The following is a 54,938-nucleotide window of genomic DNA, read 5'->3' on the forward strand; positions in this document are numbered from 1 at the left end:
GCCATGTTCTTCGGATCGGCGAACAACCCGCCGTCGCAGTACTGGCTGCTGAACCCGAAGAACCCGGGCGGACTGTTCAAGTCGGTGATCACGGGGAGCGCCACCTCGGGCTCCCCGTGGAGCTCCGAGGTGGGCATCTCGCCGACCAACGCGGCCAACGGCATAGCCGGACCGACGACATCCAGCGCCTGGGGCCTGTACACCACGGTCATCGAGCCCACGCGCATCACGGGCTACTTCGACGGCAAGAAGATCGGCTCGGTGCCGACCAGCCGAACGGTCAGCCAGTTCGGCTCGAACCTCGTGTCGTACATCGGCAAGTCGTCATATGCCGACGAGTTCTACAAGGGCGGCGTGCGCGACGTGAAGGTGTGGACGTCGGCCCTCAGCGACGCGCAGATCGCCGGCGAGTACTACTCCTGGGCCGACGAGGCCACGGTGCAGGCGGCGCTCGCGGCCGACGCCGATGCGCTCGCGCCCGGCTCGGGAGCCGTCACCACCGACCGCGACCTCGTCGCGACGGGAGCCAACGGGTCGACCGTCGCGTGGGCATCCGATCGACCGGATGTGATCGCGAACGACGGCACCGTCACCCGGCCCACCACGGGCGGTGACGTGCCTGTCACCCTCACGGCCACCCTCGAGTTGGCCGGCCGCACCACCACGCGCACCTTCGATTTCACCGTGCTCGCCGACACCTCGCAGAACAACCTGCAGGTGGCCGTCGACGGCTACGACCTCGCGATCAGCCACGTCACCGACGACCTCGTGCTGCGCACGGCGGTCGGCGACGTGACCGTAGCCTGGGCCTCATCGGATGCGGGCACCATCGCGAACGACGGCTCGGTCGCCCGGCCGGACGCCGAGAAGCAGGTCACCCTCACGGCGACGTTCAGCCTCGACGGCCAGACCGCGACCCGCGACTTCACCGTCACCGTGCTGGCCGCGGATGCCGGCCGGATCGGCTCGTACATCGTCGACGGTGACACCACGCGCACCGACGTGCTGCACCTCGCCGCATCGTCGTCGCCCTCCGCCGGTGGTGACTTCGAGGCCCTGAACAACGGGCGCGGAGTGCTCTACCCGGGCCAGGGAGTCGCCAAGTTCGGGCCTCCCGTGGCGCTGCGTGCACCCGATGGAACCTTCCGTCTCATCTCGATAGAGAACGGTTCGGGCTCGAGGCTGTACGTCTACGACTCGGCAGACCTCACCTCATTCACGAACGAGCGACTGGTGTCGTTCGTTCCCAGCGGAGTGACCGCGACCGCGGTCTCCGCCCGGTACGACAACGGCATCGGCGCCTATCGCGTGGCCTACGCCGGCCAGGGCGGAGCGCGCTTCGAGGTGACCACGGTCGACTTCGCGGCCTTCAGCGCACCGGTGGCCGTTTCCGGTGTCGCACCCGCCGAGACCGGCGACTTTCCCGCCGGCGCCTCCGGAGCATCCAGCATCGGAGTGACCGAGGCGGAGTACGAGCGCGTCGTGGAGAAGTTCAGTCGTGTGGTGAACACCGGCGTGGAGTCGTTCGCCGACGTGACGGTCGACGAGGGCGAGACCCCGGTGCTGCCCGAGACCGCGACGGTCGAGTACTCGAGCGGCGATACCTCGTCGATGCCCGTCGAATGGGATGCCGACGACGTCACGGCCCTCAACTCCGCAGCGCCGGGCACATACACGGTCGACGGAACGGTGACGCGCCCGACGTTCCCCGACCCGCTCGTCGAGCGCCGTGCAGACCCCGACGTCACCCTCGGCGACGACGGCTGGTACTACTTCACGGCGTCGTACCCCATGACTCGCGAGAACGACCCGAACGGCTACGACCGCGTCGTGCTGCGCCGGGCGGAGACGATCCAGGGTCTGAAGACCGCGCCCGAGACCACGATCTGGCACGAGAACACCGATCCCACTCTCAACCGCTTCATCTGGGCTCCTGAGCTCGAGAAGATCGGCGACGACTGGTACATCCTGTTCACGGCCGCGCGGAACGGGGTCTGGGACATCCGGCCTGCCATGCTCAAGTTCACGGGTGAGGAATTCGGCGGAGAGGCCGCCCTCGATCCGGCGAACTGGACGAGCCTGGGCCAGGTCAAGGCGGCCCCGGGCGACACCGAGTCGTTCACGCACTTCTCGCTCGACATGACGCACTTCGAGTCCGATGGACGGCACTACGTGGTGTGGGCGGAGACCGGGGCGGGCGGATCGACGCTGCGTATGGCGGAGACCGACCCGGCGAACCCGAACCAGCTGATCTCGGCATCCTTCCTTCTTTCGACGCCGACCCTGGCGTGGGAGAAGAACGGCGACCAGGCGATCGATGAGGGTCCGGCTGTGATCAAGCGAGACGGCAAGATCATGATCGCCTTCTCGGCGTCGTCGGTCGACGACAAGTACTGCGTCGGCCTGCTCACAGCGAGCTCGGCTTCCGACCTGCTCGACCCGACGTCGTGGACGAAGAACCCGTACCCGCTGCTCACCAGCGCCGACGTTCCGGGTCAGGTCGGCCCCGGCCACAACTCGTTCACCGTCGACGAGTACGGCAACCCCGTGATCGTCTACCACTCGCGCACCGTGAACGACTCGTCGAACCCGGGCGAGGCGACGGATGCCGGTCTGTTCGACCCGCGCAGGCACGCTCGCGCCGCGCTGGTGCACTTCACGAGCGCCGGGCTGCCGGTGTTCGCGATGACGGCCGACGAGGAGCTCGCCCCCGAGAACGCGGCGGTGCAGGTGCGCGTCGTCGTGGAGGGCGACGGAGAAACGGAAACGCCGACGGTCGTCGCCACCACCACGCCCGGATCGCCCGACGGCTCTGCGGGCTGGTTCCGCACGGCGCCCACGGTCGCCCTGGCATTGGGCTCGGATGCGCCGGCAGATCTGCAGTACCGCATCGACGGCGGCGCGTGGGCGGCCTACACGGCGCCGATCGCGATGACGGGCGACGGCACTCGCACGGTCGAGTATCGGGCGAGCGTCGAGGGAGTTCCGGTGGAGTCGTCGCTCGGATCGCTCACGCTGCCGGTCGACCGCACCGCGCCGAGCGCCAGCGCATCCGCTTCGCCGGCGTCTGCCGTCGGCACGGTCGAGGAACCCGTTGTCGTGACGCTGTCGGCAGCCGATGCGACCAGTGGTGTCGCCGCGATCGAGTACCGACTCGACTCGGGGGAGTGGGCCGCCTACGGCTCGCCGCTCGCCTTCGACGAGGTCGGCTCGACACTGCTCGAGTATCGGGCGGTCGACGTGGCGGGCAACACCTCGACCGCGGCAACGCTGTCGGTCGTGGTCTCTGGCCCCGACACTCCGGATGTCTCGATCACGTTGAGCGCGAAGACTATTGTCGCGGGCGACACGATCACGGTGACGGGCCGCGGGTTCGGGGAGGGCGACAGGGTCGATCTGACTCTGTTCTCCGAGCCGGTTCTGCTGGCAACCGTCGATGCCGATGAGAACGGGCGCTTCACGGCGACCGTGCGCATCCCGCTGTCGACGCCAGCCGGCGAGCACACCGTGCGCGCTGCCGGCAGCGAATCGGGAGCGCTCGCGGAGGCGAAGCTGACGGTCGAGGCCGCGCCGGTCGCACCTGCCGGATCCGGCGGCGGCGGCCCGCTCGCCCTCACGGGCTCGGGCGCCCTGTTCACAGGGCTCGGAGCGCTCGCGCTGCTGCTCGCCGGGGGAGCGGTCTTCCTGGTACGTCGCCGCCGCGTCGCTCCCTGAGCCTGTCGAAGGGCCGCCTGCTCGGCCAGCGCAGTCAGCGCTGGTCGAGCAGGCCGCTTGCGGCCGTATCGCGACCACTAAGGTGCAGATATGACGAATGAGCCAGCAGTGACGACGCACGCCGATCCGATGACCGGACCGTCAGAAGAGGCGCTCGCCACGGGCCCTGTCGCGAAGCGAGACCCTCACTTCGTGCTCGGGGTCGTCGGTTTCGCGCTCTCGCTCATCGCCGTGCTGAACATCGTCGGCCTGACGCTGAGCATCATCGCCTTCGTCAAGTCGAAGCGCGCGGGATTCACGAACGGGTTCGCTCTGGCGGGCATCATCATTGCGGGGCTCGGTGTGCTTTTCATCGTGATCATCGCCGCTGTGGCTGTTCCCGCGCTGATCGACGCCGCTCAGACGTGCGCGCGGCTCGGCAACGGTGTGCACGAGTTGAACGGGGCTACCTACACCTGCACGCCGTCGTCGTTCAATGTGCACCGCGGCTTCTAGGTTCCATCCATGGAGGACAGCGCGCCGCGCGTTGGCGTGACGCACTGAGGTGCGGAAAATGGCCGCTTCGGAAGCTCCTGAGGCGGCCATTTCCCGTACTTCAGTGTTGAACTCGCGGGTCAGTTGATGATCTCGCCGCGTTCGTCGGCGCGGAGGGCGGCCAGGCGGTCGTGCCAGTGCTGCAGAGCCTCGGGCGTCAGGCGCTCCCAATCGGTGACCTCGCCGACGATTTTGAGCGGTGCGGTGCTGCGATACGAGCGGGTGGGGTTGCCTGGAAACTTCTTGTCTGTGACGTTGGGGTCGTTCTCGAACTCGCCCGTTGGCTCGACTTCATAGACACGAGGAGCGCCGTCGCCCGCCGCCAGCTCGGCCGCGAGCCCCGCGCCGTTCTTCAGAGCCGTGAAGTAGATGTGGTTCATCACGATCTCGGGGCGATAGTTCGAGTTGAACCCCGCCGTGAGGAGGTCGCCGACGCGGAGGTCGGCCTTCGTGCCGTGAAAGAAGGGGCCGTTGTCGAATGCGTCGCTCACGGCATCATCCTAAGCAGGCGCGAGCAGCACCCGGAGCACCTGCCGGAGGGGCTCGGTCAGTTCGTCGCCGCTCGCGGAGGCCACGGGCTGCACGGCGGCCGAGGTGCGCAGCATCACGACGCCGAGCGAGGTCGCGATCGCGAGTTGAGCGCGCAGGAGGATCGCCTCGCTGTCGGGATCGTCGGGACTCCAGCCCGCTGCGGCAGCGAGTCGACGGGTGAAGTGCTCGAGGGTTCTGCGGCGGATGAGGTCGGCGTTCTCGTCTCCCGAGGAGCGCAGAAGCAGAAGCAGTTGCAGGGGATCGTCGCGGTCGGGCGCGTTGACGATGTGTTCGATGAGGCGCTCGATGACCTCCTTGATGCTCTTCGACGGGGCCTGCGTCTCGAGCTCGTCGGACGTGCGTAGCATGCAGGCCTCGAACAGCCCCTCTTTCGAGACGAAGTAGCGGTTGATCAGGGCCACGTTCACGCCCACGTCGGAGGCGATCTGCCTCACGGTCGTCGCGCGGTAGCCGTCTGTCGCGAAGCGTCGTCGGGCCGCGCGCACCAGAGCTCGCCGCGTGGCCGTGGCATCGCGGCCGGAGCGGATCAACTCGTCGTCCGCACCTACTGCGGCCTCGCCGAGGCCTGCCGTCGACGTCTGTGTCTCGTTGCTCATGTATCAACTCCTTCATCCACTGTACCTGCGGTGGGCGATGTAAGTAAACGATTGTTGACAGATGTCATCCAGTGGTGAATACTCATCAAGTCAGCACGTGCTTACATCGAGGAGAGTCATGTCCGTCACCACCCAGGGCCCGTCGACCGGGTCCGTCCGCGCTCAGTCCGACGCGGTCGCTAAGACGCCCGGTTCCCGGTCCGTCGCGATCGTTCTCTTCCTCTCGCTGGGCGGACTGTCGTTCGCGACGCTGCAGTCGCTCGTCGCGCCGGCGCTCGGCACGATCGGCTCCGACCTCGGTGTGGCCACGACCGACGCGAGCTGGGTCCTCACCGCCTACCTGCTCTCAGCATCGGTGCTCACGCCCATCCTGGGCCGACTCGGCGACATGGTCGGCAAGCGCAAGGTGATCATCGTTGTGCTCGCGCTGCTGCTGGTCGGCACCGTGCTCGCCGCCCTGGCCCCGAACCTGGGTGTGCTGATCGTGGCCCGCGTGCTGCAGGGCGCGGCCGGCGCGGTGATGCCCCTCTCCATCGGCATCGTGCGCGACGAGCTGCCGAGGGAGCGGGTCAGCGTGACGATCGGTCTGCTCTCGGCCATCTTCGGCATCGGCGCGGGCGTCGGCATCGTCGCGGCCGGTCCGATCGTCGAGGCGCTCTCGTGGCACTGGCTGTTCTGGCTGCCGGCCATCCTCGTGGCGATCGCCCTTCTCGGTGCGATCTTCGGCATCCCGGAATCGACCCGGCGCACCCCGGGCCGTCTCGACCTGGTGGGCACCGGCATCCTGTCTGTGGGTCTCGTCTCCCTGCTGCTCGCCATCGGCGAGGGGCAGAAGTGGGGCTGGGGCGACGGCAAGACCGTCGGCCTGCTGATTCTCGGCGCCGTCGCGCTCGTGGTCTTCGTGTTCGTCGAACTGCGCGTGAAGGAACCGCTGATCGACATGCGCCTGTTCAAGCACCGCGGTGTGTGGACGGCCCACGTCGTGGCGCTCGCGTTCGGCTTCGCGATGTTCGGCACGTTCATCCTCATTCCGACCCTTCTGCAGCTGCCCAGTGCGCTCGGCTACGGCTTCGGAAAGTCGGTGAGCGAGTCGGGGCTCTACCTGCTGCCGACCGTCGTCGCGATGGTGCTGTCCGGCGTGGCCGCCGGCATCCTGATTCGCAAGATCGGGCCGAAGATCCCCATGATCATCGGCGGCGTCGCCGTGGCGATCGCGTTCCTCATCCCCGCGCTCGGTCATGCCGAGGAGTGGCAGATCCTGGTCTCGGGAATCCTCACCGGAATCGGAATCGGCATGGCGCTCGCGGCCCTCTCCAACGCGATCGTCGAGAGCGTTCCGGCGTCGCAGACCAGCGAGGCGATCAGCGCGAACACCGTGATCCGCACGATCGGCAGCAGCATCGGCACCGCGGTCATCGCGGCCCTGCTGTCGTCGAACGTCACGGCGCAAGGCGCGCCCACCGACGACGCATTCACCATCGGCTTCTGGGCGTCTGCCGGAGTCGGTGTGGTCGCAATCGTTGCTGCTCTCGCTGCCCCATCGCTGCGCGCTCGCCGTCGCGAGGCAGCGGATGCGGGAGTCGACGACTTCGACGAACTCGAGACGTCCGTGAAGTAGACCGCCTTCGCGACTGAGGCTCGGTGCCGTGTGACGGTGACTAGGACACCGACGCCACGCGGTTGTCGACCAGCGCCCCGTCGACCAGGCGCAGCACACCGTGCATGCGGGGAAGGTGCACGAGGTCGTGTGTGACGAGCAGGGTGCAGGTGTCGAGTTCGTCGGTGAGCCTCAGGATCAGCTCGATGATGCTCGCGCCCCGCTCTTGATCGAGCGCACTCGTCGGCTCGTCGACCAGCAGCGCGCTGGGCTCGTTCATCAGTGCGCGGGCGATGTTCACCCGCTGCCGCTGTCCGCCCGAGAGCTGGTGCGGCCGCTTGTGCCGCTGGTCGGCGAGGCCGACGGCGTCGAGAAGCATCGCTGCGCGATCGGATGCGACGGCGCGGCTCCGTCGCCCGGCTCGCGTGCCCCGCCCGCCCAGTTCGTTCATGACCATGAGCTGCTCTTGTGCGGTGAGCGACGGAATCAGGTTGGACTGCTGGAAGACGATGCCGATCTTCTCGCGGCGCAGCTCCGTCGCCTCGGCCGCACTCAGCCGGCCGGCGTCGACACCGTCGATGAGCACCTCGCCCGAGTCGGGCCGGATCAGCGTGGCGGACACGGCGAGCAGGCTCGACTTGCCCGAGCCGCTGGGCCCCGTGATGCCGGTCACGGTTCCCGGATGCGCCGTGAGCGACACGTGGTCGATGGCCGTGATGCGGGTATCGCCGTCGGCGAAGGTCAGAGTGATGTCGTTCAGGCGGATCATCGGGTGCTCCCTAGGGCGGTGAGGGGGTCGGCAGAGGTGACGGAGCGCAGTGCGAACGCGGCTCCAGCGAGTCCGAGCGCGATCATGATCACGCCGGGCAACACGGTGGTGACGGGGCTGAGCAAGAACGGGAGCGCGGACCCGGCGAGCAGCCCGAGCGCGGTCACGACCGCGAGGCCGACCCCGATGCCCGCGACCAGAACGACGAGCGCCTGGCCCAAGGCATCCTTTCGCAGAGACCGAGTGCTCGCGCCGAGGGCCTTGAGCAAGGCGATGTCGCCCTTGCGCTGCATCGTCCAGACCGTGAAGAACGCACCGATGACCAGGCCGGAGATGCCGAAGAGCATGGCCACCATCAGCAGCAGAGACCCGATCTCTGAGCGGAAGGCGCTGAGCGCGGTCAGTGACCCGAGAACGCTTGTCGAGACAGTCGCCGTGGCGGTGTCGGCCGCGTTCCAATCGGGGGTTCCGGATACGGCCAGCACGGTCGCGTAGCTGTCGGGGCTGCCGGTGGCCGCCGCGGAGGTCTGCCAGTCGCCGAGAGTCATCCAGACGACGGGAGTGTGGCTGTACCAGGCATCTCCACCGACGCTGTCGACGACGTAGTCGGCGCCTCCGATCGTCACGGAGCCGCCTGCCTTCACCCCGAGGGCCTTCGCGGTCGGGGCGGCAAGGCTCACGTGGCCGCTCTCCGTGGGAGCGGTCGACGTGAAGCCCGGCTGCACGCCGAACACGGCGATCGCCGCTCGAGCGCCGCTCGCCTCTGCGCGGGTCTGGGTGATGCCGATCGGCTGGGCGGAGGTGACTCCGTCGGTCGCTGCCCAGGCCCCCGCCTGCTTCTCGGTCACGGTCGAGTCGGAGTAGCTCGCGGCCTCGCCGCCCGGGCTCGAGAAGACGATCCGGTCGCCCGGCAACTGCAGAACGGCCGAGATGTTCTGGGTGGCGAGACCGCCGGTCAGCCCGCTGAGAAAGCCGACGAGAATCGTGATGAGGGCGACCACGGAGCCGATCAGAACGAACCGGCCTCGGGCGAAGCGCAGGTCGCGGAGGGCGACGAACATAAAGCATCCTTTCGTGACACCGGTGCGGTGACCTTCTTCACTTTTCCGCGGAACCCGGCCCGAGGCATCCGTCGCCGGCACGGCGCAGGGCGGCCGATCTATCGGCTGCACAGTCGTACTTTCGAACGATGACGCGGGCAGGTCGGCGCGTAGAGTTCGATTTATGGCTCACACCGCGCTCACCCCTGTCTTCGTGGGGTTGCGCACCGGGTTGCACGTTCTCTTCGCGGCGCTCGCGGTGTTGGTGATCGTTCGCGCCGTCGTCGCTCCGACCGATGTGAGCGGCGTCATCGTCGCCCTCGTTCTCGTGCTCCTCACCACCTATTCGCTCGGGGGAGTGGCCGCTCGGGCGGCTCGTGGTCATGGTCGTCGCCGCGTCGTCGGTTTGGCATGGCTGGCCGCGATCACCCTCGAGTGGATCGCCCTGCTGTGGCTCACACCCGAGGCCGCCTACCTCGTCTTTCCCCTGTTCTTTCTGTATCTGCATCTGCTTGGCCGATGGTGGGGGTCGGCGGCGATCGTGGTCGCGACCGTCGTCGCGATCTGTGCCCTCGGCATCCATGGCGAGTGGACCCTCGGCGGCGTCGTGGGGCCGCTCGTGGGCGCCGGTGTCGCGCTCCTCATCGGTCTCGGCTATCAGGCGCTCGCCCGCGAGGCGCAGCAGCGCGAGGCTCTGATGCAGGAGCTGCTGGCGACGCAGGGCCAGCTCGCCGCGACGGAGCACGAGTCGGGAGTGCTGGCGGAGCGCGCCCGGCTGGCCCGCGAGATTCATGACACGCTCGCCCAGGGTTTGTCGAGCATCCAGATGCTCTTGCACGCGGCCGAGCGGGCAGACCCCGAGCGGCCGGGCGTGGAGCACATCCGACTCGCGCGCGAAACCGCGGCAGACAACCTGGCCGAGGCCAGGCGCTTCATTCGCGAACTCACTCCGCCCGACCTCGACGACAACGGACTCGGCGGTGCGCTTCGCCGGCTGGCCGCGGGGCAGTGGCAGGCACAGGGGTTGCGCGTCACGGTACGCGTCGCCGACTCCGTCGAGCTGCCGATGCACCTGCAGACGGCGCTGCTGCGCATCGCCCAGGGCGCGGTGGCCAATGTCATCCAGCACGCCGAGGCCTCGGCCGCCGTGATCTCCCTCGAGTCCGACGGTGCCGGCCTGCGCTTTACGATCGTCGACGACGGCGCGGGCTTCGATCCCGGTGCGGCGGATGCTCGCGGCGGCCGCTCGGATTCGTTCGGCTTGAAGGCGGCCCGGGAGCGCGTCGACCAGCTCGGTGGCGTGCTGTCGGTGAAGTCCGAGCCAGGCCGCGGAACGACTCTCTGCGTCGAGCTCGCGCTCGAGAGCCTCGCATGATCAGGCTCGTCGTCGCCGACGACCACCCCATCGTTCGCGCCGGGCTTGCCGCGCTGTTCGGCCTCGAAGAAGACATCGAGGTCGTCGCCGAGGCGGCGTCGCCCGACGAGGCCGTCGCCGCGACGGTGCACGAGAATCCGGATGTCGTGCTTATGGATCTGCAGTTCGGCACCCGATCGCAGACCACGGGCGCCGACGCGACCAGGCGCATCCGGGCTCTCGACGCGGCGCCCTACGTTCTGGTGCTCACGAACTACGACTCGGATGCCGACATCTTGGGCGCGGTCGAGGCCGGGGCGAGCGGGTATCTATTGAAAGACGCCCCGCCGCACGAGCTCATCGCGGCGGTGCGCGCGGCGGCGGCGGGCGAGAGCGCCCTCGCACCGGTGATCGCGTCGCGACTGTTGAGCCGCATGCGGGCGCCCCAGGCGAGTCTGAGCTCTCGGGAGATCGAGGTTCTCGAGCTCGTGGCGGCCGGCCGCTCCAACACGGAGGTGGCCGGCGATCTGTTCGTGAGCGAGACGACCGTGAAGTCGCATCTCGCGCACATCTTCACGAAGCTGGGCGTGAGCTCGCGCACCGCGGCCGTGTCTGCGGCCCGCACCCGCGGCATCCTGCGTTAGGCGCCGTCTGGGGCCGGCGTGCGGCCGAACGATCCGAACGGGCGGAGATTCGGCGATCCGACGCGCTATATGCGACGGATGCGCGATTCTCCGCCCGTTCTCGGTCAGCTCGGCGGCCCCCGTCCGTCGTTTGCCCCACGCGAGCAGCGTGGGACGGCGGGTCTCATCGACCGTTTGCCCCACGCGAGTAACCGGGCAGACTTGAGGCAGGCAACCCGAGGAGAGAACGCAATGCGAGTCACGCGAATGTTGGTTGGCCTGTCGCTGCTGTGCTGTGCTGTGGCGCTGGCCGGGTGCGCGAGCGAGAATCGTGTTGCCGAGAACGAGCCCACCCCGACCGCGACCGCGTCTGCTGCCGACAGTCTGGGCCAGGCATGCGAGCTGGCTTCGGCGGTACTGAGTGATGCGAACAACGCCGACTCGGGATACCGACGCGGTGAGCTCGACGCCGCCGGCTGGGCTCAGCTCGTTGCCGATGCAAAGGCGAAGATGATCACTCTGGCGGCGGGAGCGAGCCCGGGCGCCGAAGCGCAGATCGCAGACTTGGCCAGTGACGTGGCCTCGATTCCGGATGCGGCGGGCGCGCCCGATGCGTATGTCGCCGTGGGGGCAACAGCAGATGCCGCCGCCGAGCTGAACAAGGTATGCGGCGCCAACGGAACCGAGATCGTGGTCAGCGCGAAGTACGGCGGCTGACGATGCGCTGGCTGCGGAAGCACCCCACGATGGCGCTCGCTGCTGCCTGCGTGATTCTGCTCGTGGGGATCGTCGCCACGGGCCTTGCTCTCTCGTCGTCAGTGAACTCGCTGACCGTCGATGACGTCACGACCGAGGTGACGAGTGGCATGGATGAGCTGCAGGCGCAGCTGTCGGCTCCCTCGATCGTGTCTGCCGCAGACACGATTCGAACCGAGCCGTGCCCCGACGGTGGAAAGGGAACGCTCGTCGCCGTTGAGCGGTCGATCGTCGTCGTCGATGGGTTCGATCTGAACGGATGGGTGCGCGAGCTCTCGGCGACCTACAGCGCCAAGGAGGGGTGGAGCGCGACCTTGGATTCGGCGCTGGGGCCATCGACCCTCACTCTCGCAAATCGCTCGCTGATGCTCTTCACGCTGGACGCCTTCACCGCCGAGCAGCCGCAGAGGCTGGTGATGAAGGCGACCTCTCGGTGTTCGACCGTCGACTGATCGCTCCGGCTACACCGCACGCCGGTCCGTCTCCGGGAGTGTTGTCGCGGCGAACCGCGTCTTCTATGGTGGCTGCATGACCAGCGATCGTGTTCTCGCGCCCGAGCAACCCACTGACGGGTCGAAGCTGAAGGGGCCAGCTTCGTACTTTCCGAGCATCGAACGCACCTACGGCAAGCCGATTCAGGAGTGGCTCGATCTTGCCGCTGCAGAACTCTCCGCTCACCCTCACATGCAGGTCGTGTCGGTGCTCAAGTCGGAGCACGGGCTGGGCCACGGTCACGCCAATGCGATCGTCGCCTATGTGAAGGCGGCCCTGGCCAAGCCGTGACGGTCGTACGTTTCAACGACCCAGCGATCAGCCGGTGCGCCTCCCCGCACGCCCTTCTCGAACAAGGAACCACACGAGATAGCAGCCGCCGACGACCACGGTGACGACGCCGACAGGGAGCATCACGGGCAGCGCGTGCTGGGCGATCAGGTCGGAGGCGCTGAGCATAGCGGCGCCGAAAAGTGCTGTCGTCAGGAACGGGATGTGCGGGGTGCCGACGAGGCGCCGTGCGATCTGCGGAGCCCCGAGGGCGACGAACGCCACAGGCCCCGCGACGGTTGTTGCAACGCAGACGAGGAGTACTCCCGCCGCGAGCATCGTGATGCGCGTGACCGAGATGCGCACTCCCGTGACGATGGCGACATCGTCGCCGAGACCGAGCTGGTGCAGTGCGCGCACGTGCAAAGGAATCGCGGCGAGTAGAACGCCGACGAGAACCGCGGCCGTCGCGACACCTCCGGCGGTTACGCCGGCGAGTGTGCCCGCGCCCCAGGCCGAGGCGAACAGCGCGGTGTCGAGGTCGACCTGCAGCAGCAACCAGGTGCCGAATGCGGCGGCCATCGACGAGATCGCGACTCCCACGATGATGAAGCGGAAGCCTCCGAATCCGTCGCCGCGCGAGAAAGCGAAGATGAGGAGTGCCGTGGCGAGACCGCCGACCAGAGCACCGATCGTGCGTGACTCTACAGACGAACCGGCCACGATGAGCGATACGAGCATCCCTACGAACGCGCCGTTCGATAGCCCCAGCACGTCGGGGCTCGCGAGCGGGTTGTGAGTGACGGTCTGAAAGAGCCCGCCGGCGACACCGAGCGCCAATCCGACCACGATGGCTGCCGCGATGCGGGGCAGCCTCCACTCGAGAACCACCGTCGTTGTCAGGTCGTTCGCGGTGCCCGAGACCACTTTCATGAGTTCGGCGAAGGGAATGGAAAAATCTCCCGACATCGCTCCGATCGCGGCGAGAACGGCGAGCAGAACGAGCAGCGCCAGATTCACTGTGGTGGGGCGGATGCGGCTTCGGCCGAGCGGGCGGCGGATCACAGGCCCGTAACCCGCCGGCTACGTCGCACGAGCAGCACGAGAACGGGAGCGCCCACGAAGGCTGTGACGATACCCACCGGCATCTCTGCCGGCAGGGCGATGAGTCGCCCCCCGATGTCGGAGGCGAGCACAAGAACAGGCGCGGCGACGATCGATCCGGCGATGATGTGGCGTTGATCGACCCCGACGATCCACCGCACGACGTGTGGCATCATCAGGCCGACGAACGAGATGGGGCCGGCGACGGCTGTGGCCGTTCCGGCGAGAAGTGTGATCGCGATCACGGCCAGCAGCCGAGTGCGCGGAACACTCACGCCGTGGGCCGTCGCCACGTCGTCGCCGAGCGCCGTGGCGTTGAGTGCGGGTCCGCTCGCCAATGCGAGGGCGATGCCCACCACCAGCGGAAGAAGCACGGGGGTGGTCACGTCGAATCCTCGACCGAGCAGGCTGCCGGCCGACCAGCCGAGCATCCGTTCGAACGCGTCGGGATTCGTGAGGGTGAGCCCTGTGGTGAGTCCGGAGAGGACGGCTCCGACAGCGAGACCCGCGAAGGTGAGAGTCAGCGGGTCGGCCCGGCGTGGGCCGGCCGACCCCAGAAGAAACACCGCCACCGTCAGTATGAAGGCACCGGCGTAGGCGAACCACACATACTGGCCGGGGCTGTTGACGCCCAGGAACACGATGGCGACGGCCACCGCGGCGGCAGCTCCAGCATTGACGCCGAGGATTCCGGGATCAGCGAGCGGATTGCGCGTGACGGCTTGGATGAGCGCACCCGCGCCGCCGAGTCCGGCTCCGACCACGAGGGTGGCTGCCGTGCGCGGCACCCTCTGGTCGAAGAGGATGAAGCGCGACTCCTCGGTTCCGCCGCCCGTCAGGGTGTCGAGGAGCTGAGGCAGAGAGACCGTGTTCGCGCCGATCGCGAGTGAGAGAACGACGAGCAGCGCGATGAGCGCGCAGGCCCCCGCGACGAAGAGAACGAACCGACGGGTCACCGAGCGTCGCGGAGCATGCTCTCGATGTCGTCGAGCACCTTGAGGCCGCCCATCGGCCCCACTCCTGTGATCCAGTACGACTGGTCGACGAGGTGCACGTTGGGAAACGACGAGGCGTTGGCGGTGATCGCCTCGGGCATGGTCGACGGGTCGTCGACGTTGGTCGTGGTCACAACCACGAGATTTGCGCTCGCTTCGAGAACCTTTTCGGGTGACAGGTCGACCGAGATCGAGTTCTGCCAGTCTCTCACTGGCGTAGTGAAGCCGACACACTCGAGGGTGCTGCCCGCGAACGACTCCGGTCCGTAGACCGTGAGCAGACCGTCGCGGGGTCGGATGAGCTGCGCGGTCTCGCCTTCTACGGCGAACTCAGCCTTGACCTCGTTGCAACGGGCGTCGTAGTCGGCGAGCAGGGTGTCGGCGGCGTCGGCAAGGCTGAGAGCCTTGCCCACCAGCTTCACGTTGTCTTTCCACGGGTCTGCCTGAGAGGCGAGAAACACCGTGGGCGCGACCGACGACAGCTGGTCGTACAGCGCAGAGTGGCGCGACTCGGTTCCGATGATGAGGTCGGGCGCGAGGGCGGCGATCTTCTCCACGTTGGGCTCGGTCACGGTGCCGACCGTCTCGATGCCGCTCGCCGCTTTGCCGAGATACGAGGGGATGCCGGCGGCCTCGTTGAGAACAGCGGCGCCGACCGGAACGACTCCGAGTGCGACCGAGGCGTCGAGTGCAACCGGCTCGAGCACCACGACGCGCTTCGCTTGGGCCGGCACCTCTGCTTCGCCTCGAGCGTGCGTGACCGTGATCGTGTCGGCATTCATCGAGTCGGTCGCGGCCGGGGTTGTCGATCCGGCCGAACAGCCAGAGAGAGCCAACGCGGCGAGCACGAGCCCGACGAGCAATGCGGGGCGTCGGAGGCGGCGGGAAGCGGGGCTGAGCGGGGGCATTGAGAGTTCTCTCGGTCGGCGTCGGGCTGAAGCGTCGGCGGCGGTTGTGACTAAGGTTAGGCTACCCTACTTAACTCGCCGCCCTGTGCCCTCCGAAATTCCAGTACCCCTGGGAATGAACGAACTCGCGCGGGATTCCAGCGTCGGCGACCACAGAGCGAAGGTGCGGTATCGCCGAGCTCTCCGCCGCCATCCAGGCGGAGAAAGCCGCACCGGCGGCTCGCGCATGGTGCGCATCCGATGCCGCCCATGTCGTCGCCGCGGCGGCGAGAGCGTCGCCGGGACGGCGGCCGGCGCGGGCGACGCATCGCACGCTCACTCCGCTCGGAACGCGCTCGATAGGCGGGCATGCATCGACGTCGTCTGCCTCGAGCACGATGCTGCCTCGGGTGTCGGCGCCGAGTGATGCGACGATCCCGTTGAGGGCGGGAATCGCCGTCTCGTCACCGAGCAGGAGAACGACTGCGGGCGGCTCGGCGGGCCGCCATTGGATGCCGTGCAGCCGATCGTTCGCTCGCGCATCCGGGCCGGAGACCAGAACGCGATCGCCGGCAGAGGCGGTGGTCGCCCAGGTCGAAGCGGGCCCTGTCGGGTGGTGGATGAAGAAGTCGATGTCGAGTTCGCACTCGTGCGGGCGCGCACTGCCCGTCGTGTAGGTGCGCGCGACGTGACGTTCGGCGGCGGTCATGCCGGCCAGGGCGGCCCGCCACTCGGCGACGGGGAGTCCGTCGACGTTGGCGGAGAAGGGGCCGTGCCACGGTTGCGTCGTTGTTCGCCCTCCCGCGCGCGGAAAGATCAGCTTGAGGCGTTGATCGAGTCCCCACGGAGCGAAATGCTGAAGCGAGGGCGATCCGAGCGTGACCCGCACGAAGGTTGGCGTGAGTCTGCGGGTGCGGATGACGCGGGTATCGAACAGGCGATATGCGGGGGTTCCTGGCGCTATCGTCACCGGAGGGAGCCTAGCGGGAGTCATCGGGCGGGCGCGTTCCGGGCTGCTGTGTTCGCTAGGCTCGCTCGCATGCTTTCCTCCTCCTTCCTGGTGAAGATCTGCGGCCTCCGCACCGAGGCCGCAATCGATGTGGCCGTTGCGGCAGGGGCGGATGCCGTCGGTTTCGTCATCGCCGAAGGCAGCCCTCGGTTCGTCGATGCAGAGACGGTGCGTCGACTCGTCGAGCACACCGCGGGGCGCGCAACCACCGTGCTGGTGACGAAAGGGCTCAGCCCCGAGGCGGCCGCATCGGCGGCGCATGGATGCGGCGTCGACGTGCTGCAAGTGCACGGATTCGACCGGCCGCAGGTCGAGCGCACGGTCACCCTCTTTCCGCGTGTGTGGCGGGCCACCTCGCTGGGCGACACACAGCTAGAGGCGAATCTCGAGTCCTGGGGTGAAGAGATCCTGCTGATCGATTCGCCCCGTGCCGGATCGGGCGAACGCTGGGATTTGGGCGCCCTGCACGAGCAGCGGCCGACCGGCCCGTGGCTGCTGGCGGGCGGTCTGGATGCAGAGAATGTGGCACGGGCTGTTGCAGAGGCACGGCCGACTGGAGTCGACGTGTCGAGCGGCGTCGAGTCCGCCCCTGGAGTCAAGGATCACGCGCTGATCGAGCGCTTCGTGGATAACGCACGGTCGACTTCGCGCGGGTGTGCGGATAGCTTGGCTTGATGGTGATAGCACGCGACACAGGCCGCTCGTAGAGGGATGGCACCGAACGCCAATGCCATAGGCCGACCGAGCAAGCCTCTGCTTTCTCGGGCTCTGATCGCCGACGCCGCCTTGCGGCTCATCGACCGCGAGGGGTCGGAAGCCCTCGCAATGCGGCGTATCGCCCGCGAGCTCGGCGTCGACCCTTCTTCTCTCTACAATCACATCGACAGCAAGAGCGACCTGATCGAAGAGCTGAGGGGCATCGTCTCTGCGAGTATCGACGCGAGCGCGTTCGCCGAGGAGCCGTGGAGCGAGGCCGTGATCACCTGGGCTCATTCCTACCGCTCGGCATTCTCGTCGCACCCGAAGCTGATTCCGCTTCTGATGTCGAAGGCATCGACGTCGCCCGTCATCATGGGCGTGTATGAGGAGTTCGCCCTCGCAGCCGGGCGTGACGGCTGGGCCGATTCCGACATCCTGCCCATTCTCACTGCGCTCGAGTCGTTTGTGCTCGGGTCGGTACTCGACATGTCCGGCCCGATGGTTCTGTTCGACCCCCGAGGGCAGGAGGACGAATTTCCCGCCTTCTCGCGTGCCTTCCACGCCCTCCAGGAGGCGGATCCCGACGATCCGGTTGCCGGGCCTGCATTCGAGTTGGGCCTCCGCGGCCTGGTGCGCGGGCTCACCGAACTCAGGCGCCGTTAGCGTTGTTATTGTCGGACCGTGGATAGCGGAGAACAGGCAGAGTCGAACGGCATCACCTTCGCGAGTGGTTCCGAGATGTCTCGCGCGATGGCCTCGGAGGTCGCGCGCGCATGGCAGTTGCTTCCGCGCATCAACGCGGTGGCGCCGGGAGATTTCGCCGCGATGCGCGAGGTCCTCGCCGAACTCATCGGTGAGGAGCTCGACCCCACGGTGCGGGTGCTGCCACCCTTCTATCCAGACGGTGGACGCAATCTGCGGTTCGGTCGAAACGTCTTTGTGAACCACGGATGCACGGCGGTGGTCGTCGGGGGAATCGACATCGGTGACGACGTGATGATCGGCCCTAATGTGCAGCTGATCAGTGGAGGGCACTCTCTCGACCCCGCCACTCGCCGCTCGGTGTGCACCTGCGCTCCGATCCGGATCGGGCGGGGCGTCTGGATCGGGGCGGGTGCGACGATCCTGCAAGGAGTGACCGTGGGAGATGACGCCGTTGTTGCGGCGGGCGCGGTGGTCACAAAGGATGTCGCGCCGCGCACTCTGGTCGGCGGCGTGCCGGCGCGGCAGATGCGCGCTCTATAGGGGGCGAACGCCGTGCTGCGCTCGTTGAGTAGGCCGTCCACGGTGGTACGAATACTCGCTAAATTGGCACGATGACACTGGCCCAAGCTGTTCTCTCGTTCGCATTCGTGGTGGGCTTGCTCACGATTCTTCCGGGACTGGACACGGCGCTGGTGATTCGCGGCACTGTGACGAAGTCACGCCGATATGGAGGCGCTGCAATTCTGGGCATTCAGGTCGGAACGCTGCTCTGGGGAGCAGCTGCTGCCACCGGTGCCGCCGCCCTGCTCGCAGCCAGTCAGGTGGCCTATGCAGTGCTCAGCTATGCCGGCGCTGGGTACCTCATCGTTATGGGCGTATCCATCATCGCGAAGACACTCCGACGTGACCGGGACACGACGTCGGAACCGGCTTCGCCCAGCCGACCGGCAGGCGTGGCTGAGGCTCGCAGCGGGTTCCTGCTCGGGCTGCTCACCAACCTGACGAACCCCAAGGTCGGTGTCTTCTACATGGCGACGATCCCCCAGTTCGTGCCAGCGGGCTACTCTCCCCTCTGGGTCGGACTTCTGCTTGCCGGCGTGCACTGCCTCATCGGCACGACCTGGCTGGGGCTGATCGTTGTCGGAGCGAATCGCCTTGCGCCGAAACTCCGTTCCGTCAGTGTCATCAAGTGGATCGACCGGGTTACCGGAGGCTCACTGATCTTTCTCGGTGGAAAACTGGCATTCGGCCAGCACTCATGAGCGACGCGCAGGAGGCCTTTAACGATCTAGCAGCGGTCGCCCGTCGATCCCCGGGCGCCAAACTCGTCACTATCTCGACCATCGATGTCGATGAAGACCAGATGATCCGGGTGTACTCGACTGATCCAGAGAACTATCCGGTCGGAGGTCGGGATGAGCCGCTTCGAGAGGGAGACGACGACCCGTGGTACGACCGAGTCGTGGTGCAGCAACGGCCATGGGTGAGTTTTGATGTGGATCATCTTCGTGAGAATTTCGCAGACCACGAGCTCATCGAGTCGCTCGGGTGCGGCGCAATCATCAACGTGCCGGTCGTTCACGAGGGTGCCGTAATCGGCTCGATCAACCTGCTCGATGCGGATGGACGTTACGATCACTCGTCCGTAGACGCCGCAGTCCTGCTCGCTGCGCGAATCGTTCCGGTTCTGGCTTCGCTCGATCAGGATCACTAGAAGAGAAGCTCCGACCGGCGCCGAACTGCTTCAAGTTCGTAGCAATGGTTAGACTGGCGCTATGGCCTCCTCCCCTCGTGCTCTCGACCCCACCCAGTTGGGTGCGTACTTCGCGCTCATCGAGGTGAGCAGCCTTCTGCGGCACTCGGTCGAGCAGCAGCTTCGTGAGGCCGGCGATCTCAGCTATGTGCAGTTCCAGCTCCTGGCCCGCTTGGGCGATTCGCCGACGGGCAGCCACCGAATGACTGAGCTCGCCGACGGTGTCGTGTACAGCAGAAGCGGCCTCACCTACCAGGCGCAATTGCTCGAGCAGCGCGGACTGGTCACTCGTTCTCCAACGCCCGACGATGAACGCGGCACGACAGTCACGATCACGGAGCAGGGCCGTGACGTTCTCGCCCAGGTCTTCCCTGGCCACATCGCTGTGCTCGACGACCTGCTGCTCGAACCGCTGACGCCGGGCGATGTCGCCTCTCTCGCCGACGTTCTGGGGCGGGTCCGCGACCACATGCGTGCCGCTCCGCCGCGGTCTGCTGCGCCGCGGCGACGCAAATCGAGCTGATCTCGGGACCGGGCCCGATGCATCCGGATGCTCGGGTCGCCTGACTATTCGGCCGGCGGGCCGACAATTCCCCGCAGGGGGCGGTTCGTTCTTCCGCGGCGCTTTCCGCGCGGCCGCGCGCGGCGGTCAGGGGCTGCCGCCGATTGCGCCTTCTGACCTCGGGTTGGAAGCACTCTCGAGCCTTGAATGTATTGCGAATTCGTAGCACTTGCTTTGAATTCGAAGCGGTGATACCGTCTGATCAAGTGCTTCACATTCGAAGCAATGAGAGAAAGAAGAAGATCATGAAGGCAGTACGTTTTCACGAAGTCGGTGGCCCTGAAGTTCTGCGTTACGAAGATGCCGAGCAACCCGTGGCTGGTGAGGGGCAGGTTCTGATCCGAGTTGCGGGCTCGGCGTTCAACCCGGCCGACGCGGGCATTCGCGGAGGAACTCTTCCGTTCCTGGTGGTGTTGCCGCACGTGCCCGGGTACGACGTGTCGGGCACCATCGAGGCACTCGGCGACGGCGTGACGGATTTTCAGGTGGGTGACCCGGTCGTGGCTTTTCTCCCCATGGGTGACAACGGCTCGGCGGCCGAATACGTGGTTGCGCCTGCCGACGTTCTGGCGAAGGCGCCGTCGAGCATCGACCTTGCAGATGCCGCAGCCCTGCCGTCGGTGGCGCTCACCGCCTGGCAGGCGCTTTTCGACCTAGCGGGGCTCGAGGCCGGTCAGCGTGTGCTCATCGCCGGTGCCGGGGGAGCGGTTGGTGGCTACGCCGTGCAGCTCGCCAAGCACGCGGGTGCGTATGTGATCGCCACGGCGAGCCCGCGCAGTCGTAACGACGTCAGTTCAGCCGGCGCAGATGAGGTCATCGACCACGCCAGCACCGCGGTGCTCGACGCCGTCGCCGAACAGGTCGACGTTCTTCTGAACCTGGCGCCCATCAGTCCCGAGGAGTTCGAGGCTCTTGTGCCTCTCGTTCGTGACGGCGGCATCGTGGTGGCCACGACAGCATGGATGGCCACGCCCGGCGATGAGAAGCGCGGCGTGCGCACGGCGAGCGTCTTCGTGGAGGCCAAGGTCGACGAGCTGAACCAGCTGGTGGCGCTGGTCGACAGTGGTGAGCTCGTGGTCAACGTGGCCCAGCGTGTGCCGCTGAGCGAACTGCCCGCGATCCATGCCAAGGCTGCCGCTGGTGAGTTGCGCGGCAAGATCGTCGCCGTTCCTGCCGGCTAGTCGATGTGCCGACGGGGTCGCGCGAGGGGCATCGGTCGGGGCAGAGTGGGGCCATGACTACTTCTGCGAGTGTCGTCATCGTCGGAGGAGGCCCGGCGGGCCTCTTCCTCGGCCTGCTGCTCGCGCGCGCCGGCATCACCACCACCGTCCTCGAGAAGCACGCCGATTTTCTCCGCGACTTCCGTGGAGACACCGTGCATCCCAGCACTCTCACGATGCTCGACGACCTCGGCCTCTTCGGCCGGTTCGACGCCCTGCCGCATTCGAAGATCAGATCGGTGTCGCTGAACGACGGCGACGGCGATGTGGTCATGGCCGATTTCGGGCGGCTCAGGGTGCCGCATCCATACATAGCCATGGTTCCGCAGTGGGATCTGCTCGACCTGCTCGCCGACGCCGGTGCTGCCGAATCCGCGTACACGCTCCGGATGCGCCATGAGGTGACCGGTGTCATTCGTGAGGGTGGGCGCGCTGTGGGTGTGTCGTACCTGTCGCCCGACGGGCCGGGCGAGATCCGAGCCGATCTCGTGGTCGCCTGCGACGGCCGCTCGTCTGTCGTGCGTGCTGCGGCGAAGCTCCCGGTCAAGGCCTTCGCCGTCGGGTTCGACGCGTGGTGGTTCCGGGTCACGACAGCGGCGTATGTCGGTGAGCAGCTGATCCCTCGGCTCGATGCCGGCCATGTCATGATCTCGATTCCCCGAAAGGGCTATGTGCAGGTCGCTTCGCTGGGTCCGAAGGGAAGTGACGCGACGCTGCGTGCGAGAGGAATCGAGGCCCTCCGCGCCGATGTCGCCTCGCTCGTCCCCGAGATCGCCGCCGACGTGCACCGCCTCTCGTCGATGGACGACGTGAAGCATCTCGACGTCAAGGTCGATCGCCTCACGAGGTGGCATCGCCCGGGCTTGCTCTGCATCGGGGACGCCGCGCATGCCATGTCACCGGTGGGCGGCGTCGGCATCAATCTGGCGGTTCAGGATGCCGTGGCCACGGCTCGCATTGTCGCCGAGCCGCTGCTGCGGGGCGAGTTCCGCGACGGTGGATCTGGGGTGCTGGCCAAGGTGCGCAGACGCCGGACGCTGCCGACCGTCCTCATCCAGAGCCTGCAACGCGTTCTGCACAGGCGACTCATAGGCCCGGCGCTTGAGGGCAGAATCGCCCAACCGCCTCGCCTTCTCGTCGCGATCGCGCGGCGTGCGCCGGCCATCACCGGGCTGACTGCGCGCTTCATCGGGATTGGCCCGCGTCCCGAGCGCATCCCCGCATTTGCGCGCAGATAAGCCCGACGCATCGAGGGTAGGCATACTCGATGTATGGAACTCGATCCAGTGTCCCCTTTCGACATCGGCCCGATTCGAGATTTTCTGGAGCAGGCCGACCTGACTTTGGCTGGGCTCGATGCGCCCGGAGTGCGGCTGTGGGTTGAGCGAGACGGCAGCGGCCACATCGTCGGCAGCACGGGCTTCGAGCTGAGCGCGGATGCCCGGCACGCGCTGATTCGCAGCGTCGCCGTGGCGCCGGAGCGTCGCACAGCTGGATCGGGCTCTCGGCTCGCCCGATTCGCGATGGATGCGGCGCGGGACGCGGGAGCCGAACGTGCATGGCTCTTCTCGCGGCGCTCGGGCCCGTTCTGGCAGAAGCTCGGTTTCGCCGCTGCCGACCGCGACGAGCTGGCCACCGCTCTCGCCGACACCCATCAGGTGCGCCTGTTCGTCGAGACAGGTCAGCTCGGGCGCGAGGTCGCATGGTCGTGCGCGCTTCCGGATGCTGCGTGAGCTGTGCAACGCGCTACTGCTGGATGAAGTCCAGAAGGTCGGGGTTGATGACGTCGGCGTGCGTCGTCAGCATGCCGTGCGGGTAGCCCTCGTAGATCTTCAGCGTCGAGTTGCTGAGCAGCTCGTGCTGCTTGAGCGCCGCATCCTTGTACGGCACGACCTGGTCGTCGTCACCCTGCATCACAAGAACAGGAACGGAGATCGCCTTCAGATCTTCTGTCTGGTCGGTCTCGGAGAACGCCTTGATGCCCTCGTAGTGCGCGAGCGCGCTGCCGGTCATGCCCTGCCGCCACCAGTTGTCGACCACGGGCTGTGAGAGAGTCGCTCCGTCGCGGTTGAAACCGTAGAACGGGCCGGATGCGACGGCTTCGAAGAACTCGGCCCGGTTGGCGGCCAGGGCTTCACGGAACCCATCGAATACCGCGATCGGCGTTCCCTCAGGGTTGGCATCGGTCTGCGCCATCAGTGGTGGTACTGCTGCGACCAGCACGGCTTTCGCCACGCGACCCTGCGGCTCGCCGTGCTTGGCGACGTAGCGCGCGACCTGGCCGCCACCCGTGGAGTGACCGATGTGGATGGCGTTCTTCAGGTCGAGGTGCTCGACCACGGCGGAGACGTCGCTCGCGTAGTGGTCCATGTCGTGACCGGTGCCGATGTCGGTCGACCGGCCGTGGCCGCGGCGGTCGCTCGCGATGACGCGGAAACCCTTCGAGTGGAAGTAGAGCATCTGGGCATCCCAGTCATCACTGGACAGGGGCCAGCCATGGTGGAACACGATGGGCTGGGCGTCCTCGATCCCCAGTCTTTGTAATAGATCTCTGTGCCGTCTTCGGCTGTCACAAACGCCATGATTGACCTCCATCTTCGTGTCGAACCAAGTCGTGCTCGGAACGACTTCCTGTGGGAATTCCGCTCGTCGATGAGCGCGCTCTCACAATAACGCGGCTCGACCGCTCAATCTATGGAGAATCCGAGGGTTTGACATCTGTTCAGTGAGGCCCGATCATCCGTCGCAATCAAGGGTCGGGTCTGGCTCCAGCTGCATGCACACCAGCCTCGGCCTTTCCTCCCACGATTCCACCACGGCGAAACCGCGCGCGCGGTAGAGCTGCATGGCGTCATCGCGCCACTCCCACACTGTGAGCCGCACGGGTAGGTCCCTGAGGCTGATCGCCGCATCGAGGAGCGCGGAGCCGACCCGCCGGCCGCGGGCGCGCGGATCGACCCAGAGCCGCTTGATTTCCCTCGTCGCGCCGCTCCTCTGAACGACGACGATCCCGACGAGTTCGCCGTCTGCCTCGGCGACGTGAACGACCCCATTGTCGTACGCTGTCGCCGGGTCGTGGATTTCTGCTCTGTAGCGCGCGGGAAGGGCGGCGTCGGCGGGCGCCTCGCCCTGCTGTTCGGCCTTCTCGAGCTCGGTCTGCCTCAGGTAGGCCTCGACGAGAAGACGTACCTGTTCACGATCGGGTCCCGCGAGGTCGGCTCGTCGCACGGTGATGAGATCCATGGGGCTCCTAGCTCCCACCGAGCAGCCATCGCTTGACGGAGATCTGGAGGAGCACTCGCGGGCCGTCCACCGTCTCATCGAGAACGTTCCAGCCGTTGTACTTCTGCGCGAAGAGAGAGACGACGTCGGCGAACTCGGCGATCTCGCGGTGGACGAGAGCCCGGCCTTGGGCAACGTGCGGGTCAGGTGCCGAACCGTCAATGGCGAGGGAGACCCGATCGTCTGCGGTGACGTTTCGCACTTTCACGTTTGTCGCCGCGGATGCGATCCAGAAGGCGTTTTGGACCAAGACGAACCAGACCGAGGTCGTATGCGGCGATCCATCTGCGCGCAACGTGGTGAACCACGCACAGGGTGTATCGGCGGATGATGTCATCTGACCAGTATTGCGAGCAACTCCTCGCCTCGCACTTGCACCTATCTTGCATGGCACGTAACGTGTTATGCATGGTAGTGGATGTTGGCACACAGCTGCGCAAGGGCGTTGTGGAGTTCTGCGTGCTCGGGCTGCTCTCGCGCGAGGCGATGTATGGCTGGCAGCTGTCGGAGCGCCTCGTCTCGAGTGGCCTGATCGCGAGCATCGGCACTCTGTATCCGATGCTGGCCCGCCTGCGCAGTCAAGGGCTCGTCACCGCGTACGACGAGGCATCGGCCTCCGGGCCGGTGCGCAAGTACTACAGGCTCACAGCTCAGGGCGAGGTGCAGCTCGAATCGTTCCGGCTGCAATGGACACCCTTCGCCGCCACCGTGCATCAGCTCGTCGGAAAGGACAGCAGCTCATGACCGAACAGACGTCGAACACCGTGAAGACCTACCTTGCGCGTCTCGACGCGGCGCTCGCCGGAGTCGACCCCGACGTGCGCTTCGAGATCGTGTCGGGCATCCGCGAAGAACTTGCAGGCCTAGACGACCAGGCGGCGGCTGCGCGTATCGCCGACATGGACGACCCGGCGTTGATTGCTGCTGAGGCTCGCGCCGAGCTGCCTCCTGCTCCCACGCCCCCAGCGCCCGTGGCAGCCGAACCCGTTCCGGGCCGCACGTTCTCGATTGTCGCCGTGGTCGTGCTCATCGTCGGTGCCTTTATCCTGCCGCTTCTCGGCCCACTCGTCGGCCTCGTGTGGGTCAGCATGGCGAAGGCGTGGACACGTTTCGAGAAGCTCGTAGCCTGGCTCGTTCCGCTTGCGACGATCTTTGTCGTCGCTGCAGTGTTGGCGATCACCTCGATGACGGGCCAGGAGACCGCGTCCGAGACGACGAACCCGCTCATTCCTTGGGGATTCCCGTTCGGATGGCATCTGACCGTGCTTATTCCGTATGTTGTGCTGCCCATCGAGGGCGTCGTGCTGGCGGTGCGAGCCAACAAGCGCGGATGGCGGGCGCAGCCGCTGCCCTAACCCGAGTGGCCCGCGGAAGGCGTCGCTCTAATGCAGGAGAAACCGCATCACGGCGTGCGAACGTGGCCGATTTTGCCGACTTTTCCTGAAAACGAGCGCGCCGGTCAGTGGCCGCGCGCGATCCACTCCTCGAGGTGCGGGGCCTCTGCGCCGATCGTGGTCGAGTCGCCGTGACCCGTTCGCACGACGGTGTCGGAGGGCAGTGTCAGCAGCTTGGTGCTGATCGACTCGATGATCGTGCCGAAGTCGCTGTACGAACGGCCGGTCGCGCCCGGCCCACCATTGAACAAGGTGTCTCCGCTGAAAACCGTGCCCAGCGACGGGGCAAAGAAGCAGACCGCTCCGGGCGAATGCCCGGGCGTGTGCAGCACCTCGAGCTCGATGCCGGCGACCGTGACGATCTGGCCATCGACCAGGCCGGAACTCGGCGAGGCGTCGGGGTAGACCGCGTCCCAGAGCATCCGATCGCCGTCGTTCAGCAGCACCGGCGCGCCGGTTGCGGCCTGCAACGCGGCCACGGCGTCGATGTGATCGTTGTGGGCGTGCGTCAGAAGAATCGCGGCGAGCGTGCGGTCGCCGACGGCGGCCAGGATGGCGTCGGCATCGTGGGCGGCGTCGATCACGACGCACTCGCGTTCGTCACCGACGATCCACACGTTGTTGTCGACATCCCACGTTCCACCGTCGAGGCTGAAGGTGCCGCTGGTGACCAGGTTCTCGATGCGGGCGGCCATTACAGAACCACCACCGAACGCAGCACATCGCCGCTCGCCATGCTGGCGAACGCCTCTTCGATGTCGTGGATGCCGATTCGCTCGGTCACGAATTCGTCGAGGGGCAGACGGCCCTGCAGAAACAGGTCGGTGAGCATGGGGAAGTCGCGTTCGGGCAGGCAGTCGCCGTACCAGCTCGATTTGAGGGAGCCGCCACGGCCGAAGACGTCGAGCAGGGGGATCTCGAGCATCATGTCGGGCGTGGGAACGCCGACGAGAACGACGGTTCCCGCGAGGTCGCGGGCGTAGAACGCCTGGCGCCACGTCTCAGGGCGACCGACCGCATCGATCACGACATCGGCGCCGAAGGTGTTGGTGAGCTCCTGCACGGCGGCGACCACCCCGGCCTCGTCGAGGTCGCTGGAGTCGATCACGTGGGTCGCTCCGAGGGCTGCAGCCTTGGTGAGCTTCTTGGCGTCGCGGTCGATGGCGATGATGGTGCTCGCACCGGCCAGCTGCGAACCGACGATCGCAGCGGTACCCACGCCGCCGCATCCGATGACCGCGACGGAGTCGCCGCGCGTGACGTTGCCGGTGTTCATGGCGGCGCCCAGGCCGGCCATGATGCCGCAGCCGAGCAGGCCGACGGCGGCGGGGTCGGCATCCGGATTCACCTTCGTGCACTGCTTGGCGTGCACGAGCGTCTTCTCGGCGAACGCGCCGATGCCGAGGGCCGGGCTGAGCTCGGTTCCGTCTTCGAGGGTCATCTTCTGCGTGGCGTTGAAGGTATTGAAGCAGTACCAGGGCTCGGCACGCAGGCATGCGCGGCACTCGCCGCAGACCGCGCGCCAGTTGAGCACGACGAAGTCGCCGACCTTCACATTGGTGACGCCCTCGCCGATCGCGCTGACCCGACCCGCTGCCTCATGGCCGAGGAGGAAGGGGAAGTCGTCGCTGATTCCGCCCTCGCGGTAGTGGTAGTCGGTGTGGCAGACGCCGCACGTTTCGATGTCGACCACAGCCTCGCCTGGCCCGGGGTCGGGGATGACGATGGTGGTCAGCTCGACGGGTGCGCCCTTCGAGCGGGCGATCACGCCGGTCACGGTGGTGGACATGGAGGGGCTCCTTTGTGCGCGGGTGGGGGGCTGTTTCAGAGTACCCGGCGTGGAGATCGGTCTAGCTTGGCGGAGGTCAGACGAGTTTCTTCATGACCGTCTTGAGCGTTGAAATGGCGTCCTCAAAGTTCCGCCTGGTGTCAGCCGCCGCGTGCTGCGTGCCGGATGCGGCCGGCTCTGCCGCCCACTGCTTCATCGCCGTCCGTACGGTCGCGAGACACACGCCGAGAATCAGTTGGGCCTCGTCGTTCCGTTGCGCCTCGTTACCCGCTGCGAAGGCAGCATCGTCGCCCAGCCAGCCGGCGATGATGCTGCTGAGGCGATCCTCGAGATCGGCGACCCTCACCATCTGGCGGGTCATCAGCTGCGGGTACTCGCGCATCACGGAGCGCTTCAATTCGGTGTGACGGTGATTTCCTCCGCTGGCCTGGAAGACGGCGTAGATGAGCTCGAAGACGGCCGCGAGAATGTCGGGATCGTGTTCGCGAACCCTGTCGAGTTCCGCCGCCACGGCGGCCTCGTCGATGCCGAGAACGGCGTCTTCTTTTGTGGGGAAGTAGTTGAAGAACGTGCGAGGTGAGATGTCTGCGCGTTCGCTGATCGCGTCGATGGTCGTCGCATCAAGGCCCCGCTCGAGCACAAGCTCGGCGGCGGCGACGTGGATGGCTTCGGCGGTGTTCGCACGCTTGCGCTCGCGGAGTCCGGAGGGTGCGTCATGCATAAGAACAATCATTGCACCTGGTGCAAGATTACAGCGATGTATTTTTGCGCAATGCGCAGCGGCGCGTCAGCGCAGCATGAGGTCGGCGGTGCGCAGCGAGAGCGCCATCTGCGTGAGGCATGGGTTGGCGCTGAGCGAGCTCGGGAACGTCGAGTTGTCCGAGATCCACATATTCGGGATGTCGTGGCTGCGCCCCTCGGCATCGATCACGCCGGTCGCGGGGTCGGCGCTCATGCGGCAGGTGCCCAACGTGTGCGCGGTGCGGGCGAGCACCCGGGTCTCGAGAGCTCCCGCCGCCTCGAGGATGCGGGTCATCGTGGCAGTGGCGTGCTCGGTGATCGCATTCTCGTTCGCTCCTGCAGTGAAGGTGACGAGCGCCCGCGGCACGCCCCATTCGTCGAGTTCATCGCTGAGAACGAGCCTGTTGTTCTCGGCTGGCAGACACTCACCGTTGATGCCGATGCCGGCTGAGTAGCGCCAGGCATCCAGAGCGTTCATCAGCTCTGCGCCCCACAGCCCCGCGCCGCGGATGACGGTGGTCGCGTAGTTCAGGGGCATTACGCCGAGGCTCTGCAGAAGGTAACCGCCGGCGAAGTCGACGCCCTCAGGCCGCACGAAGTCTTCACTGATCAGCGAGGAGGGGTAGCCGCGATAGCCGCGGATCTGCTCATCGAAGCGGCCCCACACCTGCACGCCCCCGTGGGCGAGAAAGTTGCGCCCGACCTGGCCGGAAGAGTTCGCCAGCCCCGTGTTCAGGAGCAGGCGCGGCGTCTCGATGCCGCCGCCCGCGAGAACGAGATTCGCGCAGCGCTGCCGATACTCCTTGCCGTCGTGTCGGTAGACCACGGCTCCGACACGGCCCTGCGCGTCGAGCTCGATGCCGTGCACCATCGAATCGGGTCGGATCTCAGCGCCATCGGCGACCGCTGCGGGCAGGTACGTGTTGGCCGTGGTGGCTTTCGTTCCATAGCGTTCGCCCTGGTGGATGCTGCCCAGGTTTTGGCTCGACCTGCGGTTTCCGAAGTGCGGCTGGTCGCGGTCGCGACTCAGGATGGCCGCCGGCGCATCCGTCGCCCGGATGCCGAGCCGGGCGCATCCGGCCGCCATGAGATCGGCGGGGGCGTTGCGATCGACGGGAGGCTCGAGGTACTCGCGCTCCGGGTCCCACGGGTACGGGGTCGGTCCGGATACGCCGATGGTGCGCTCGACCTCGGCGACGTAGCGGGTGAGTTCGGCGTGGTCGATCGGCCAGTCCTCGCCCACGCCCGACTCGGTGCGCAGCCGCAGGTCGCGCGCGTCGGGGCGGGGCGTGAATGCTCCCCAGTGCAGCGTTCCGCCGCCCACGCCGAAGCCGCTGTTGTTGGTGCCGAACGCGGTCGGGTCGCCGCCGCCCGAGAGTCGCTCAGACATCCAGTTGATGCGCGGGGCCTCGACCTCGTCATTGGTGAAGCCGTCGGGGTCGGTGTTCGGCCCGGCCTCGAGCGCCACGACTTTCAGACCACGCCCGGCGAGGCGCGCGAGCAGCGGCGCCCCGCCCGCTCCGGTTCCCACAACGACGACGTCGACGATCTCATCTCGGTCGTACGTACGCATGTCGTTCAGATTCACGCGAGATCCCCCAGCTCGACAGGCTCCCACGGGTCGCGCAGGCCCGCGGCGACGGTGTTATAGCCGACTGATCCGAATGCCGGACCGCTCGTCGCGAATCCGTCGTAGCCGATCCGGGCGAACGAGGCCGGATGCGACAGCCAGATTCGCGTGAGGTCGGTGCGCAGGTCGTCGAACCAGTGCTGGCGCATCGTGCCGTTCCATGCGTCGCCGCCGAGCGCCTGGTGCTCGTTGAGTTCGCCCGAGATGATGCCCTCGATCAGCGCGTTCTGCTCGGCCGTCGCATTCTGGTCGTCGGTGTCGTCTGGCCATAGGGCGGACAAGTCGTCGAGCCCCAGTCGGTAGGCGAAGACATTGGCCGGCTGCCCTTCGTTGCGCCACCCGTCGCTGCGGGCCAGGGCCAGGTCGGCGTCGACGCGCGCAGCGAGGTCGACGCGGGCCGTTCCCGACTGCGGAACCAGCCGATCGGCAAGCGCGCGCAGCATCGAGAGCTGCTCGGGTGAGAGCACTCGGGGCGCGTAGTCGGGGTCGTCGGCCAGCGCCCGGTGGGCGAGAAACCCGCGCGCCTCGGGGGCCGTTCGTTCGGACGCGATGAGCCGGCCCCACTCGGGCGTGACTTGCGGGGCCGTCGGCACCGTCGCATCCCACAGCCGCACGATCTCGTCTGCCACCTCGGCGGCGCGCTCGTAAGGCAGTAGGTGTCCCGTCGAGGCGAGCGATACGAAGCGCGCCCGTGGGTAGACGTCGGCGAGCAGTTGCGGCTGGGCGGATGCGCCGAGATCGTCATCGTCTTCTCCGGCGAGAACGACGACGGGAAGGTCGAGAACTCCGATGTCGGACGACAGATCTTCGACGCTGCCTTCGGTGAGCCAGCGACGCCACGCGAGCGGCGACATGCGGCGAAGCTGTTCGACGGCGGCGCGCGCGGCGGCCTCGCCCAGGGGTGCCGCCACGTTCTGTGCGACGAACTCGCTCGCGTGGCCCTGCGAGATCGGGCCGTCGTCGACCCAGGAGAGCATCTCGGCGCGCTTGTCTTCGCTCATCGGCTCGGGCGTGGGCGGCGACGGCGCGAGCAGCACGAGCCCGGCGAGGCCGAACACGTTGGCCCGGCCGCGCAGGATGCGATCGGTCACCACGGCCGTGACTTTGCCGCCCATGCTGTGGGCAGCGATGACGAACGGGCCGCCGTCGGCTTCGGCTTCGATGACCTGAACAGCGCGGTCGGCGAGGGCCGCGACCGAGCCGTTCGGCGCATCCGGGGAGCCGTCGTGACCGGGCAGGTCGATGCCGACCACGCGCAGCCGGCCGCCTGCGAGGGCGTCGAGGGCGTCCGCGATCGGGCCCGCTGCTGCGGCGCCGAATCCGAGGCCGGGAAGGAAGAAGATGGTGCCGGCGGGGGTGGTCACGGTGTGACCATTGCTCCGTTGACGTTGAGAGTCTCGCCCGAGACGTAGCTCGATTCGGCCGATGCCAGGAACACGAAGGCGGGCGCCAGCTCGGCCGGCTGACCGGCGCGCTGGTAGGTGCTCTCGTCGTCGAAGGCTTTCATCTGCTCGTCGGAAACTCCCTGCGACACCTGCAGCGCAGTCCACACCGGGCCCGGCGCCACCACGTTCACCCGAATTCCGCGCGGGGCCAGCTGCTGAGCCAGACCTTTCGAGAGATTGTTGATCGCGGCCTTGGTCGAGGCGTAGTCGAGGCGATCGGGAGCGGGCTTGTAGGCCTCGAGCGATGCCGTGTTGATGATGGTCGCCCCCTCGGGCAGGTGAGGGAGGGCAGCCTTCGTGAGCCAGAAGTTGGCGAAGACGTTGGTGCGGAAGGTCTGCTCGAACTGCTCGTCGCTCAGATCTTCGAGGCGGTCGACGGCCACCTGCTTGCCGGCGTTGTTCACGAGGATGTCGAGGCCTCCGAGCACGCTCACGGCCTCGGCGATGATGGCGCGGCAGGTGGAGGCGTCGGTGATGTCGGCCGCGATGGAGTGGCCCTTGGCTCCAGCCTCCTCGATCAGACCGACGATGCGATCGGCATCCTGCTGCTCGGCGCGCAGGTGCACGATGACGACATCGGCGCCCTCGCGAGCGAAGGCGATGGCCACGGCGCCGCCGATGCCGGAGTCTCCGCCGGTGATCAGCGCCTTGCGGCCGGTGAGCCGGCCGGTGCCGCGGTAGGTCTTCTCGCCGAGATCGGGAACCGGGGTCATCTGCGCCTGCACCCCGGGCTCCGGCTGGTGCTGGACGGGCGGTTCGACCCGGTCGTAGAGGGTGACCGGGTTGCCGAACGTGTACTGATCGCGTGCAGTCATACGACCGAGCGTAGATCGGGAGCCGTATCAGGTCGGGGGCCTTGCGCACTGCCCAGCTTCTGGTAACGGCGGGGCTGATCAGCGCACCGCGTGCGCGCCCGCTCGCGATATGGCGCAAATCGACCCAAGATACGCGGCGAAGGTCGATTCTTGACAGACGAGGCAGGATGCGTGCGCTCGATGTGGCAGAAATCGACCCTCTTCGCATCGGGTGGGTCGATTTCTGCCACATGGCGCCGCCGCCGGACTAAAGTGGCGGGCCGGGCCGGAGCTCCGGAGTCTCTTCGGGCCCAGACAGGAAGTACCCCAAAAACGTGACGCCTTCCGACGTTGCGTCAAACCGGTCGATCAAGACGCCTTGGGGTTCGTAGAACACATCGCCCGCGCGCAGGATCACCTCGGGGCCGCTGTCGACCTGAAAGACGACCGACCCCGATTCGACGGATCCGAAGACAGGGCCATTGTGATGATGGGGTCCGCCCGCCACGTCGGGCTGCATCGTGATCCGACGCACCTGCACCGAAGCGGTGACGTGATCGGGTAGCGACTGTGCGAGAAGGGTGAGTCGTTCCACTGGTTCCGTCATGTTTCGATTATCGGCCGATGGCGACGATGCGGCGGAGTTCCGTGCTGCAACGCAGGAAGATCAGGCCACCGACGTGCAGAATCGCGCATTTCGGTTGAGATCTCCTGCGGTGGAGCGACATCTACCAGTCAAGCGTGCATGCCGCGTGAACGGGCCGAGCGGCGTAGGCAGGTGCATCAGCGGGCTGAGCACCAGTTCGGAGCCCAACCGTCGACGGTGCCGAGTTGCGCGCCGTCGGTGAGGTCGACGTAGGTGATCTGTTGCGCGCTGGTACTGATCGCGGCGTAGAGGCCGTTGGGCGAAACGCAGGCGCTCGTCACAGATTGACCGGCGTGCTCGAGGGAGTCGAGCGAGAAGAGGGTGCTGCTGCCGGTGGGCGTGACCTTGGCGACGGTCGTGTCCGGACCATAGCCGGAGTCTTGGATCTCGAGGGTGGTGCCCGCGGCATCCACGATCGTGCCCTCGGCATCGCCGGCAACCGACGGGAATGAGCTGTTGGGATGTTCGGCCTGGCCGAAGTCTGTCGCGATACGCGCACCGGCCGTCGCCGTGACCAGCGTCTTCGTGGTCGGAACGAAACCGACGAGCGAGTCCGCGCTGCCGATCGGGGCAGGGCCAGAGGTGCCGTCTCGTTCGCCGAGGGTGTCGATCAGCAGCAAACCCGAGCTCTCTGTCTGCGCGACGAGCGAGGTGGTGCCCGGAATGAACATCCAGTCTTTCGCCGTGAGCACCTCGTAATCGGTGCCCGTGATGGGAATCGAGTAGTCGTTTCCGCGGGTGATGTCGTAGACGTACAGCTGATCGGGCTGTGCTTCATACAGCGCAGACTGCTGCGGGGTGAAGGTGTAGCCGAAGAGCTTGCTCGCGGGGCTGGCCCTGAGGCTCGTGATTGTGCCCGAGCCCGCGAGGTTGACGACGATCGGCGCGCCGCCGGTCAGCGAGACGATGGTCAGCGCGTCGGTTCCGTCGTCGTTCACGGTGTCGACGACCAGCGCGTCGGTGAGCGCCACGAACTGCCGGATGCGCGGGGCTTGGTAGACCGGCGTCGGTGCGCCGCCCCCGACGGGTGCGGTCAGAATCGCGTCGCTGAACTGCGACTCGGGGGTGCCCGTCGAGGGCGACAGGAAGTACATGGTCGGATTCGCCGTGGTGAACGTGTAGCTGACGGTCGAGGCTCCGCCGCCCGAGATGCTGCGGACCTCGGGCACGGTCACGGTGTATCGGGTGTTGTAGCTGAGGATTCCAGTGAACTGCACGTCGATGGTGTCGCCGTCGACCGTCGCGGTGGCCGCCACGGCCGGGCTGACTGTGAGCTTGCCCGCGACGGATGCATCGAGCGGTTCATTGGTCTGCAGCAGCAGACGTTGACCCGCGCGCTCGACTGCGGTGTTCACGTTGATCTGCGCCGACTGCAGCTGTGGACCGTGCGAAAAGTTCGCGACAACAAGCACCGCGGCCACCAGCGAGATGGCCGTGATGCTGCCGTAGAGCAGTCGCCGGAACCTCCGACCCGCGGTCTCAATAGACATAGGGCTCGGCGGGCTGTTCGACTGCCGTGAGGCTGTCGGGGCGAACGACTGTTGTGGCGGCACTGAGCACGCTGGGGTTCGCTTCGAATGCACCCGTGACGGTGACCCAACTGTCGGTGGCGTAGCTGCTCGACCAGCCCGGCGAGTAGACCGGAACCCCGACGGGCTGCGCGTCGACCGCGCAGCAGGTGACCACGAAACGGGCGACGTAGAACACGTTGTCGGGATCGTCAGCGTCGGGGGTGACGAATCCCGTGAGGGTGGCAGTTCTGCCGCTCAGGTCGTCGGCGCTCGCCCCCTGGCGAATGAGGGAAGCCCAGTCCTTGACCGAATACGCCGAGGTGTCGTCCGACGTGCCCGGGGGCGGGCCGGCGTTCGCCAGGGTGTTCGACGAACCGTTGAGGCTGCGCTGTTCGACCGCGGCTGAGGTGAGCGCGCTCGGGGGAACGACGAGCAGGGCGATGGCTGCGGCGGCGACGATCACGAGGGCGGTGAGCGATCCGCCCAACGCGAGCAGTGGGCGGCGGCGACCGGCCCCGGCGTCGCCGTGGGCGTCGGGCCCACGCCCATCCGGCTCACCGTGCATGCCGTGATCGTGATCGTCGTGTTCGTCTGGCCCCGGGATCACGAGGAGTGCGCCGATCGTGAGCACGAACGCGATGCCGGCCATGACCAGGGTGAACACGTAGTAGCGCGGGTGGATGTAGAGCCCGAGCTGCCCGGTCGCGCCGAGCCACCCCGTGGCGATAGCGGCGAGCAGGGTGAGAGCCAGCCCTTTCCAACGCGTGATGAGACGACTAAAAGACAAGGTTCACCGCCAATCCGATGGCCGCGGCGCAGACGGCGATGAGCACACTCACTTGCACCAGCGTGCGCACCGTGAACGTGGTTCGCATCAGGGCGAGCATCTTGATGTCGATCATGGGTCCGAAGATGAGAAAGGCGACGATGCCGCCGGGTAGAAACGTCGAGCCGAACGAGAGGATGAAGAATGCGTCGACGTTCGAGCAGATGGCGACGATGAAGGCGAGTGCCATAAGCGCGAGCACCGACCACAGCGGATTGCTGCCCAGGGTGATCAGCAGGTTGCGCGACACGGCCACCTGGATGAGCCCCGCGATGCCGGCGCCGACGATCAGGGCGGGCATCATTGCTGCGGACTCGCGCCCGAAGCTGATCAGCGTGCGCCGAGTTCGGGTGCCGTGCTCGGCGTGCGGATCGACTGCGCAGGCCGCCTGAAAGCTGCGCGTGAGCAGCGTCTGCGGAGCGGGGTGGGTGCTGTAGATGAAGCCGACGAGATTCGCGATGACCAAGCCTCCGACGATGCGGCTGATCAGAATGCCGTCGTTCCATCCGAATGCCTGATACGTCGTGATGATCGTGATCGGGTTGATGATCGGCGCTGCGAAGAGAAAAGCCATGGAGTCGGCGACGCTGAGGCCGCTGACGATGAGACCTCGAGTCAGCGGAACATTGCCGCACTCGCACACCGGAAGCAGTACCCCGAGAAGTGAGATGACGCTGCGCCTGAGAACGGCGTTTCTCGGCAGCCTCCTTAGAAGAAAGCCCGCGGGCAGCCAGATCTGAACGACCGCCGAAAGCAGGATGCCGAGAATCACGAACGGCAGCGACTCGATGATGACGCTCACAGAGAGAGTCACGAAGTCCTTGGCGGGGTCGGTCATCCACGACGTCCACTCGGCCGGAGCGAAAATCCTGATCGCCACGAGGAGCAGCACCGCGGCGACGCCGACGGTGGGCGTCCAGCGCCACTCCGATCGGGTCAGCTCGCGCAGCGACGGGTGCGCCGCGGGTGTCGTGCTCAGCGTTCGCTCCTCGTGACGTGACGGCGTGAAATCCGGATCAGTCAATCACGCCCGGCTGCCGTCCGGCTCCAAGCTAGCCGCGTATTCGAACGGCGCGCGCCTCAGCTGAGCTCGAGGGTGATGGTGGGGATGCTCCGTCCGTCGCCCCGCACCCGCGAGACGCAGACGCAGATGCGTGACCCCGCATCGCGTTGACGCTCGCTGTAGAACACATCACGATGATCGATTACGCCGTGGAGGCCGAGCACCCGTGCCTCGCACAGACCGCACTCGCCCCTCCTGCAGTCGTTCAGGGCGTCGACGCCGACATCCTCCAGAGCTTCGAGAAGGGTCGACGACGCGCTGACCGACGTCTCGATGCCGAGAGCCGGGATGCGCACGCGGAACGGCTCCGGCTGATGCCAGCCGCTGTTCCCGAACGTCTCGAAGCGCAGGTCGGATGCCGGGAGCTCACGTTCCGTCCATGCTCGCCTGACCGCATCCATCAGGCGGATCGGACCGCACATGTACAGCTCGGTGCCCGGCTGCACGGTGCTCACGAGTTCCGGCACGTCGACGCTCGTGCCTTCGTCTCCGATGTGCACATCGAGCCGCGCGCCATGCTCGGTGGTGAGTTGATCGAGATAGGCCATCTGATCGCGCCGCCGGCCGCAGTAGACCAGCCGATACGGCACCGCGCGGGCAGCCAGCGTGCGTGCCATCCCTGCGATCGCGGTGATTCCGATACCGCCGGCGAGCAGCAGATACGACGGCGCGCCGATCCTCAGGGGGAAGTCCTGCAGTGGCTGAGTCAGCTCGATACGATCGCCGGCAGTCAGCGCGTGCATCGCCGTCGCTCCACCGCGAGACGTCTCCGACGCGAACACGCTGATGGCGAGCGAGGAGCCGTCGGAGGCGGAGTCGACGATCGAGTAGGAGCGGACGACCGCCTCGGCGCCGATCGTCACGAGCACATCCACGTGGCTCCCGGGGTCGGCGGGCACCGGCCGCGACGGGGCGACGACGATTCTGCGGATCGCGGATGTGAGGGCGGTGTTCTCGACCACCGTGGCCGATTGCCAGAAAGCGGTGTGCGCGGTCGCCACGCTCAGACCTCGACCAGCGGTGAGGGGCTGAGCCGGCCCTCAGCCTCGAGTCGGCGCTCGATCAGCTTCCGGACCCACATGCCTCCGGCGTCGATGTTGAGGCTGTAGAACTCGTAGTCGGGGTTGGCGTCGATTGCGGCCTGCTGGGCCTTGAGCATCGCCTCGTCCTCTCCGAAGACGCCGTGCACGCCGTTTCGCAGCTGGGTGGTGATGAGCTGGCTCTCCAGGCGGTAGTTGCGCTGGAACGACCAGAAGTAGTGGCAGCTCCTCGGTGTCTCCGGCGAGATCGTGTTCATCACGTAGCCATTCACGCCCTGGCTTCGATCGCCCTCGGGTGCCCCGGTCCCGGCCTTCGCGACTCCGACGTCGATGCAGATGGTCGACGGTGCCTCGAAGTGGATGATCTGCCACCGGTCGACGCGGCCCTCGAAGCCCGGGAACCTGTCGCGCATGTTCTTCAACCAGAACGGCGGTGCTTCGATGTTCAGCATCCATCGGGTGACCGTCACCGTTGTGTCGGTGTGGGTGGTGATGAACTCGGATTCGCTCAGCTCGTCCTGACCGATGCTGGAGGAGTGGACGAACTCTTCGTGGGTCAGGTCCATGAGGTTGTCGAGTACCAGCTGGTAGTTGCAGGGGGCATGGATGAGCTCACCATCACCGGCCCAGTCGTCATCCGACATCTGGTGCATGTCGGGGATCGTGTCGGGATCGGCCAGCAGCGGATCGCCGAGCCACACCCAGGCGTAGCGGTAGCGTTCCACGATGGGGAACGACGGCACCGTGGCGCTGGGGTTGATGGTCTCCTGCGCGGGCATAGAGGTGCAGCGGCCCGCGGCGTTGTAGCGGATGCCGTGGTACGGGCACTGAATATCCTCCTTGCCAACGGTCTTGCCCATCGACAGGGGTGCGAGGCGGTGCCAGCAGGCGTCGGCCAGGGCGACGGGCCTGCCGTCTTCGGTGCGGTAGAGCGCGAGCGGCCTGTCGGCGATGGTTCTGGCGATCGGGGTGCGGGTCACCTCGTGATCCCAGGCCGCCACATACCAGGCGTTCAGCGGATGGCCCATGACCTTGCTCGTGGTGCTGTGGATCGGCATTGCGACTCCTTCGTCGATGTGATGGGCGGTCTCGGCCCCTCGCCGTAACTATCTATCTACATAGATAGTAGGGGAAGGGGCGGCAGGAGGGAACTCCCGCGTTCCGACTACAGTTCGAGCCATGAGTCTGCGATTCGCCCTGCTTGCCGTACTGACCGCTCAGCCGATGACGGGGTACGACCTCGCTCAGGCGTTTCGCTCATCCGTTGGGCACGTCTGGCACGCGCCGAACTCGCAGATCTACCCCGAGCTTCGCCGGATGGAGCAGGAGGGTCTGATCCGCGGAGAGAGCGTGGCGTGGGGGAGCCGTGGCACGAAGACCCGATACGAGGTGGTCGACGAGGGCATCGTCGCGCTTCGGGCTTGGCTCGCGGCGCCGATGAACTACTCTCGGGAGCGCGATCCGGCCCATCTCCGTGCCGCGTACTTCGAATGGGCCGATGCGGAATCGGCCCGCCGCAACCTGCGCGAGCATCGGCGGCACTTCGAAGAACTGCTCGGCCAGTGGCAGGAGCAGCTGAACCTCATCCGCTCGCGCGAGCATCCGATCGTCAAGCAACGCCTGGCGATCTACCCGGAGAGCGACTGGCCGAGGATCACGGCCTACAAGGAGTTCGCCTACGAAGGTCTGGTGGCTCAGGCGGAGCAGGAGATCGCCTGGGCGACGCGGGGGCTGGCGCTCGTGGATCGACTCGAGCGCCAGCCCTCGCCGCCGGCGGATTCCTGACCGAGGCTGCGGCGTCGCTCTCCTCAGAGCGGGTACTGGCCGGGCTCACGACGCAGGGTGATCCAGCGCGTGTCAGTGAACGCGTCGACGTTCGCCTGCGCTCCGCCGTGCCGCGACCCGGTGCCGGAGAAGCCGGTGCCGCCGAACGGTGCGTTGGCCTCGTCGTTGACCGTCTGGTCGTTGATGTGCACGATCCCGGTCGGGATGCGCTGGGCGAGCGCGAGACCCGCGAACACGTCGGCCGTCACGATCCCGAGCGAGAGACCGTACTGGGTGTCGGCGGCGAGTGCTACGGCTTCGTCGTCGGTGGCGAAGGGCACGACCGATGCCACCGGGCCGAAGACCTCGTCGGCGTAGGCAGTAGCATCCCTCGGCGTGTTCGCGAGCACTGTCGGGCGGTAGAAGAGCTCGTCGTAGCTTCCGCCGGCGCGGAGCTCGGCCCCCTGCGCCACGGCGTCCTGCACGAGAGTGTGCACCCGGTCGCGCTGCACCTCATCGATCAGAGGTCCGAGATGCACCTGACCGGCTGCAGGGTCACCGACGTGCATCGAGTCCGCCTTCGCGGCGAGCTTCGAGACGTACTCTTCGAACAGCGACTCGTGCACGATGTGACGGCCGACCGTCATGCAGATCTGCCCCTGGTGCAGGAACGATCCCCACGTCGCGAGGTTGACCGCCTTGTCGACGTCGGCGTCGGCGCGAATGATGAACGCCGAGTTGCCGCCGAGTTCGAGGTGCGCGCGGGTGAGGTGACGCGCAGCCACCTCGCCGACGGCACGACCGGCTCGCGTCGATCCGGTGAAGGCGACCACCCGCACGCGCGGATCGGCGACAAGCGCCTCGCCCACGTCGGCGCCACCGGGCACGAGCTGGAGCAGTCCGGCCGGGAGGCCTGCCTCCTCGAAGATCCGCACGAACGACACGCCGCCGGTGATGACGGTGCGCGGGTCGGGCTTCAGGAGCACGGCGTTGCCGAGAGCAAGCGCCGGCGCGACGGCGCGGATCGCGAGGATCAGCGGCACGTTGAATGGCGCGATGACTCCGACCACGCCCACCGGCACCTGCTGCGCGAGAGAGAGTCTGGGCTCTTCACTGGCCAGGATCGATCCGAGCGGCGCCGACGGCAGAGCCGCGGCCTCATAGGTCTCGGCCGCCGTGACGTGAAGTGCGAACCCGGCCAGGGGCGGGATCGCCCCCACCTCACGCACATTCCAGCCGCCGATCTCGTCGGCATACTGCTCCCACAGCTGACCGGCTTTGCGCAGCACCGCCGAGCGAGCGGGATGCGGGAGCGCCGCCCACTCCTTCTGCGCGCGCGCGGCGCCTTCTGCGGCCCGGGCGACGTCGGCGGGATCGGCAAGCCCGACCATGGCGAGAGTCGCCCCCGTGGCCGGCTCGATCGAGGGGATCGCACCACCCCCGCCGACGACCCATTCGCCGTCGATGAAGATCTTGCCGGCGAACACGCTCTCGTCGAGGAGGGTGTCGGATGTCTGGATTGCAGTACTCATGATGACTCCTTGTTCTGATGGTGTGGGGATGATGCTCTGAGGTCTCGTGCGGTGAGGGGTTCAGCCGGATGCGGCCCGGGCGAGCCGCTTGGCGCGGCGTCCGACCGTGCTCGCCGCCCACCCGCGTTCGATCACGCGCATCGCGTCGGCGGCGAGATGGATGCCATCGTCATACGGAGCGCGCCAGATCGCGAGCATGTCTGCTGCCGACTGAGACAGCACCGAGCGCGAGAACGCCTCGACTCCCCAGCGACCCTCGTATCCGGCATCCAGCGCGGAACGCACGACGGCCGGAATGTCGACGGCACCGGTGCTCAGTTTTCCGCGACCCGATTGACCCAGCTCGAGATAGCCGAGCCTCGGGAGCGCGAGGCGGATCGCGGCGACCATGTCGGGCTCTTCGATGGCCATGTGGAACGTGTCGAGATGGATCCACAGGTGGGGTGAGCCGCTCAGCTCGACGAACTCCATCGCCTGCGCTGCGGTGTTAACGAGCGAGGTCTCATATCTGTTCAGTACTTCGAACGTCATCGTGACACCGCGCTCGTGCGCGTGATCGGCGATCGCACCCACCTCGTGAGCGGCGCGCTCGACGGCCGCGCGGTCCGTGGGCCCGCCAGGGGGTCCGAATGCGCCGTACGGCACGCCGTTCATCTGGTCGCCGCCGAGCGCGACAGTGAGGTCGAGGACCGAGCGCAGGATCGCTGCGCCGGCCGCTCGTTCGCCGGCGTCTGCCGACGAGACGTCCGCACCCGCCGACTGCCCACCCGCGATCGTGATCGGGGCGACCCCCGCATCGGCGAAGAGCCGTCGGAGGCCGGCCGCATCGACGGATGCGGGGTCGACCGGCGGCAGGACCACGCGCTTGTAGCCCGCCGCCGCGACCGCCGCGAGTGCCTGTGGCAGATCGCCGGGCGAGGCATCGGGGAGGAGCACGTTGAGGTGGCAGGCCACGTCGAGCCCGGATGCGCCGGGGCTGATCTCGAACGTCATCTCATTCTCCTGGGCGGCCGGATCGTCAGAATGTCGGCAGGTCGAGTCGCTGCTTGAACGACGAGTAGCCGTCGTCGACGTGCACGACCGTGCCGTTGATGACGTTCGACTCGTCGGAGGCGAGGAAGGCGACAACGTTCGCTATCTCGTCTGGCTCGGTCATCTTGTTGCGCAGCTGCTCCGACGCGAACGTGGTCCTCAGTTCCTCGCTGAACTGGTTGATGATGGCCGTCCCCACGCGGCCCGGGGTGATCGCGACTGCGCGGATGCCGAACTCGGCGAGCTCGTAGGCGGCCGAACGGGTGAACGAGATCACCGCGGCCTTCGCTGCGCTGTAGGTGAAAGACAACTCCGCAGCCTGCTCGCCGTAGATCGACGACGTGCTGATGATCACCCCGCCGGTGCCCTGGTCGCGGAATTGCCGCCCGGCGGCGAGGATCCCGTAGTACACGCCGTCCTGGTCCACACGGATCATCGGTGCGTAGTCGACCTCCGGATCGTGGTCGAGCAGGGCCTTGCCGCCCGCGATGCCGGCGTTGTTGAAGATGACATCCAGCCTGCCGAAGGTCTCGACCGCTAGCGCGACGGCGGCTTCGACATCGCCGTAGGCGGAGACATCCGTTCGCACCGCGACGGCCGCCCCTGGGAAGCCGAGCGAGTCGACCTCGACGGCGACGGCCTCGGCCTGCGTGAGGTTCATGTCGGCGATGACGACCTTGGCGCCTTCCTGAATGAACTTGAGAACGGTGGCGCGGCCGATGCCGCTGGCCCCGCCGGTGATGACGGCTACTTTGCCTTGCAAACGCATGTGACTCTCTTCTCGAGCGATGTTCTCGGTGGAACGATGATGGGCGGATGTCGCCGGCGAGGCGGAGCGGATGCCCACCCCACCGGCGACTACCGGGTGTTACTTCAACTTGTCGGACGGGGTGATCGTCGCAGCGTTGGCCTTGTCGACCAGCGTCGTGTCGACCGCTTCGAAGTTCGAGCTCGGCAGCGTGCCGTCCTTCTGGTATGCCTGCACCGCGGTCATGACCGAATCGAGGATCGAGGGCCAGGGCTGCTCGACCGTGGCGAGGAACGCTCCGCCGGCTTCGATTCCTCCGATGGCCTCACTGGTCGCGTCGACACCGGTCACCTTCGCGTCGGCTCCCGCTTCTGTGACGGCCTGCGCCGCACCGAGCGCGGCGTCATCCCAGCCCACCCACACTCCGTCGAGGCCGCCGGGGTTCGCGGTCAGGAAGTCCGAGACCAAGGCGAGCGCCTCGGTGCGTCCTGTCGCGGGCGACGTGACCTTCTGGATCGCGCCGCCTGCCAGTGTGGCGCCGGCCGCGGCGAGGTCGTCCGCCGCCAGGCCGGCACGCATGCGGATGCCGGCGTGTGGATCATGGCCGATGACCATGATCGTCTTGCCCTTGAGCCCGCCGAGCTGATCGTCGAGAGCGCCGAGGGTCTCGTCGACAATGCCTTGCTGGTTGGCCGTGATGTTGAGGGCGAACGCGTCGTTGGCCTCGGTTCCGCTGTCGACGGCGAAGATCGGGATGCCGGCATCCTTCGCCGCAGTCACGATGGACCCGATTGAGGATACGTCGGTGTAGCCGTCCAGGATCACGTCGGCGCCCTGGCCGATCGCACTCTCGACGGCGGGATTCATCTTCTGGAAGTCGAAGTCTCCCTGGATCATGGTGAGGTCCCAGCCGAGTTCGTCGGCCTTCGCCGTGACGGCCTTGACCCACCACGCGCCGATCGGCGTCTGGTTGCCCGACGTGAAGGCGATGACCTTGAAGGCCTTGTCGCCATCGCCGCCGGTGCCGCCGCCGCTCGAACCCGAGCATCCGGCCAGCATCAATGCTGCCGCGACCGCCGCCGCGGTGAGGGTGATGAATTTTCTACGCATGTCTACTCCTTTGTCGTCATTGCGTTGTGTGCTGTGGTGCTGTGGTGCTGTGGTGCTGTGAGCGGATCGGATCCGCTCGTCCTGGTGCGAAGGCTGCCGCTATCGCGATCGGGTCTTGAGGGAGGAAAGGGTCACCGCGGCGATGATGATCAACCCGGTGACGACCTGCTGCACGTAGGCGTTCACGCCGAGGATGTTGAGACCGTTGCTCATCACGCCGATGATCGCGACGCCGACCATCGTGCCCACGATGTTCGCGGCACCGGACCGGACGATCGTCATGCCCAGGAACACCGCCGCGACGGAGAACAGCAGGTTGTCGTCGCCCTGGACCGCGCTGGCGCTGCCGAGTCGTGCGGTGAGGAGGATGCCGCCGATCGCCGAGACGAGACCAGCGATCGTGAAGGCCAGGAGCCGGGCGCGCCGCACGTTGACCCCCGAGAGTCGCGAGACCTCGACGTTGCCGCCGGTGGCGTACCAGCGCCGGCCGAGCGTCGTGTACTTGAGCACGAACCACAGGATCAGCGAGATGGCGATCGCGATGAACACGGGCAGGGGAATCTCGAGGAACTTGCCCTGACCGAGGGCGTTGAACCCCGCCGGCAGGTTGAAGAGGGTTGTCCCCTGCGTCACGATGAAAGCGAGCCCTGTGACCGAGGTCAGGGTGGCCAGAGTGGCCACGAAGGCCGAGAGATTCACGTAGGCGATGAGTAGCCCGTTCGCGAGTCCGATCAGCAGTCCCACCGCCAGGGCCACGAGGATTGCGAGAGGGATCGGCATTCCGCCCAGCATCAGGGAGGCTGCGACCGCGCCCGCGAGCGACGACGTCGCGGCGACGGACAGGTCGAAGTCGCCGACGACCATCACGATGGTCTGCGCCCCTGCGATGATCGCGAGGATCGCGACCTGGTAGAGGATGTTCTTCACGTTGGTGAAGCTCAGGAAGACATCGGGTCGCATCGCGAAGAAGAAGATGATCAGCGCGATGAGGGCCAGCACCGTCCCCGATGACAGGAGCATCTGCCCCACCGATCGCCGTGGTGTTGTCCGGATGTCGGCGCTGTCCTCCAGCACGGGATTACTCGTGGTCGTCATGTTCATTCGCCTTTCCATAGCAATACGCCAGCAGAACCTCTTCGTCCGCCTCGGCCGCGAGCATCTCGCCCGAGATCCGGCCCTCGTGCATGATGAGAATTCGATCGCTCATCCCGATCAGTTCCGGCAGCTCCGAGCTGACGGTGACGACGGCCGTTCCGCCGGCGGCAAGCTGCCGGATCAGCCGATAGATCTCCGCCTTCGTGCCCACGTCGATCCCCCGGGTCGGCTCATCCATCAGCAGCACGTCCGGGTTGCGCGCCAGCATCTTGGCGAGCACCACCTTCTGCTGATTGCCTCCGGAGAGCTCGCCAACGGGCTGGCGTGGGCTGCGCGCCTTGATGTGAAGGTCGTGCATGCCCCGGGTCGTGATGTCCGCGATCCGCGCGCCCGAGACCAGGCCGAGCGAGCTGACCGAGGAGATGTTGGCGAGAGCGATGTTGTCCTGGATCGACGATCCAAGGATGACGCCCTGGCTGCGACGCTCTTCGGGCACGAGCGCGATGCCCGCATCGAGCGCCCGGCCCACTCCTGGCGAGCGCGGCAGCGACGTCGCTCCCACAGTGATCTCGCCACGCACGTGCTTCTGCGCGCCCGAGATAATGCGCAGCAGTTCACTGCGTCCCGACCCGGCCAACCCGCCGATCCCGAGCACTTCGCCGCGGTGCACCTCGAACGAGACGTCTTTGACCCGGCGGCCGTGCAGATCGGTGACCGTCAGCGCGACGGTGGTCGTGGCCGTCCCGCGCTCGGGATACAACTCCCCCGTCGAACGGCCGACCATCGTCGAGATGACCTCGTCGATGTGCGAGTCCGCGACGTCTTTCGTCATGATCGTCTGTCCGTTTCGCATGATGGTCAGGCGGTCGCACAGCTCGAAGACCTCCTCGAGTCGGTGCGAGACGTACACGATCGCCACTCCGCGCTCGCGAAGCGAGCGCAGCACGGCGAAGAGGTCTTTGATCTCGGTGTCGGTGAGCGAGGCCGTGGGCTCGTCGAGGATCAGCACACGCGCATCGGTCGCGAGTGCGCGGGCGAAGGCGACCATGGTCTGCTGCACGGGGGTGAGGTCGCCGGCGAGCATCCCGAGCGGGATCCTCTGATTGATGCTGTCCAGCTGAGCCCGCGCCCTGCGACGCAGGCTCCGCCACTGTACGAGGCCTCCCCGGCTGGGAGTCTGCTCGCCGAGCAGGATGTTCTCGGCGACGCTGATCGAGGGGATGACAGACAACTCCTGGTAGAGCGCGACGACCCCCGCGTGGTTCGCGACCCGCACGTTGGCGAACTCGACCTCCTCGCCGTGTCGGTGCAGCGACCCCGAATCAGGTGAGTACAGGCCGGTGAGGATCTTGATCAGGGTGGACTTGCCGGCCCCGTTCTCGCCGAGGAGAGCGTGGATCTCGCCGGCCCGCACCGACAGGCCCGCACCGTTGAGGGCGTGCACGCCGTCGAAGCGCTTGACGATGTCACGCGCCTCGAGGGCCGCCGTCGGCTCCGCTACCGCTGTGTCGGGGTGAGCGTCGAGGATCGTCATGCGATGGCTCCTTCGTCGACGATGTCGTTGCAGCGCAGGATGACCTTGGGATACCGCCCGCTCACGTGCACGGCGAACGCCTCGGGCGCATCCTCGAGGTCGAAGACCGCCTGCGTCAGTTCGGCGAGGTCGAGATGGGGCAGGATCTGCAGCGCCCGCGGGAAGGCGTAGGGCGAGACGAACAGCCCCGTCAGAGTGAGCTCTTTGAGGTAGAGGTAGTCCGACAGGTTCAGGGGCATCTCGAAGTCATGCGGATACATCGCGCCGTAGATCACGGTCGCGCCCTGGGCGGCGATGTCGAGCAGGCCGCGCACGGCTCGAGAAGATCCGGATGCATCGATCACGACGTCGAAGCCACGACCGTCGGTGATCTCGCCTGCTCGTACGGCCTGGCTCTCGGTGATCGGATCGATCACGTGCTGAGCGCCGTGACGCTGCGCCATCGCCCGGCGCTCAGCGATCGGTTCGATGAGTGTCAGCGAGGTCGCACCGTTCATCCTCATGACCTGCAGCGCGAGCTGCCCGATGGGTCCGCCACCGCAGATCGCCACGCGATCGCCCACCCGGATGTTCGTCTTGTCCGCGATGCGCACCGCGACCGACGTGGGCTCCAGCAGGCAGCCCTGCAGCAGCGACACCGAATCGGGCAGGCGGTAGACCTGCGATTCGTGCCATGTGACGGTCTCGGCCATTCCCGGTCGGTTGTAGTCCTGGATGTGCTCGCAGAACTGCTGTCGTCCGGTGCGGCACGGCGTGCACGTTCCGCAGAAGCGGAGGAAGTTGCCGGCCACGCGGTCTCCGATGCTCAGCCCGGTGCGGTGTGCTCGCTCGCCGAGCGCCTCGACGACGCCGGACAGTTCGTGGCCCAGTCCGATCGGCACGTCTGTGCCGAAGAAACCCTCGGCGAGGTGCGGGTCGGACCCGCAGATCGCCGAGTACGCCACGCGGATGCGCACGTCCTCGGGCCCGAGCGGTTGGTCGGGGAAATCGACCACGCCGATGCGGCCGCGGGTCTGGTCGTCGGGATCGCGCAGGCTGCCGATCTTGGTGACGGCGACGGTTCTCATGAGACTCTCCGTTGAGTTCAGGTCGGGTGGATGCGTCAGGCCGCGGCGATAACGCGCTGGGTCGCGGCGATCGTCGCCGCGAGCCCGTAGCCGTGCTTGTCGCGGAGCTCCTCGTCTTCGCCGAAGCCGGCGTAGACCTGAGGGATTCCGAGGCGCTCGAACGCGGTGAGGTGGATGCCCCGGTCGGCGACCACATCGGCCACACGCGAGGCCAGACCACCGTAGGCGAGGTGGTCTTCGACGATCACGAAGCGTCCGCCTGTCTCGGCCGCGCACTGCGCGATGAGTTCCTCGTCGATAGGCTTGAGGGTGAACATGTCGACCACGCGCACCGAGTGGCCGTCCTTCGCGAGCTCGGCCGCGGCATCCAGCGCCTGCGCCACCACGGTGCCGTGCGTGAAGATCGTCGCATCCGTGCCCTGCCGCGCGATGATGCCCTTGCCGATGCGGATCTCGTGCTCGCCCGGCTCGTACAGCACCTTATCTTTCTTGCCGACGGCGAGACGGATGTAGATCGGACCCTGCATCGTCATGGACTGGCGGATGACCTCGCCGACCATGAGCGGGTCGCCGATCGACGTGACGGTCATGTTCGTGAGCGCGCACATCAGCGCGAGATCCTCGACCGCGTAGTGGGTCGAGCCTCCGTTGCCGACGAGACCGCCGTGGGTGCCGATGATCTTGACCGGCAGGTTGGGGTAGCAGACGTCGCTGCGCACCTGCTCCAGCGCGCGCATCGAAAGAAACGGGAGCATCCCCGAGACGACCGGGATGTTGCCGTCGTATGCGAGGCCCGCGGCGACTCCGACGCACGCCTGCTCGGCGAGCCCGACGTCAACGAACCGCTCCGGGTACTTGTCGCGGAACTCCACGAGTGTCGCCCCGATGTCGGGGGTCAGCACCCACAGGTTGTCGTAGTCTTCGCCGAGTTCGGCCAGTGTCGTTCCGATGACGGATCGCGCGGAGAGCATCTCTCCGAAGGTGAAGGTGACGGGCATCAGACGGATTCCTTCTCTCGGGATGCCTGGAGTGCGGCCATCGCACGATCCAGGTCTGCGGCGCCCAGCGACCCGGCGTGCCAGGCGAGGTTGCGTTCCATGAAGTCGACGCCCTTGCCTTTGACGGTCTCGCACACGACGACGGTCGGCTTTCGGCTGTCGCTGGCGGGGAGGGCATCTATCGCCTGCACCAGCGCACCCATGTCGTGTCCATCGATGTGCACGACGTTCCAACCGAAGGCTGCCCACTTGTCTGTGTAGGGCTCGAGGAAGACGCGCTCCTCGTCGAAGCTCGTCATCAGCTGACGGTTCCGGTCGATGAAGGCCACCAGGTTGCCCAGCTCGTAGGAGTTCGCCGCCATGGCCGCCTCCCACACGGAACCCTCACCGGTCTCGCCGTCGCCCATCAGGGTGACGACTCGATGGCTCTCTCCGCGGCCTCGTGCGCTCAGCGCCATTCCGACCGCGAGGGGCAGACCGTGTCCGAGCGAGCCGGTCGAGGCCTCGACTCCGGGCAGCTGCACCTTGCACGGGTGCATCCCATAGGCGCTGTCGAGCTGCCCGTAGGTGTCGACGATCCCGTCGTATGAGAAGAATCCGCGCATCGACATCGCGATGTACATGCAGACTGCCGCGTGCCCCTTGCTGAGCAGGAACCGATCGCGCGTCGGGTTGGCGATGTCGGTCGGATCGACGTGGAGCCCGTGATGGAAGAGCGCGGTCAGAATGTCGGCCGACGAGAGATCGCCTCCGATGTGCACGGCGCCCTCATACGTGCCGCACAGGTGCAGCAACTTCGATCGCAGCTCGAACGCCAGGTTTTCCAGCTCTTCGACGGTGTGCGGATTCTCTGTGTTCTGCAGGCTGGGTTGCGCCATCGCGTGCCTCCTCGTCATTGATTGGCGTCGACGAGTCACCGGCACTGTGCGGTCTTCATCGACATTCGCTTGTGGTCGGCCCGTGCTTCGGGAACCCGACGAGGCGACAGTATCACGGTCAGGTTTACAAGTAAACAGGAATGCAATTAAACATGTTTATGGGTGCAGACTGGCAGTGTGGAGAACTCGCGCGATACGACAGAGGGGTGCTCGATGACCGTGACTAGACTCGCCTCTCGGATTCCGCAATGACCCGGCGCAGGATTGGAGTGCGGTTGACTGACGAGCTGGATGAATCGGCCGATCCGGTGGTCGTGGGCCCCGTCGACGTCGTCACCACCCCACTGGCAGACGCTCTCGACAGCGAGGCCTTCACGCCACGCCTTCTCCACTTGATCTCGAACGCGCTCGTCTGGCGCGAGTCCCGACTGCTCCGGAGTGCCTTCAACCTCGGCACGAACGACTGGCGGGTGATCTCGGCGATCTCGATTCGGCCAGGAGCCACGTCGACCGAGATCTCGGAGTTCGTCGCAATGAACAAGGCGATCGTATCCAAGAGCGTCAACACCCTGATCGCGCGAGAGCTCATCGTGCCCGCCGACGGCAAGCGCGGGTCGCGCCATCTGTACCTCACGGGTGCGGGCGCCGATATGCACGATCGCATGAAGCCGATCTCGATGCAGGGTCAAGAGATCGTTCTCGGCGATCTCAACCCCGATGAGATCAGTCAGCTGAACCACCTGCTGGTGCGCCTCTTGCAACGGACGCCCGACCTCTCTCCCACTCAGAGCGCGCCGGTCGACAGCGACGACTGATCCCCGCATAGAGAACTGCGCTCGAGCCTCTTATCCCTGGCGAGCTTTGAAGCGCGGGTTGAGCTTGTTGATCACGAACACGCGACCGCGCCGCCTGACGACCTGCGAGCCGGGCATCTTCTTCATCGACTTGATCGAATTGCGGACCTTCACAGCGACCTCCGTTTGTTATTGAGAACGATTCTCACATACAGTAGCTCACTATGTACGAGTCCTCCGACAGCCGCCCGATCGCCCGTATCGCCGGTCTCGCCGTCACGCTCGTCTCGTCGAGCGATCGGCTCCGAGCCGAGCAGATCGCCGCCATCCTCAGTGGCTGCGCCGTCTCGGAATCTCCCGTCGAGCTCGAAGTCGGGGGCGACGACGACGCCACGTTCGCCGTCGAACTCGCCGAGCAACTCGCATCCGATTACGACGACGGCCTCACGGGCAACACCGTGGTGGTGCTTGAGGCTGGCGCAGATATCGTCGAGATCGCGCTGGTGCTCGAGCACATGCTCGAAGCTCGTCGACCGCGGGTGCCCGTGGGTATTCGCGACGTCGTAGCCGTGACATCGGTGCGCGAGGTGGGGCAGCAGCTTCTCGGTTGGGCGTCCGAGGCGTCTGCGCAGGGCGACGACTTCACCTCGCCCGGGCGCCTGGCATCTCGACTCGAGTTCGCCAGCATGATCGTTCTGACAGACGCTCCGGATGCGGCTGCGCCGGCGGACACCCGCCTCGTGCTGGCGCTTCTTGCGCGAATGGCGCCGTCGGCTCTTGTGCTGACGCCGTTCGACGTGGCGCACGCCCGGCAGCTGTCAGGGCTGCTGGTGCGCGGTCGTGCTCGCAGACTGGGGGCCTCGATGGGCTGGCAACGGGAGCTCGTGGAGGGTGCGCCCGCGCATCCGGTGTCTGATGCGTGCTCGACGTTCGTGTTTCGCGATCCGCGACCGTTTCACCCGGGTCGGCTGCACGCCGCGGTGACTCTGCGTCTGACGCCCGAGAACGTCGGGTGCATCGCGCGCTCGCGAGGATTCGTGCGGCTGGCGACGCGCGGCGGCAGGGTCGGATCGTGGGCGACCGCCGGCAATGTGCTCGACCTGGAGCCGACCGAGATGCTCAGCTGGAGCGCGGACTCGCCGATCGGTCAGGAGATCGCGTTCTTCGGCCCCGGACTTGACGAGATCGCGCTCGAACGGACGCTGTCGGGGTGCTTGCTGACGGCCGAGGAGTTGGCGGCGGGGCCCGAGGTATGGGCCACATACGTTGATCCGTTTCCCGAGTGGGTGGTCGAGCATCGCCACTGAGGCGGAGGGGCTGCTGCATCGCAGGAAAATCCGGGCCTTCGCGCGCAGAACCGCCTGATTTCGGCCGATTCTCCTGAATTAGAGCGCTGCCACGACAACGGTCAGGTACCCGAGTGGTCGGCGACTTCAGCTAGGTGGTCGAGCACGTCGACGAGCGCGTGTCGGCTGTCGGCGAGCCGGGATCTCGCGACAGCCATGACGTCGGACATGGCGCCTCCCGGCACCTCGACGAGGGGCTGGCCGTCGCGGATGACTCTCCATTGGCTTCCAGGTATGGAACGGATGACGACATCGCCGAAGTACATTGCCACCGCTTCCTCCAGCCCCTCGGGAAGAACCCCTATCGCGGCATCGAGTGCGGAGAGTCCGGTACGGCTCACTTCGAGGCTCACTCCGTGTTGTTCGGCGGCAGCGATGAGCGCGTCATAGCCACCGACGTCTGTGACCGGCACCCCGGATGCCGGGTCGGCTGAGGCTGCCTCGTAGCTCGTGTACCGGCGGACCATGCCACGGGGAAGGGTCTGAGTGGGCTGGCGATGCGACCGATTCACCCATCCACCATCTGCCGATCCCGGGGTGCTGTCAAGGGATGCCTCGCGTACGAGAAGTCGCGGCTGTATGAATTCCAGCGGCACACCGGGATGCCTCCTTGCCATAATTGACCATGGCGAATTCACCTCGCGAGTCATGGGTGGCGACGACTCATGAATGGGCCGACGACGTCGATTTCGCGCATCTTCATGCTGCTCGAGAGCTCGTGGGAGATGTCGGATGCCCGCAGCTCATGCACATGGTGCTCGAAATCGTGGCGTACGCCGATGACGAAGCTGCAGATCAGCAGCGGATCGGTCGTGTTCTTATCGAGGTGACTGACTCCGAGATCAGCGTTGCTGACGACGGGCGTGGAACCGACACGCGCAGAGACGCAGACGGTGTTGCAGTGAGAAAGCCGATCATGGCGACGCAAGACATCCGATTCTTTGGGCGCGAAGACTCTCCCGTCCTTCCCGATGGGGAGCCCCGCCGCGGCATGTCCGCCGTGGCGGCGTCGTGTGAGCAGCTCATCCATGAGAACCGTCGGCACGATGGCGCGTGGTCTCAGACGTATGAGCGCGGGGTGCCTGTGGCAGACCTCGTGGAGGTGAAGCAGTGGAGCGGCAGCGGGACGACCGTGCGCCTGCGTCAGCTCGACAGGCGCGTGGTCGCTGGCCTGGATCTGGCCGAACTCGGATCATTGCTCAGCGGGTTCAGGAACCTCGACGTCATCGTGCAGTCACGGTGAGTCGGCAGCGAAAGAGCCAGTAGGTTATCGGTTAACCGAACGACGGGAAGAGCCCATCATGAGGATTTCACGAAGCGGACGTATCTCCGTGGCAATGATTGTTGGTGCCGTGTTTGGGGCGCTCATGTTCTCGGGATGCACTCCCGACGCGGTGCCGGACGGTACCCCCAGCGCGGCCCCTATCTCGTTCACCGGCCAATGGAAAACATCGGACGACACGGGTGAAACGCGCATCGCGTTCGACGAGAACGGTGACTTTGTCGGCTTTGACGGTTGCAATACATGGAACGGTTCCTTTTCAGTGTCAGACGCCAACGCCACATTGAGCTTCACCAGCGCCACCGAGGTTGCCTGCTCCAAAGACGTGTGGCTGGAGAAGGTCACGATGGCGCACATTGACGGCGATTCCCTCGTGCTGACCGACTCGGCTGGCACGCAACTTGGCAAGCTGTACAAGAGCGAGTCGTGAAGCGCACGCACTGAACCTTTTCGTGCGTGGTTCTTGGGTATGACCCCAGGGCATCGCAGTCGTCTCTGGGTAGGACGCGCGGTCGGGCTCGAACCTTCTACCGTCACTGTGGGCCGATTCGGTCTCACGACGAGGAAGGAGATCAGCATGTCGGTTGTGTCGGTGGAGGTGGGGGTATCAAGGCGTCGCATAGTCCCGTGGGTTCTGGTCGCGGCTGCTTTGGTTTTGGGGGTTGCTGCGGTTCCGTCCCTCGTGGCGGAATGGTCATCTGGGGGACAGCTCGCGATAGTGGGGCTACCGGGGCAGGTGTCAGCCGGGTTCGAACTGTGGATCACGTCAGGCGCGGCTGGTCCCGGCGCGGCGCTGTCGGATGCGGTCTCATTTTGGTTCGTCTTTCACGTCGTCAAAGCGGTTCTCGCGCTCGGCCTTCTGGCCGCGCTGATCGTGGCGGGGTGCCACATCTGGTCGCGCGCGGCCCGCGCCAGCTCCAGCGTTGGGAGAAGCCTGTGGGCGCTGGCTGGTGTGGTCGGAGCATGGATGCCCATCCTGGCGCTGCTGGTCGTGATAGCGAATATTCAGGGCGCGATCGCGCCGCTGACGTCTGTGCTGACCTTCCTTCCCGGCGACGCCACGCCCGCGATCGAGCAGGTGCGTGCGGAGCTCGCATCGGGTACGTACTCCCCGGCGACCGCAGCGTTGCTTGAGGATTTCCGGGTGTATCACGCCGCCCTCGTGGTCAGCCTGCTGGTCGTCGTGGCAGGGCTGGTGGCGACCACGGTGATGCTGTGGGTGCAGCGTGCGCGCCAGCCGCACGAGAACAGGAGAATCCGGCGCATCCTGGCCGCTGCCGGTATCGTTCTGCCCTTGCTGCTTCCTGTGTTCGGGCTGCTGCTCTTGGCCAACCTCGACACGGTGGCAGACACCGCGCCCGCACTCGCCGCATTCTTCGATGGCAGCGGAACCTGATCCGACGCAACGCGCTACGTCGCAGGCAAATCCGACCCTCCGCGTGCAGAACTGCTCGATTTCGAGCGTTTTTCCTGAATTAGAGCGGTGCCGCGACCACGAGCTCCGTGAGATGGTCCGCGAACGGGTGGGGGTCGATGCCTGCAAGCCCCCGCTCCGCGCGAAACCGATTGACCAGGAGCTTCACCTTCGCTGACTGAGCGACGCGCGGATCGGGTGCGCCCTCGGGCAGGTATCCGTCAAACTGCACGATTTCCCCTCACGAGACGGTGATATCACCACGTTAGGCCAGCAGTTTCTGGATGCGGCCACTTCTTCGCAACCATTTCGATGGAGTCAGCGACTTGCTCTCAGGACGTCCTGTTCGTCGGATGCGGTGAGGCCCGAGCGGCGCAGCCGGTCGATGCCGCGCGCGAGTTCGTCGGCGTGCACGCGCGACAGCGTCTCGTGAAGCGACCGCCGGATGCCGCCCGAGGCCACGTAGGCGGCCCCGGATCGCTGTGCGAACGCCGCGTCGCTGAGAGGAAGCCAAAGGGGCAGTGACCGCGGCCCTGCCCAGTAGTGGACGTCGCGAGCCAAGAGCACCTCGTCTTCGACCTCGACGAGCTCGCCGTCGTGGCCGGCCACCGTGGCTGCGGCGCGCAAGAACTCGGACATCGGCACGACCTCGCCGACAGCGTTGACCACGCCCGTCAGATGATCGCGGCCGGCGCGCTCGATCCACGAGGCGAGGTCGGAGACATCGATCGCCTGCACGAAGCGGTGGGCAGTCGTGGGGATGAGCGCGGGTCCCATGCGACTGAACCGTGCAAGCCAGTAGCCGAAACGGTCGCTCGGGTCGCCGGGGCCGACGACGAGTCCCGGCCGGGCGATGAGCAGGCGGTCACCGAGGTGCTCGAGGCTGATGCGCTCCGCGGCGACTTTGGCATCGGCGTACTCCGAGACGTCGAGGGGCTCGACCACGGCGGCC

Annotated in this window: 60 protein-coding genes and 1 pseudogene (2 of these 61 only partly in view); 25 read left to right on the forward strand and 36 right to left on the reverse strand. The window is 66.6% G+C overall.

The window, feature by feature from the left end; all coding sequences use genetic code 11:
- A protein-coding gene (locus tag TZ00_RS18830) for a family 43 glycosylhydrolase (RefSeq protein ID WP_152631132.1) crosses the window boundary here: on the forward strand, positions 1-3,714 show its 3' portion. It extends 336 nt beyond the left edge of the window; only the last 3,714 of its 4,050 coding nucleotides appear in the window; its start codon lies beyond the left edge, outside the window; it ends in the stop codon at positions 3,712-3,714.
- A 90-nt stretch (positions 3,715-3,804) separates the two neighbouring features.
- Positions 3,805-4,209 carry a hypothetical protein gene (locus tag TZ00_RS09250; RefSeq protein WP_139368708.1) on the forward strand — a complete coding sequence of 135 codons (405 nt, stop codon included), beginning with the start codon at positions 3,805-3,807 and terminating at the stop codon, positions 4,207-4,209.
- Positions 4,210-4,328: 119 nt separating this feature from the next.
- On the opposite strand, the gene arr is transcribed toward TZ00_RS09250, so the two are convergent.
- Both arr and TZ00_RS09260 read right to left on the reverse strand, forming a co-directional pair.
- Positions 4,329-4,739 carry an NAD(+)--rifampin ADP-ribosyltransferase gene (gene arr, locus TZ00_RS09255; RefSeq protein WP_044441039.1) on the reverse strand — a complete coding sequence of 137 codons (411 nt, stop codon included), beginning with the start codon at positions 4,737-4,739 and terminating at the stop codon, positions 4,329-4,331.
- Between the two features lie 9 nt (positions 4,740-4,748).
- Entirely contained in the window at positions 4,749-5,396 is a 648-nt protein-coding gene (locus TZ00_RS09260) for a TetR/AcrR family transcriptional regulator (RefSeq protein ID WP_202965833.1), read from the reverse strand.
- Between the two features lie 118 nt (positions 5,397-5,514).
- Here TZ00_RS09260 and TZ00_RS09265 point away from each other — a divergent pair, with 118 nt between their 5' ends.
- Positions 5,515-7,014: an MFS transporter gene (locus tag TZ00_RS09265; protein WP_084606015.1), complete on the forward strand. Its 1,500-nt coding sequence runs from the start codon at positions 5,515-5,517 to the stop codon at positions 7,012-7,014.
- A gap of 40 nt (positions 7,015-7,054) precedes the next feature.
- Here the strand turns inward: TZ00_RS09265 and TZ00_RS09270 are convergent, their stop codons facing one another.
- Together TZ00_RS09270 and TZ00_RS09275 are read right to left on the reverse strand one after the other, a co-directional pair.
- The gene (locus TZ00_RS09270; RefSeq protein WP_044441041.1) at positions 7,055-7,762 is read right to left on the reverse strand and encodes an ABC transporter ATP-binding protein; all 708 of its coding nucleotides are present in this window, start codon (positions 7,760-7,762) and stop codon (positions 7,055-7,057) included.
- Positions 7,759-8,823 carry an ABC transporter permease gene (locus TZ00_RS09275; protein ID WP_044441043.1) on the reverse strand — a complete coding sequence of 355 codons (1,065 nt, stop codon included), beginning with the start codon at positions 8,821-8,823 and terminating at the stop codon, positions 7,759-7,761. The genes TZ00_RS09270 and TZ00_RS09275 overlap by 4 nt, the downstream gene beginning before the upstream one ends.
- Before the next feature lie 163 nt (positions 8,824-8,986).
- Here TZ00_RS09275 and TZ00_RS09280 point away from each other — a divergent pair, with 163 nt between their 5' ends.
- The 5 genes from TZ00_RS09280 (at position 8,987) to TZ00_RS09300 (ending at position 12,318) form a co-directional block, all read left to right on the forward strand.
- The gene (locus TZ00_RS09280; RefSeq protein WP_044441045.1) at positions 8,987-10,177 is read left to right on the forward strand and encodes a sensor histidine kinase; all 1,191 of its coding nucleotides are present in this window, start codon (positions 8,987-8,989) and stop codon (positions 10,175-10,177) included.
- The gene (locus TZ00_RS09285) at positions 10,174-10,800 is read left to right on the forward strand and encodes a response regulator transcription factor (protein ID WP_044441047.1); all 627 of its coding nucleotides are present in this window, start codon (positions 10,174-10,176) and stop codon (positions 10,798-10,800) included. The genes TZ00_RS09280 and TZ00_RS09285 overlap by 4 nt, the downstream gene beginning before the upstream one ends.
- A 231-nt stretch (positions 10,801-11,031) precedes the next feature.
- Positions 11,032-11,496: a hypothetical protein gene (locus TZ00_RS09290; RefSeq protein ID WP_044441049.1), complete on the forward strand. Its 465-nt coding sequence runs from the start codon at positions 11,032-11,034 to the stop codon at positions 11,494-11,496.
- A 2-nt stretch (positions 11,497-11,498) separates the two neighbouring features.
- Positions 11,499-11,987, forward strand: a complete 489-nt coding sequence (locus tag TZ00_RS09295; RefSeq protein WP_044441051.1) for a hypothetical protein — start codon at positions 11,499-11,501, stop codon at positions 11,985-11,987.
- Between the two features lie 76 nt (positions 11,988-12,063).
- Positions 12,064-12,318, forward strand: coding sequence for a DUF4287 domain-containing protein (locus TZ00_RS09300; RefSeq protein WP_044441053.1), 255 nt, complete (start codon positions 12,064-12,066; stop codon positions 12,316-12,318).
- A gap of 27 nt (positions 12,319-12,345) precedes the next feature.
- Here the strand turns inward: TZ00_RS09300 and TZ00_RS09305 are convergent, their stop codons facing one another.
- The 4 genes from TZ00_RS09305 to TZ00_RS09320 all read right to left on the reverse strand — a co-directional run bounded on the left by TZ00_RS09305 (position 12,346) and on the right by TZ00_RS09320 (position 16,253).
- A complete protein-coding gene (locus tag TZ00_RS09305) occupies positions 12,346-13,362 on the reverse strand; it encodes a FecCD family ABC transporter permease (RefSeq protein WP_044441054.1) in 1,017 nt (338 codons plus the stop codon).
- On the reverse strand, positions 13,359-14,357 hold the full coding sequence (locus TZ00_RS09310) for an iron chelate uptake ABC transporter family permease subunit (RefSeq protein ID WP_044441056.1): 999 nt from the start codon (positions 14,355-14,357) through the stop codon (positions 13,359-13,361). The genes TZ00_RS09305 and TZ00_RS09310 overlap by 4 nt, the downstream gene beginning before the upstream one ends.
- Complete coding sequence (locus TZ00_RS09315) at positions 14,354-15,304, reverse strand: ABC transporter substrate-binding protein (protein WP_084606016.1); 951 nt, start codon at positions 15,302-15,304, stop codon at positions 14,354-14,356. The genes TZ00_RS09310 and TZ00_RS09315 overlap by 4 nt, the downstream gene beginning before the upstream one ends.
- A gap of 70 nt (positions 15,305-15,374) precedes the next feature.
- Positions 15,375-16,253 (reverse strand): siderophore-interacting protein, encoded by an 879-nt coding sequence (locus tag TZ00_RS09320; RefSeq protein WP_052521435.1) that lies wholly within the window; start codon positions 16,251-16,253, stop codon positions 15,375-15,377.
- Between the two features lie 69 nt (positions 16,254-16,322).
- Here TZ00_RS09320 and TZ00_RS09325 point away from each other — a divergent pair, with 69 nt between their 5' ends.
- The 9 genes from TZ00_RS09325 to TZ00_RS09365 all read left to right on the forward strand — a co-directional run bounded on the left by TZ00_RS09325 (position 16,323) and on the right by TZ00_RS09365 (position 22,964).
- Positions 16,323-16,967 carry a phosphoribosylanthranilate isomerase gene (locus TZ00_RS09325; RefSeq protein ID WP_044441060.1) on the forward strand — a complete coding sequence of 215 codons (645 nt, stop codon included), beginning with the start codon at positions 16,323-16,325 and terminating at the stop codon, positions 16,965-16,967.
- 36 nt (positions 16,968-17,003) lie between these two features.
- Positions 17,004-17,654: a TetR/AcrR family transcriptional regulator gene (locus TZ00_RS09330; RefSeq protein ID WP_044441062.1), complete on the forward strand. Its 651-nt coding sequence runs from the start codon at positions 17,004-17,006 to the stop codon at positions 17,652-17,654.
- Between the two features lie 18 nt (positions 17,655-17,672).
- Complete coding sequence (locus TZ00_RS09335; protein ID WP_202965834.1) at positions 17,673-18,236, forward strand: DapH/DapD/GlmU-related protein; 564 nt, start codon at positions 17,673-17,675, stop codon at positions 18,234-18,236.
- 71 nt (positions 18,237-18,307) lie between these two features.
- Entirely contained in the window at positions 18,308-18,958 is a 651-nt protein-coding gene (locus TZ00_RS09340; RefSeq protein WP_044441064.1) for a LysE family translocator, read from the forward strand.
- Positions 18,955-19,410, forward strand: a complete 456-nt coding sequence (locus TZ00_RS09345; RefSeq protein ID WP_044441066.1) for a GAF domain-containing protein — start codon at positions 18,955-18,957, stop codon at positions 19,408-19,410. The genes TZ00_RS09340 and TZ00_RS09345 overlap by 4 nt, the downstream gene beginning before the upstream one ends.
- 61 nt (positions 19,411-19,471) lie before the next feature.
- Entirely contained in the window at positions 19,472-19,972 is a 501-nt protein-coding gene (locus TZ00_RS09350) for a MarR family winged helix-turn-helix transcriptional regulator (protein ID WP_044441068.1), read from the forward strand.
- Between the two features lie 284 nt (positions 19,973-20,256).
- Positions 20,257-21,192 carry an NADP-dependent oxidoreductase gene (locus tag TZ00_RS09355; RefSeq protein WP_044441465.1) on the forward strand — a complete coding sequence of 312 codons (936 nt, stop codon included), beginning with the start codon at positions 20,257-20,259 and terminating at the stop codon, positions 21,190-21,192.
- Positions 21,193-21,245: 53 nt separating this feature from the next.
- A complete protein-coding gene (locus TZ00_RS09360; RefSeq protein ID WP_044441071.1) occupies positions 21,246-22,469 on the forward strand; it encodes an FAD-dependent oxidoreductase in 1,224 nt (407 codons plus the stop codon).
- 33 nt (positions 22,470-22,502) lie between these two features.
- Positions 22,503-22,964: a GNAT family N-acetyltransferase gene (locus tag TZ00_RS09365; protein WP_044441073.1), complete on the forward strand. Its 462-nt coding sequence runs from the start codon at positions 22,503-22,505 to the stop codon at positions 22,962-22,964.
- Positions 22,965-22,977: 13 nt separating this feature from the next.
- On the opposite strand, the pseudogene TZ00_RS09370 reads toward TZ00_RS09365, so the two are convergent.
- From TZ00_RS09370 to TZ00_RS09380, 3 genes and pseudogenes are all read right to left on the reverse strand, one after another.
- Positions 22,978-23,813: pseudogene (locus TZ00_RS09370) on the reverse strand (alpha/beta fold hydrolase).
- A 154-nt stretch (positions 23,814-23,967) separates the two neighbouring features.
- Complete coding sequence (locus tag TZ00_RS09375; RefSeq protein WP_044441075.1) at positions 23,968-24,474, reverse strand: GNAT family N-acetyltransferase; 507 nt, start codon at positions 24,472-24,474, stop codon at positions 23,968-23,970.
- A 7-nt stretch (positions 24,475-24,481) separates the two neighbouring features.
- Positions 24,482-24,850 (reverse strand): pyridoxamine 5'-phosphate oxidase family protein, encoded by a 369-nt coding sequence (locus TZ00_RS09380; RefSeq protein WP_044441077.1) that lies wholly within the window; start codon positions 24,848-24,850, stop codon positions 24,482-24,484.
- A 71-nt stretch (positions 24,851-24,921) separates the two neighbouring features.
- Here TZ00_RS09380 and TZ00_RS09385 point away from each other — a divergent pair, with 71 nt between their 5' ends.
- Both TZ00_RS09385 and TZ00_RS09390 read left to right on the forward strand, forming a co-directional pair.
- The gene (locus tag TZ00_RS09385; protein ID WP_044441079.1) at positions 24,922-25,257 is read left to right on the forward strand and encodes a PadR family transcriptional regulator; all 336 of its coding nucleotides are present in this window, start codon (positions 24,922-24,924) and stop codon (positions 25,255-25,257) included.
- Complete coding sequence (locus TZ00_RS09390; RefSeq protein ID WP_044441080.1) at positions 25,254-25,868, forward strand: HAAS signaling domain-containing protein; 615 nt, start codon at positions 25,254-25,256, stop codon at positions 25,866-25,868. The genes TZ00_RS09385 and TZ00_RS09390 overlap by 4 nt, the downstream gene beginning before the upstream one ends.
- 104 nt (positions 25,869-25,972) lie before the next feature.
- Here the strand turns inward: TZ00_RS09390 and TZ00_RS09395 are convergent, their stop codons facing one another.
- From TZ00_RS09395 to TZ00_RS09450, 12 genes are all read right to left on the reverse strand, one after another.
- Positions 25,973-26,602 (reverse strand): MBL fold metallo-hydrolase, encoded by a 630-nt coding sequence (locus tag TZ00_RS09395; protein ID WP_044441081.1) that lies wholly within the window; start codon positions 26,600-26,602, stop codon positions 25,973-25,975.
- The gene (locus tag TZ00_RS09400) at positions 26,602-27,696 is read right to left on the reverse strand and encodes an S-(hydroxymethyl)mycothiol dehydrogenase (protein WP_044441082.1); all 1,095 of its coding nucleotides are present in this window, start codon (positions 27,694-27,696) and stop codon (positions 26,602-26,604) included. The genes TZ00_RS09395 and TZ00_RS09400 overlap by 1 nt, the downstream gene beginning before the upstream one ends.
- 76 nt (positions 27,697-27,772) lie before the next feature.
- Positions 27,773-28,417 carry a TetR/AcrR family transcriptional regulator gene (locus TZ00_RS18835; RefSeq protein WP_052521436.1) on the reverse strand — a complete coding sequence of 215 codons (645 nt, stop codon included), beginning with the start codon at positions 28,415-28,417 and terminating at the stop codon, positions 27,773-27,775.
- Between the two features lie 66 nt (positions 28,418-28,483).
- Positions 28,484-30,025: a GMC family oxidoreductase gene (locus tag TZ00_RS09410; RefSeq protein WP_238579635.1), complete on the reverse strand. Its 1,542-nt coding sequence runs from the start codon at positions 30,023-30,025 to the stop codon at positions 28,484-28,486.
- Positions 30,022-31,431, reverse strand: a complete 1,410-nt coding sequence (locus TZ00_RS09415; RefSeq protein ID WP_044441083.1) for an alpha/beta fold hydrolase — start codon at positions 31,429-31,431, stop codon at positions 30,022-30,024. The genes TZ00_RS09410 and TZ00_RS09415 overlap by 4 nt, the downstream gene beginning before the upstream one ends.
- Positions 31,428-32,327 (reverse strand): SDR family oxidoreductase, encoded by a 900-nt coding sequence (locus TZ00_RS09420; protein ID WP_044441085.1) that lies wholly within the window; start codon positions 32,325-32,327, stop codon positions 31,428-31,430. The genes TZ00_RS09415 and TZ00_RS09420 overlap by 4 nt, the downstream gene beginning before the upstream one ends.
- A 247-nt stretch (positions 32,328-32,574) precedes the next feature.
- Positions 32,575-32,913 carry a cupin domain-containing protein gene (locus tag TZ00_RS09425; RefSeq protein ID WP_084606018.1) on the reverse strand — a complete coding sequence of 113 codons (339 nt, stop codon included), beginning with the start codon at positions 32,911-32,913 and terminating at the stop codon, positions 32,575-32,577.
- Between the two features lie 176 nt (positions 32,914-33,089).
- A complete protein-coding gene (locus TZ00_RS09430) occupies positions 33,090-34,442 on the reverse strand; it encodes an Ig-like domain-containing domain (RefSeq protein ID WP_044441089.1) in 1,353 nt (450 codons plus the stop codon).
- Positions 34,432-35,250 (reverse strand): TIGR03943 family putative permease subunit, encoded by an 819-nt coding sequence (locus tag TZ00_RS09435; RefSeq protein WP_052521438.1) that lies wholly within the window; start codon positions 35,248-35,250, stop codon positions 34,432-34,434. Before TZ00_RS09435 ends, TZ00_RS09430 begins: the two co-directional genes overlap by 11 nt.
- Positions 35,240-36,313 (reverse strand): permease, encoded by a 1,074-nt coding sequence (locus tag TZ00_RS09440; RefSeq protein ID WP_084606019.1) that lies wholly within the window; start codon positions 36,311-36,313, stop codon positions 35,240-35,242. The genes TZ00_RS09435 and TZ00_RS09440 overlap by 11 nt, the downstream gene beginning before the upstream one ends.
- 56 nt (positions 36,314-36,369) lie before the next feature.
- Entirely contained in the window at positions 36,370-37,353 is a 984-nt protein-coding gene (locus TZ00_RS09445; RefSeq protein ID WP_044441091.1) for a PDR/VanB family oxidoreductase, read from the reverse strand.
- A 2-nt stretch (positions 37,354-37,355) separates the two neighbouring features.
- Positions 37,356-38,450: an aromatic ring-hydroxylating oxygenase subunit alpha gene (locus TZ00_RS09450; RefSeq protein ID WP_044441093.1), complete on the reverse strand. Its 1,095-nt coding sequence runs from the start codon at positions 38,448-38,450 to the stop codon at positions 37,356-37,358.
- A gap of 121 nt (positions 38,451-38,571) precedes the next feature.
- On the opposite strand from TZ00_RS09450, the gene TZ00_RS09455 reads away from it, so the two are divergent.
- A complete protein-coding gene (locus tag TZ00_RS09455) occupies positions 38,572-39,177 on the forward strand; it encodes a PadR family transcriptional regulator (RefSeq protein WP_044441095.1) in 606 nt (201 codons plus the stop codon).
- 23 nt (positions 39,178-39,200) lie between these two features.
- Here the strand turns inward: TZ00_RS09455 and TZ00_RS09460 are convergent, their stop codons facing one another.
- The 9 genes from TZ00_RS09460 to TZ00_RS09500 all read right to left on the reverse strand — a co-directional run bounded on the left by TZ00_RS09460 (position 39,201) and on the right by TZ00_RS09500 (position 49,150).
- On the reverse strand, positions 39,201-40,688 hold the full coding sequence (locus tag TZ00_RS09460; RefSeq protein ID WP_044441097.1) for an aldehyde dehydrogenase family protein: 1,488 nt from the start codon (positions 40,686-40,688) through the stop codon (positions 39,201-39,203).
- Positions 40,689-40,748: 60 nt separating this feature from the next.
- Complete coding sequence (locus tag TZ00_RS09465) at positions 40,749-41,681, reverse strand: sugar phosphate isomerase/epimerase family protein (RefSeq protein WP_052521439.1); 933 nt, start codon at positions 41,679-41,681, stop codon at positions 40,749-40,751.
- A gap of 25 nt (positions 41,682-41,706) precedes the next feature.
- Positions 41,707-42,489 carry an SDR family NAD(P)-dependent oxidoreductase gene (locus tag TZ00_RS09470; RefSeq protein WP_044441477.1) on the reverse strand — a complete coding sequence of 261 codons (783 nt, stop codon included), beginning with the start codon at positions 42,487-42,489 and terminating at the stop codon, positions 41,707-41,709.
- Between the two features lie 99 nt (positions 42,490-42,588).
- Entirely contained in the window at positions 42,589-43,578 is a 990-nt protein-coding gene (locus tag TZ00_RS09475) for a sugar ABC transporter substrate-binding protein (protein WP_044441099.1), read from the reverse strand.
- Positions 43,579-43,677: 99 nt separating this feature from the next.
- Positions 43,678-44,673 (reverse strand): ABC transporter permease, encoded by a 996-nt coding sequence (locus TZ00_RS09480; RefSeq protein WP_052521440.1) that lies wholly within the window; start codon positions 44,671-44,673, stop codon positions 43,678-43,680.
- Positions 44,657-46,207, reverse strand: coding sequence for a sugar ABC transporter ATP-binding protein (locus TZ00_RS09485; RefSeq protein WP_052521441.1), 1,551 nt, complete (start codon positions 46,205-46,207; stop codon positions 44,657-44,659). The genes TZ00_RS09480 and TZ00_RS09485 overlap by 17 nt, the downstream gene beginning before the upstream one ends.
- Positions 46,204-47,274, reverse strand: a complete 1,071-nt coding sequence (locus tag TZ00_RS09490; RefSeq protein ID WP_044441101.1) for an alcohol dehydrogenase catalytic domain-containing protein — start codon at positions 47,272-47,274, stop codon at positions 46,204-46,206. Before TZ00_RS09490 ends, TZ00_RS09485 begins: the two co-directional genes overlap by 4 nt.
- Before the next feature lie 35 nt (positions 47,275-47,309).
- Positions 47,310-48,272 (reverse strand): transketolase family protein, encoded by a 963-nt coding sequence (locus TZ00_RS09495; RefSeq protein WP_052521442.1) that lies wholly within the window; start codon positions 48,270-48,272, stop codon positions 47,310-47,312.
- Entirely contained in the window at positions 48,272-49,150 is an 879-nt protein-coding gene (locus TZ00_RS09500; protein WP_044441103.1) for a transketolase, read from the reverse strand. The genes TZ00_RS09495 and TZ00_RS09500 overlap by 1 nt, the downstream gene beginning before the upstream one ends.
- A 275-nt stretch (positions 49,151-49,425) precedes the next feature.
- On the opposite strand from TZ00_RS09500, the gene TZ00_RS09505 reads away from it, so the two are divergent.
- A complete protein-coding gene (locus TZ00_RS09505; protein WP_044441106.1) occupies positions 49,426-49,965 on the forward strand; it encodes a MarR family winged helix-turn-helix transcriptional regulator in 540 nt (179 codons plus the stop codon).
- A gap of 30 nt (positions 49,966-49,995) precedes the next feature.
- Here TZ00_RS09505 and ykgO read toward each other — a convergent pair whose 3' ends face one another.
- A complete protein-coding gene (gene ykgO, locus TZ00_RS09510) occupies positions 49,996-50,118 on the reverse strand; it encodes a type B 50S ribosomal protein L36 (protein WP_044441107.1) in 123 nt (40 codons plus the stop codon).
- Positions 50,119-50,168: 50 nt separating this feature from the next.
- On the opposite strand from ykgO, the gene TZ00_RS09515 reads away from it, so the two are divergent.
- Entirely contained in the window at positions 50,169-51,251 is a 1,083-nt protein-coding gene (locus TZ00_RS09515; protein WP_044441109.1) for a CobW C-terminal domain-containing protein, read from the forward strand.
- Between the two features lie 101 nt (positions 51,252-51,352).
- On the opposite strand, the gene TZ00_RS09520 is transcribed toward TZ00_RS09515, so the two are convergent.
- On the reverse strand, positions 51,353-51,886 hold the full coding sequence (locus tag TZ00_RS09520) for a DUF6278 family protein (protein ID WP_152631133.1): 534 nt from the start codon (positions 51,884-51,886) through the stop codon (positions 51,353-51,355).
- Positions 51,887-51,915: 29 nt separating this feature from the next.
- On the opposite strand from TZ00_RS09520, the gene TZ00_RS09525 reads away from it, so the two are divergent.
- The 3 genes from TZ00_RS09525 (at position 51,916) to TZ00_RS09535 (ending at position 53,968) form a co-directional block, all read left to right on the forward strand.
- Positions 51,916-52,533 (forward strand): ATP-binding protein, encoded by a 618-nt coding sequence (locus tag TZ00_RS09525; RefSeq protein WP_044441113.1) that lies wholly within the window; start codon positions 51,916-51,918, stop codon positions 52,531-52,533.
- A 58-nt stretch (positions 52,534-52,591) separates the two neighbouring features.
- Positions 52,592-53,002: an META domain-containing protein gene (locus tag TZ00_RS09530; protein WP_084606020.1), complete on the forward strand. Its 411-nt coding sequence runs from the start codon at positions 52,592-52,594 to the stop codon at positions 53,000-53,002.
- Between the two features lie 147 nt (positions 53,003-53,149).
- Entirely contained in the window at positions 53,150-53,968 is an 819-nt protein-coding gene (locus TZ00_RS09535; protein ID WP_152631134.1) for a hypothetical protein, read from the forward strand.
- 79 nt (positions 53,969-54,047) lie between these two features.
- On the opposite strand, the gene TZ00_RS19955 is transcribed toward TZ00_RS09535, so the two are convergent.
- Together TZ00_RS19955 and TZ00_RS09540 are read right to left on the reverse strand one after the other, a co-directional pair.
- Positions 54,048-54,218 (reverse strand): hypothetical protein, encoded by a 171-nt coding sequence (locus tag TZ00_RS19955; protein WP_161793755.1) that lies wholly within the window; start codon positions 54,216-54,218, stop codon positions 54,048-54,050.
- Between the two features lie 86 nt (positions 54,219-54,304).
- Positions 54,305-54,938: the 3' portion of an NAD-dependent epimerase/dehydratase family protein gene (locus TZ00_RS09540; protein WP_044441119.1), read on the reverse strand. Its footprint extends 329 nt past the window's final position; the window shows 634 of its 963 coding nt (coding positions 330-963); its start codon lies beyond the right edge, outside the window; it ends in the stop codon at positions 54,305-54,307.

This window comes from Agreia bicolorata, from assembly GCF_000938265.1.
GTDB classification, from domain to species: Bacteria; Actinomycetota; Actinomycetes; order Actinomycetales; family Microbacteriaceae; genus Agreia; species Agreia bicolorata.

Coding starts and splice junctions, on each gene's coding strand:
- TZ00_RS09515 (WP_044441109.1), top strand. CDS start 50,169: ATGTACGAGTCCTCCGACAGCCGCCCGATCGCCCGTATCGCCGGTCTC.
- TZ00_RS09265 (WP_084606015.1), top strand. CDS start 5,515: ATGTCCGTCACCACCCAGGGCCCGTCGACCGGGTCCGTCCGCGCTCAG.
- TZ00_RS09395 (WP_044441081.1), bottom strand. CDS start 26,602: ATGGCCGCCCGCATCGAGAACCTGGTCACCAGCGGCACCTTCAGCCTC.
- TZ00_RS09460 (WP_044441097.1), bottom strand. CDS start 40,688: ATGAGTACTGCAATCCAGACATCCGACACCCTCCTCGACGAGAGCGTG.
- TZ00_RS09365 (WP_044441073.1), top strand. CDS start 22,503: ATGGAACTCGATCCAGTGTCCCCTTTCGACATCGGCCCGATTCGAGAT.
- TZ00_RS09270 (WP_044441041.1), bottom strand. CDS start 7,762: ATGATCCGCCTGAACGACATCACTCTGACCTTCGCCGACGGCGATACC.
- TZ00_RS09490 (WP_044441101.1), bottom strand. CDS start 47,274: ATGAGAACCGTCGCCGTCACCAAGATCGGCAGCCTGCGCGATCCCGAC.
- TZ00_RS09350 (WP_044441068.1), top strand. CDS start 19,472: ATGGCCTCCTCCCCTCGTGCTCTCGACCCCACCCAGTTGGGTGCGTAC.
- TZ00_RS09470 (WP_044441477.1), bottom strand. CDS start 42,489: ATGCGTTTGCAAGGCAAAGTAGCCGTCATCACCGGCGGGGCCAGCGGC.
- TZ00_RS09330 (WP_044441062.1), top strand. CDS start 17,004: ATGGCACCGAACGCCAATGCCATAGGCCGACCGAGCAAGCCTCTGCTT.
- TZ00_RS09260 (WP_202965833.1), bottom strand. CDS start 5,396: ATGAGCAACGAGACACAGACGTCGACGGCAGGCCTCGGCGAGGCCGCA.
- TZ00_RS09430 (WP_044441089.1), bottom strand. CDS start 34,442: ATGTCTATTGAGACCGCGGGTCGGAGGTTCCGGCGACTGCTCTACGGC.
- TZ00_RS09480 (WP_052521440.1), bottom strand. CDS start 44,673: ATGACGACCACGAGTAATCCCGTGCTGGAGGACAGCGCCGACATCCGG.
- TZ00_RS09295 (WP_044441051.1), top strand. CDS start 11,499: ATGCGCTGGCTGCGGAAGCACCCCACGATGGCGCTCGCTGCTGCCTGC.
- TZ00_RS09465 (WP_052521439.1), bottom strand. CDS start 41,681: ATGACGTTCGAGATCAGCCCCGGCGCATCCGGGCTCGACGTGGCCTGC.
- TZ00_RS09280 (WP_044441045.1), top strand. CDS start 8,987: ATGGCTCACACCGCGCTCACCCCTGTCTTCGTGGGGTTGCGCACCGGG.
- TZ00_RS09285 (WP_044441047.1), top strand. CDS start 10,174: ATGATCAGGCTCGTCGTCGCCGACGACCACCCCATCGTTCGCGCCGGG.
- TZ00_RS09525 (WP_044441113.1), top strand. CDS start 51,916: ATGGCGAATTCACCTCGCGAGTCATGGGTGGCGACGACTCATGAATGG.
- TZ00_RS09535 (WP_152631134.1), top strand. CDS start 53,150: ATGTCGGTTGTGTCGGTGGAGGTGGGGGTATCAAGGCGTCGCATAGTC.
- TZ00_RS09400 (WP_044441082.1), bottom strand. CDS start 27,696: ATGTCCACCACCGTGACCGGCGTGATCGCCCGCTCGAAGGGCGCACCC.
- TZ00_RS09485 (WP_052521441.1), bottom strand. CDS start 46,207: ATGACGATCCTCGACGCTCACCCCGACACAGCGGTAGCGGAGCCGACG.
- TZ00_RS09345 (WP_044441066.1), top strand. CDS start 18,955: ATGAGCGACGCGCAGGAGGCCTTTAACGATCTAGCAGCGGTCGCCCGT.
- TZ00_RS09300 (WP_044441053.1), top strand. CDS start 12,064: ATGACCAGCGATCGTGTTCTCGCGCCCGAGCAACCCACTGACGGGTCG.
- TZ00_RS18835 (WP_052521436.1), bottom strand. CDS start 28,417: ATGCATGACGCACCCTCCGGACTCCGCGAGCGCAAGCGTGCGAACACC.
- TZ00_RS09355 (WP_044441465.1), top strand. CDS start 20,257: ATGAAGGCAGTACGTTTTCACGAAGTCGGTGGCCCTGAAGTTCTGCGT.
- TZ00_RS09455 (WP_044441095.1), top strand. CDS start 38,572: ATGAGTCTGCGATTCGCCCTGCTTGCCGTACTGACCGCTCAGCCGATG.
- TZ00_RS09530 (WP_084606020.1), top strand. CDS start 52,592: ATGAGGATTTCACGAAGCGGACGTATCTCCGTGGCAATGATTGTTGGT.
- TZ00_RS09385 (WP_044441079.1), top strand. CDS start 24,922: ATGGTAGTGGATGTTGGCACACAGCTGCGCAAGGGCGTTGTGGAGTTC.
- TZ00_RS09390 (WP_044441080.1), top strand. CDS start 25,254: ATGACCGAACAGACGTCGAACACCGTGAAGACCTACCTTGCGCGTCTC.
- TZ00_RS09425 (WP_084606018.1), bottom strand. CDS start 32,913: ATGACGGAACCAGTGGAACGACTCACCCTTCTCGCACAGTCGCTACCC.
- TZ00_RS09290 (WP_044441049.1), top strand. CDS start 11,032: ATGCGAGTCACGCGAATGTTGGTTGGCCTGTCGCTGCTGTGCTGTGCT.
- TZ00_RS09250 (WP_139368708.1), top strand. CDS start 3,805: ATGACGAATGAGCCAGCAGTGACGACGCACGCCGATCCGATGACCGGA.
- TZ00_RS09420 (WP_044441085.1), bottom strand. CDS start 32,327: ATGACTGCACGCGATCAGTACACGTTCGGCAACCCGGTCACCCTCTAC.
- TZ00_RS09495 (WP_052521442.1), bottom strand. CDS start 48,272: ATGCCCGTCACCTTCACCTTCGGAGAGATGCTCTCCGCGCGATCCGTC.
- TZ00_RS09500 (WP_044441103.1), bottom strand. CDS start 49,150: ATGGCGCAACCCAGCCTGCAGAACACAGAGAATCCGCACACCGTCGAA.
- TZ00_RS09375 (WP_044441075.1), bottom strand. CDS start 24,474: ATGGATCTCATCACCGTGCGACGAGCCGACCTCGCGGGACCCGATCGT.
- TZ00_RS09450 (WP_044441093.1), bottom strand. CDS start 38,450: ATGCCGATCCACAGCACCACGAGCAAGGTCATGGGCCATCCGCTGAAC.
- TZ00_RS09275 (WP_044441043.1), bottom strand. CDS start 8,823: ATGTTCGTCGCCCTCCGCGACCTGCGCTTCGCCCGAGGCCGGTTCGTT.
- TZ00_RS09325 (WP_044441060.1), top strand. CDS start 16,323: ATGCTTTCCTCCTCCTTCCTGGTGAAGATCTGCGGCCTCCGCACCGAG.
- TZ00_RS09475 (WP_044441099.1), bottom strand. CDS start 43,578: ATGCGTAGAAAATTCATCACCCTCACCGCGGCGGCGGTCGCGGCAGCA.
- TZ00_RS09315 (WP_084606016.1), bottom strand. CDS start 15,304: ATGCCCCCGCTCAGCCCCGCTTCCCGCCGCCTCCGACGCCCCGCATTG.
- TZ00_RS09380 (WP_044441077.1), bottom strand. CDS start 24,850: ATGACATCATCCGCCGATACACCCTGTGCGTGGTTCACCACGTTGCGC.
- TZ00_RS09340 (WP_044441064.1), top strand. CDS start 18,308: ATGACACTGGCCCAAGCTGTTCTCTCGTTCGCATTCGTGGTGGGCTTG.
- TZ00_RS09360 (WP_044441071.1), top strand. CDS start 21,246: ATGACTACTTCTGCGAGTGTCGTCATCGTCGGAGGAGGCCCGGCGGGC.